General features: G+C 61.0%; 66 protein-coding genes and 1 tRNA gene (1 of these 67 only partly in view). 32 read left to right on the plus strand and 35 right to left on the minus strand.

All coding sequences use genetic code 11. The features are described from left to right. From HRU82_02715 to HRU82_02740, 6 genes are all read right to left on the minus strand, one after another. Positions 1-148, minus strand: partial view of a hypothetical protein gene (locus HRU82_02715; protein QOJ33927.1) — the 5' portion only. It extends 17 nt beyond the left edge of the window; the window shows 148 of its 165 coding nt (coding positions 1-148); it begins with the start codon at positions 146-148; the stop codon falls past the left edge of the window. Further along, positions 145-1,380 (minus strand): hypothetical protein, encoded by a 1,236-nt coding sequence (locus tag HRU82_02720; protein ID QOJ33928.1) that lies wholly within the window; start codon positions 1,378-1,380, stop codon positions 145-147. The genes HRU82_02715 and HRU82_02720 overlap by 4 nt, the downstream gene beginning before the upstream one ends. Positions 1,381-1,493: 113 nt before the next feature. After that, the gene (locus HRU82_02725) at positions 1,494-1,856 is read right to left on the minus strand and encodes an HNH endonuclease (GenBank protein QOJ37089.1); all 363 of its coding nucleotides are present in this window, start codon (positions 1,854-1,856) and stop codon (positions 1,494-1,496) included. A 19-nt stretch (positions 1,857-1,875) separates the two neighbouring features. Beyond that, on the minus strand, positions 1,876-2,226 hold the full coding sequence (locus HRU82_02730) for a hypothetical protein (GenBank protein QOJ33929.1): 351 nt from the start codon (positions 2,224-2,226) through the stop codon (positions 1,876-1,878). Between the two features lie 118 nt (positions 2,227-2,344). Beyond that, on the minus strand, positions 2,345-2,509 hold the full coding sequence (locus HRU82_02735) for a hypothetical protein (protein ID QOJ33930.1): 165 nt from the start codon (positions 2,507-2,509) through the stop codon (positions 2,345-2,347). Between the two features lie 11 nt (positions 2,510-2,520). Further along, positions 2,521-2,715, minus strand: coding sequence for a hypothetical protein (locus HRU82_02740; GenBank protein ID QOJ33931.1), 195 nt, complete (start codon positions 2,713-2,715; stop codon positions 2,521-2,523). Between the two features lie 159 nt (positions 2,716-2,874). Between HRU82_02740 and HRU82_02745 the strand changes: the two genes are divergently transcribed. Further along, complete coding sequence (locus HRU82_02745; protein QOJ33932.1) at positions 2,875-3,135, plus strand: hypothetical protein; 261 nt, start codon at positions 2,875-2,877, stop codon at positions 3,133-3,135. A gap of 58 nt (positions 3,136-3,193) precedes the next feature. Here the strand turns inward: HRU82_02745 and HRU82_02750 are convergent. From HRU82_02750 to rph, 3 genes are all read right to left on the minus strand, one after another. Further along, positions 3,194-3,270 (minus strand) — tRNA-Pro (locus HRU82_02750). Continuing rightward, positions 3,261-3,881, minus strand: coding sequence for an XTP/dITP diphosphatase (locus tag HRU82_02755; GenBank protein QOJ33933.1), 621 nt, complete (start codon positions 3,879-3,881; stop codon positions 3,261-3,263). The genes HRU82_02750 and HRU82_02755 overlap by 10 nt, the downstream gene beginning before the upstream one ends. Further along, a complete protein-coding gene (rph, locus tag HRU82_02760) occupies positions 3,878-4,621 on the minus strand; it encodes a ribonuclease PH (GenBank protein ID QOJ33934.1) in 744 nt (247 codons plus the stop codon). Before rph ends, HRU82_02755 begins: the two co-directional genes overlap by 4 nt. Before the next feature lie 368 nt (positions 4,622-4,989). Here rph and HRU82_02765 point away from each other — a divergent pair, with 368 nt between their 5' ends. Both HRU82_02765 and HRU82_02770 read left to right on the plus strand, forming a co-directional pair. Then, positions 4,990-6,186: a response regulator gene (locus HRU82_02765; GenBank protein ID QOJ33935.1), complete on the plus strand. Its 1,197-nt coding sequence runs from the start codon at positions 4,990-4,992 to the stop codon at positions 6,184-6,186. Further along, on the plus strand, positions 6,164-6,757 hold the full coding sequence (locus HRU82_02770; GenBank protein QOJ33936.1) for a hypothetical protein: 594 nt from the start codon (positions 6,164-6,166) through the stop codon (positions 6,755-6,757). Before HRU82_02765 ends, HRU82_02770 begins: the two co-directional genes overlap by 23 nt. Here HRU82_02770 and metH read toward each other — a convergent pair. Beyond that, positions 6,745-10,428, minus strand: coding sequence for a methionine synthase (gene metH, locus HRU82_02775; GenBank protein ID QOJ33937.1), 3,684 nt, complete (start codon positions 10,426-10,428; stop codon positions 6,745-6,747). The genes HRU82_02770 and metH overlap by 13 nt on opposite strands. Positions 10,429-10,614: 186 nt before the next feature. Between metH and HRU82_02780 the strand changes: the two genes are divergently transcribed. Continuing rightward, positions 10,615-11,400 carry a hypothetical protein gene (locus tag HRU82_02780; protein ID QOJ33938.1) on the plus strand — a complete coding sequence of 262 codons (786 nt, stop codon included), beginning with the start codon at positions 10,615-10,617 and terminating at the stop codon, positions 11,398-11,400. A 128-nt stretch (positions 11,401-11,528) separates the two neighbouring features. Beyond that, a complete protein-coding gene (locus HRU82_02785) occupies positions 11,529-11,981 on the plus strand; it encodes a hypothetical protein (GenBank protein QOJ33939.1) in 453 nt (150 codons plus the stop codon). A 3-nt stretch (positions 11,982-11,984) separates the two neighbouring features. Here the strand turns inward: HRU82_02785 and HRU82_02790 are convergent, their stop codons facing one another. Next, positions 11,985-12,251: a DUF2007 domain-containing protein gene (locus tag HRU82_02790; GenBank protein QOJ33940.1), complete on the minus strand. Its 267-nt coding sequence runs from the start codon at positions 12,249-12,251 to the stop codon at positions 11,985-11,987. Between the two features lie 148 nt (positions 12,252-12,399). Further along, the gene (locus HRU82_02795) at positions 12,400-12,684 is read right to left on the minus strand and encodes a hypothetical protein (protein ID QOJ33941.1); all 285 of its coding nucleotides are present in this window, start codon (positions 12,682-12,684) and stop codon (positions 12,400-12,402) included. Between the two features lie 74 nt (positions 12,685-12,758). On the opposite strand from HRU82_02795, the gene HRU82_02800 reads away from it, so the two are divergent. From HRU82_02800 to HRU82_02815, 4 genes are all read left to right on the plus strand, one after another. Further along, positions 12,759-13,484, plus strand: coding sequence for an iron-containing redox enzyme family protein (locus HRU82_02800; GenBank protein ID QOJ37090.1), 726 nt, complete (start codon positions 12,759-12,761; stop codon positions 13,482-13,484). Further along, a complete protein-coding gene (locus tag HRU82_02805; GenBank protein ID QOJ33942.1) occupies positions 13,481-14,380 on the plus strand; it encodes a formylglycine-generating enzyme family protein in 900 nt (299 codons plus the stop codon). The genes HRU82_02800 and HRU82_02805 overlap by 4 nt, the downstream gene beginning before the upstream one ends. Positions 14,381-14,463: 83 nt before the next feature. After that, positions 14,464-16,545 carry a response regulator gene (locus tag HRU82_02810; GenBank protein QOJ33943.1) on the plus strand — a complete coding sequence of 694 codons (2,082 nt, stop codon included), beginning with the start codon at positions 14,464-14,466 and terminating at the stop codon, positions 16,543-16,545. A 32-nt stretch (positions 16,546-16,577) separates the two neighbouring features. Further along, positions 16,578-17,222, plus strand: a complete 645-nt coding sequence (locus tag HRU82_02815; protein ID QOJ33944.1) for a response regulator — start codon at positions 16,578-16,580, stop codon at positions 17,220-17,222. Between the two features lie 26 nt (positions 17,223-17,248). Here the strand turns inward: HRU82_02815 and HRU82_02820 are convergent, their stop codons facing one another. The 3 genes from HRU82_02820 to HRU82_02830 are packed head-to-tail and all read right to left on the minus strand — an operon-like array spanning position 17,249 to position 18,520. Beyond that, entirely contained in the window at positions 17,249-17,938 is a 690-nt protein-coding gene (locus tag HRU82_02820; GenBank protein QOJ33945.1) for a hypothetical protein, read from the minus strand. A gap of 1 nt (position 17,939) precedes the next feature. Continuing rightward, positions 17,940-18,260 carry a hypothetical protein gene (locus HRU82_02825; protein ID QOJ33946.1) on the minus strand — a complete coding sequence of 107 codons (321 nt, stop codon included), beginning with the start codon at positions 18,258-18,260 and terminating at the stop codon, positions 17,940-17,942. Between the two features lie 29 nt (positions 18,261-18,289). Then, positions 18,290-18,520: a zinc ribbon domain-containing protein gene (locus tag HRU82_02830; GenBank protein ID QOJ33947.1), complete on the minus strand. Its 231-nt coding sequence runs from the start codon at positions 18,518-18,520 to the stop codon at positions 18,290-18,292. Positions 18,521-18,601: 81 nt separating this feature from the next. Between HRU82_02830 and HRU82_02835 the strand changes: the two genes are divergently transcribed. The 5 genes from HRU82_02835 to HRU82_02855 all read left to right on the plus strand — a co-directional run bounded on the left by HRU82_02835 (position 18,602) and on the right by HRU82_02855 (position 21,378). Then, complete coding sequence (locus tag HRU82_02835; GenBank protein QOJ33948.1) at positions 18,602-18,880, plus strand: hypothetical protein; 279 nt, start codon at positions 18,602-18,604, stop codon at positions 18,878-18,880. Then, a complete protein-coding gene (gene hemW, locus HRU82_02840; GenBank protein ID QOJ33949.1) occupies positions 18,873-20,075 on the plus strand; it encodes a radical SAM family heme chaperone HemW in 1,203 nt (400 codons plus the stop codon). Before HRU82_02835 ends, hemW begins: the two co-directional genes overlap by 8 nt. Positions 20,076-20,096: 21 nt before the next feature. Further along, the gene (locus HRU82_02845) at positions 20,097-20,294 is read left to right on the plus strand and encodes a hypothetical protein (GenBank protein ID QOJ33950.1); all 198 of its coding nucleotides are present in this window, start codon (positions 20,097-20,099) and stop codon (positions 20,292-20,294) included. Further along, complete coding sequence (locus tag HRU82_02850; protein ID QOJ33951.1) at positions 20,294-20,959, plus strand: hypothetical protein; 666 nt, start codon at positions 20,294-20,296, stop codon at positions 20,957-20,959. Before HRU82_02845 ends, HRU82_02850 begins: the two co-directional genes overlap by 1 nt. Positions 20,960-21,084: 125 nt before the next feature. Continuing rightward, a complete protein-coding gene (locus HRU82_02855) occupies positions 21,085-21,378 on the plus strand; it encodes an ATP-dependent Clp protease adaptor ClpS (GenBank protein QOJ33952.1) in 294 nt (97 codons plus the stop codon). A 27-nt stretch (positions 21,379-21,405) separates the two neighbouring features. Here HRU82_02855 and HRU82_02860 read toward each other — a convergent pair whose 3' ends face one another. Next, positions 21,406-21,753, minus strand: coding sequence for a hypothetical protein (locus HRU82_02860; protein ID QOJ33953.1), 348 nt, complete (start codon positions 21,751-21,753; stop codon positions 21,406-21,408). Positions 21,754-22,004: 251 nt separating this feature from the next. On the opposite strand from HRU82_02860, the gene HRU82_02865 reads away from it, so the two are divergent. From HRU82_02865 to HRU82_02890, 6 genes are all read left to right on the plus strand, one after another. Then, entirely contained in the window at positions 22,005-22,682 is a 678-nt protein-coding gene (locus tag HRU82_02865; GenBank protein ID QOJ33954.1) for a DUF3386 domain-containing protein, read from the plus strand. Next, positions 22,682-23,131 carry a DUF5069 domain-containing protein gene (locus HRU82_02870; GenBank protein QOJ33955.1) on the plus strand — a complete coding sequence of 150 codons (450 nt, stop codon included), beginning with the start codon at positions 22,682-22,684 and terminating at the stop codon, positions 23,129-23,131. The genes HRU82_02865 and HRU82_02870 overlap by 1 nt, the downstream gene beginning before the upstream one ends. A 15-nt stretch (positions 23,132-23,146) precedes the next feature. Beyond that, positions 23,147-23,734, plus strand: a complete 588-nt coding sequence (locus HRU82_02875; GenBank protein QOJ33956.1) for a hypothetical protein — start codon at positions 23,147-23,149, stop codon at positions 23,732-23,734. Between the two features lie 224 nt (positions 23,735-23,958). Continuing rightward, positions 23,959-24,513, plus strand: a complete 555-nt coding sequence (locus HRU82_02880; protein ID QOJ33957.1) for a universal stress protein — start codon at positions 23,959-23,961, stop codon at positions 24,511-24,513. Between the two features lie 120 nt (positions 24,514-24,633). After that, entirely contained in the window at positions 24,634-25,350 is a 717-nt protein-coding gene (locus HRU82_02885) for a hypothetical protein (GenBank protein ID QOJ33958.1), read from the plus strand. Beyond that, positions 25,347-25,583: a hypothetical protein gene (locus tag HRU82_02890; GenBank protein QOJ33959.1), complete on the plus strand. Its 237-nt coding sequence runs from the start codon at positions 25,347-25,349 to the stop codon at positions 25,581-25,583. The genes HRU82_02885 and HRU82_02890 overlap by 4 nt, the downstream gene beginning before the upstream one ends. Positions 25,584-25,650: 67 nt before the next feature. On the opposite strand, the gene HRU82_02895 is transcribed toward HRU82_02890, so the two are convergent. From HRU82_02895 to HRU82_02915, 5 genes are read right to left on the minus strand one after another with little or no spacing between them, the layout of a single operon-like run. Next, complete coding sequence (locus HRU82_02895; protein QOJ33960.1) at positions 25,651-26,382, minus strand: TPM domain-containing protein; 732 nt, start codon at positions 26,380-26,382, stop codon at positions 25,651-25,653. Then, the gene (locus HRU82_02900) at positions 26,379-27,137 is read right to left on the minus strand and encodes a nucleotidyltransferase domain-containing protein (protein QOJ33961.1); all 759 of its coding nucleotides are present in this window, start codon (positions 27,135-27,137) and stop codon (positions 26,379-26,381) included. Before HRU82_02900 ends, HRU82_02895 begins: the two co-directional genes overlap by 4 nt. A 48-nt stretch (positions 27,138-27,185) precedes the next feature. Then, positions 27,186-28,442 carry an FAD-dependent monooxygenase gene (locus HRU82_02905; protein QOJ37091.1) on the minus strand — a complete coding sequence of 419 codons (1,257 nt, stop codon included), beginning with the start codon at positions 28,440-28,442 and terminating at the stop codon, positions 27,186-27,188. A gap of 20 nt (positions 28,443-28,462) precedes the next feature. After that, positions 28,463-29,011, minus strand: a complete 549-nt coding sequence (locus HRU82_02910) for a hypothetical protein (GenBank protein QOJ33962.1) — start codon at positions 29,009-29,011, stop codon at positions 28,463-28,465. A gap of 7 nt (positions 29,012-29,018) precedes the next feature. Continuing rightward, complete coding sequence (locus HRU82_02915) at positions 29,019-29,396, minus strand: hypothetical protein (protein QOJ33963.1); 378 nt, start codon at positions 29,394-29,396, stop codon at positions 29,019-29,021. A gap of 193 nt (positions 29,397-29,589) precedes the next feature. On the opposite strand from HRU82_02915, the gene thiS reads away from it, so the two are divergent. The 9 genes from thiS to HRU82_02960 all read left to right on the plus strand — a co-directional run bounded on the left by thiS (position 29,590) and on the right by HRU82_02960 (position 35,234). Next, positions 29,590-29,790, plus strand: a complete 201-nt coding sequence (gene thiS, locus HRU82_02920; GenBank protein ID QOJ33964.1) for a sulfur carrier protein ThiS — start codon at positions 29,590-29,592, stop codon at positions 29,788-29,790. Further along, positions 29,787-30,716 (plus strand): cysteine synthase A, encoded by a 930-nt coding sequence (gene cysK, locus HRU82_02925; protein ID QOJ33965.1) that lies wholly within the window; start codon positions 29,787-29,789, stop codon positions 30,714-30,716. The genes thiS and cysK overlap by 4 nt, the downstream gene beginning before the upstream one ends. A 155-nt stretch (positions 30,717-30,871) precedes the next feature. Continuing rightward, entirely contained in the window at positions 30,872-31,696 is an 825-nt protein-coding gene (gene moeB / locus HRU82_02930; protein ID QOJ33966.1) for a molybdopterin-synthase adenylyltransferase MoeB, read from the plus strand. A 13-nt stretch (positions 31,697-31,709) separates the two neighbouring features. Further along, positions 31,710-32,960: a threonine synthase gene (locus tag HRU82_02935; GenBank protein QOJ33967.1), complete on the plus strand. Its 1,251-nt coding sequence runs from the start codon at positions 31,710-31,712 to the stop codon at positions 32,958-32,960. Then, positions 32,957-33,229, plus strand: coding sequence for a MoaD/ThiS family protein (locus HRU82_02940; protein ID QOJ33968.1), 273 nt, complete (start codon positions 32,957-32,959; stop codon positions 33,227-33,229). The genes HRU82_02935 and HRU82_02940 overlap by 4 nt, the downstream gene beginning before the upstream one ends. A 2-nt stretch (positions 33,230-33,231) precedes the next feature. Then, entirely contained in the window at positions 33,232-33,471 is a 240-nt protein-coding gene (locus tag HRU82_02945; protein QOJ33969.1) for a FeS-binding protein, read from the plus strand. Positions 33,472-33,492: 21 nt separating this feature from the next. Next, positions 33,493-34,296, plus strand: coding sequence for a molybdopterin-synthase adenylyltransferase MoeB (gene moeB, locus HRU82_02950; GenBank protein QOJ33970.1), 804 nt, complete (start codon positions 33,493-33,495; stop codon positions 34,294-34,296). 1 nt (position 34,297) lies between these two features. Continuing rightward, entirely contained in the window at positions 34,298-34,810 is a 513-nt protein-coding gene (locus tag HRU82_02955) for a M67 family metallopeptidase (protein QOJ33971.1), read from the plus strand. A 94-nt stretch (positions 34,811-34,904) separates the two neighbouring features. Then, positions 34,905-35,234, plus strand: coding sequence for a hypothetical protein (locus HRU82_02960; protein ID QOJ33972.1), 330 nt, complete (start codon positions 34,905-34,907; stop codon positions 35,232-35,234). Between the two features lie 9 nt (positions 35,235-35,243). Here the strand turns inward: HRU82_02960 and HRU82_02965 are convergent, their stop codons facing one another. From HRU82_02965 to HRU82_03025, 13 genes are all read right to left on the minus strand, one after another. After that, complete coding sequence (locus HRU82_02965) at positions 35,244-35,453, minus strand: hypothetical protein (protein ID QOJ33973.1); 210 nt, start codon at positions 35,451-35,453, stop codon at positions 35,244-35,246. 45 nt (positions 35,454-35,498) lie between these two features. Next, on the minus strand, positions 35,499-35,693 hold the full coding sequence (locus tag HRU82_02970; protein ID QOJ33974.1) for a hypothetical protein: 195 nt from the start codon (positions 35,691-35,693) through the stop codon (positions 35,499-35,501). Between the two features lie 41 nt (positions 35,694-35,734). Next, positions 35,735-37,414, minus strand: a complete 1,680-nt coding sequence (locus tag HRU82_02975) for an ABC transporter ATP-binding protein (GenBank protein ID QOJ37092.1) — start codon at positions 37,412-37,414, stop codon at positions 35,735-35,737. Positions 37,415-37,482: 68 nt separating this feature from the next. Further along, positions 37,483-38,013, minus strand: a complete 531-nt coding sequence (gene def, locus HRU82_02980; GenBank protein QOJ33975.1) for a peptide deformylase — start codon at positions 38,011-38,013, stop codon at positions 37,483-37,485. Positions 38,014-38,111: 98 nt separating this feature from the next. Beyond that, positions 38,112-38,915 (minus strand): HEAT repeat domain-containing protein, encoded by an 804-nt coding sequence (locus HRU82_02985; GenBank protein QOJ37093.1) that lies wholly within the window; start codon positions 38,913-38,915, stop codon positions 38,112-38,114. A gap of 31 nt (positions 38,916-38,946) precedes the next feature. Continuing rightward, the gene (locus tag HRU82_02990; GenBank protein QOJ33976.1) at positions 38,947-42,051 is read right to left on the minus strand and encodes an efflux RND transporter permease subunit; all 3,105 of its coding nucleotides are present in this window, start codon (positions 42,049-42,051) and stop codon (positions 38,947-38,949) included. Between the two features lie 30 nt (positions 42,052-42,081). Then, positions 42,082-43,227, minus strand: a complete 1,146-nt coding sequence (locus tag HRU82_02995) for an efflux RND transporter periplasmic adaptor subunit (GenBank protein QOJ33977.1) — start codon at positions 43,225-43,227, stop codon at positions 42,082-42,084. Next, positions 43,224-44,504: a TolC family protein gene (locus HRU82_03000; GenBank protein QOJ33978.1), complete on the minus strand. Its 1,281-nt coding sequence runs from the start codon at positions 44,502-44,504 to the stop codon at positions 43,224-43,226. Before HRU82_03000 ends, HRU82_02995 begins: the two co-directional genes overlap by 4 nt. A 166-nt stretch (positions 44,505-44,670) precedes the next feature. Then, positions 44,671-45,741, minus strand: a complete 1,071-nt coding sequence (locus HRU82_03005; GenBank protein ID QOJ33979.1) for a spermidine/putrescine ABC transporter substrate-binding protein — start codon at positions 45,739-45,741, stop codon at positions 44,671-44,673. Further along, positions 45,742-46,515, minus strand: a complete 774-nt coding sequence (locus tag HRU82_03010) for an ABC transporter permease (GenBank protein ID QOJ33980.1) — start codon at positions 46,513-46,515, stop codon at positions 45,742-45,744. Next, positions 46,512-47,315, minus strand: a complete 804-nt coding sequence (locus HRU82_03015) for an ABC transporter permease (GenBank protein ID QOJ37094.1) — start codon at positions 47,313-47,315, stop codon at positions 46,512-46,514. The genes HRU82_03010 and HRU82_03015 overlap by 4 nt, the downstream gene beginning before the upstream one ends. 89 nt (positions 47,316-47,404) lie before the next feature. Next, entirely contained in the window at positions 47,405-48,541 is a 1,137-nt protein-coding gene (locus tag HRU82_03020) for an ABC transporter ATP-binding protein (GenBank protein QOJ33981.1), read from the minus strand. A 40-nt stretch (positions 48,542-48,581) separates the two neighbouring features. Beyond that, positions 48,582-48,860: a hypothetical protein gene (locus tag HRU82_03025; protein ID QOJ33982.1), complete on the minus strand. Its 279-nt coding sequence runs from the start codon at positions 48,858-48,860 to the stop codon at positions 48,582-48,584. 135 nt (positions 48,861-48,995) lie between these two features. Here HRU82_03025 and glgC point away from each other — a divergent pair, with 135 nt between their 5' ends. Genes glgC through HRU82_03040 form a run of 3 tightly spaced genes read left to right on the plus strand, consistent with a single transcriptional unit; the run spans position 48,996 to position 53,169 of the window. After that, positions 48,996-50,234, plus strand: coding sequence for a glucose-1-phosphate adenylyltransferase (gene glgC, locus HRU82_03030; GenBank protein ID QOJ33983.1), 1,239 nt, complete (start codon positions 48,996-48,998; stop codon positions 50,232-50,234). After that, on the plus strand, positions 50,209-52,071 hold the full coding sequence (locus tag HRU82_03035; GenBank protein ID QOJ33984.1) for a hypothetical protein: 1,863 nt from the start codon (positions 50,209-50,211) through the stop codon (positions 52,069-52,071). Before glgC ends, HRU82_03035 begins: the two co-directional genes overlap by 26 nt. A 24-nt stretch (positions 52,072-52,095) precedes the next feature. Continuing rightward, a complete protein-coding gene (locus HRU82_03040; GenBank protein ID QOJ33985.1) occupies positions 52,096-53,169 on the plus strand; it encodes a DEAD/DEAH box helicase in 1,074 nt (357 codons plus the stop codon). A gap of 16 nt (positions 53,170-53,185) precedes the next feature. Here the strand turns inward: HRU82_03040 and HRU82_03045 are convergent, their stop codons facing one another. Continuing rightward, complete coding sequence (locus tag HRU82_03045; GenBank protein QOJ33986.1) at positions 53,186-54,208, minus strand: hypothetical protein; 1,023 nt, start codon at positions 54,206-54,208, stop codon at positions 53,186-53,188. Positions 54,209-54,734 lie beyond the last annotated feature (526 nt).

The following is a 54,734-nucleotide window of genomic DNA, read 5'->3' on the forward strand; positions in this document are numbered from 1 at the left end:
CGACGAACCGATTCCATTCATTGATCTGGTCACGTCCGCATCCCGCGCAGAGCCGCATCCCGCGCACGTGGTACAGTTCATTATCCTTCACGCGGCACAGACAGACCGGGCATTGCGAGAGTCGATTATCCTCCCCCATCTCGTTCATGCCTTCACTCCTTTCAACACGCTCTCGACCACGTCCTGGCGTGCCTCGAGCGCCTTGTAGACCGCCTCGTCGACCGTGTCCCGTGCAACCAGATGGAAATAGGTCACATTCCTGTTTTGGCCTGGCCTGTGCGTACGCTTCCGCGCCTGGAGATACTCGCCCAGAGAGAACCCGAGCGAGTAGAAGACGCAATATCGCGCCCGCACAAGATTAATCCCGACACCGCCGCTCTGGATCTGGACCGCAAGAACTGGCGCCGCACCCGATTGCCAAGCAGCAAGTTCGTTTTTGCGTCCAGACAATTCGAGGGAGGCCCGCCCAAGAGCAGCGGCCACCGTATGCACGGCGTCGAGGTCGTGGTGAAATCGGCAGAAGATAACGATGGGTTCTTCATCGTTCAGGTCCTCCATAAGATCGGCCAGCGCGTCCTGCTTGGCCGAATCCACTTGTACGAGTTCTCCATCGACGCCCGTTCCGACGTCATGGTCCTTCTTTGCCCAGCCGCTGGCAATTTGCTGCAATCGCAGCAGTCGCGTCAGGGCATTGCTCGCTGTGACCGTCCCATCGGCTACCCCCACCACAAACTCATCTTTCAGGGTCTTATAGAGCCGCATGGCATAGGCCGACAGCCGCACAGGCCGGACCACGTCGACGGCTTCCGGCAGGTTTTGCACATCCACCGATGTGACCCGGTAGGCGATGGAATAGAATTTCTTCTGCAGATCGTCCTGGTTTTCGTATCCCAGGACTTGATGATTGCCGTAGCCACCCATCTTGGCGTAGCGTGCCCGGAATGCCGTGAAGCTGGTCCCAAAGATCCCCTTGTCCAGGAATCGGTACTGCGCGTACACATCGAGGGGACTGTGAGGCATCGGGGTCCCTGTCAGGCACAACCGGTTCGGCGTGACATCGCCCAGGCGGGACACGAACATAGCCGCTTTCCCGCCAGGGGCTTTGATCCGGTGGGACTCGTCACAAATCACGGCATCCCAGCCGGCCCGCAGGAGGGTATTGCTCATGCCGTCCCTCCAAGCCGCGTCATAGTTCAGAATGACGATCGCCGGTGTGGACCGTGCCCGCTGCAGCGTCAGGAACGTCGCCAGGGCCTCACTGCGCTGCTTCGTGGTTCCATCATCGAGGGGGAGGCATCCCACTGGCCGCGCACCATGCCGCTCGAACTCCGCCGGCCACACTTGGACCACTGACTTAGGACACAGAATCAAGGTGCGCATCCATCCTTTATTGATAACAATATCGACCGCAATTTTTGACTTGCGTTCAGCCCGTCCCCATGTCCAGCGCGAGCATAACGGCTCCACGCGGACGGGGACGGGTAGACGCCTCCTTAACGTCCATGGAAGTGATGCCTGGCATGTTCAGCCCTCGTCATCAATTGAAGGTTTTCCGGTCGGTTGTCTCGCTTATCTTCGTTTTTATGATGCACGATTTCATCTGATCGAAGCGGCCGTCCGATGATGCGCTCCATCACCACACGATGCTCATGCCGCCCATAGCACTTTCGATAGGTCTTCCGCTCTCCCCGATCAATATGCGCCGCGCGAATCTTGTCCTTAAATCGTCTCCCGACCTCGGCGTTGCGCCGAGGGTTATTGTGCTTTTTCAGCCAGCACTGGCGGGAGCAGTAGAGCCGTGGCGTCCTCTCCGGATAGGACCAGGCCGTAAATTCACGCTGGCAGGTTGGGCACATGGTCGTAATCTTCGGCACCTTACAGACCTCCCAGCATATCGATCGCGAACCAGAATGCCCGCGCCTGATGTGGCCAGGGCGTGGTTTTGGTCTGCGGAATGTTCGGCAGGTTTTCCGCCGTCTTCAACTCGGCCGCTTTGGCGATCCGCTCTGCCTCCACGAGCAGCGCCGCGGCATGATCGCTCCACGTGCTGGTTTCCGAAGGAATCGCGTCAAAGACCGCCCGCGCAGCATGCGGCGTCGGCGGGTAGACCCAGACATGCAGCTCCTTGTTCCAGCGCGCGCCGGGAACCCCTTTCAGGGCATCCTTCAGCGCAAACGGCGCCCGGACGGCCAGCTTGTCATCGGTGAGATACACATGGCAGAGCATAGCTAGTTCTCCTCGGCGCGACGTGCCGCCTCAATGCGGTCCAGCATCCAGGCCACGCCCCCCACCCACCCAAGGGCAAATCCGAGCCCCGCGACAATGATCATTCGCATACGTCCCCCTACTTCCTGGCCTTCAGCCAAGCCGCGATATACCGAGCCTGCAGGACCCTCTGCGGAAGGCCTCGCTGTCGACTGTTCCGCGCTGTCCGGCAGCAATGCGCGGCTCCATAGAACAAAACCCCCAGCATGGCCGCGTCCATGATCCAGCCGAGATAGATCAACATGGGAACCTCCGTCAGGACTTGGTGGGCGCACTCGGTTTCAGGCCGGCCTCTTGCTCCAACAGCGGGAGCCCCAGCTCGAGACAGCGGATAATCTGCGCGCTCACCGTCCATCGCGGGCGCGCCTTCTGGACGCGCTTCATGCGCCGATGTACCGATGGATCGGGATACCCAACAACGGGCTTCGAGAATGCGGGATTGTGCGGCATAACGACCTCCTACTGTATGGTGCTGTACTTGTACAGTACAAGTATGATACTGTCAAGCACAAAAATACACGGATTGATTTTGTAGAAAAAGAGCTGGACGCGGAACTATTCCGGTACTATACTTTCACTGTAAGCGCAGTACGAGAAAGGAGGTGATGTATGATGGCAACAGCCAGCGTGAAGAAGTCGGGCCGGTCGAGTGAGCGCGTGAAGCGCGTTCACGATCTTGACCAGGTGACGGCGTGGGTCAACCCGCGTCTGGGTATCAAGGAGCGGTTGAAGCGCATTAAGGAGATTGATCAACGGCAGTCGGAAAGCCGAGTGGCCGAGGATGCGCTCTTGATGTATTTGCCGATCCTGGAGCAACGCATTTTGCCCAGCTATGGAGTGCCCGCCCGGGAGAAGAAGCCCGGGGCCTAGTTGGGGAGATACCGAGGGTAGCGCAGTAGGAGTGTGACTGGGGAGGGAGAACAGGAGTTGGTCGGGGCGAGAGGATTTGAACCTCTGACATCCTGCTCCCAAAGCAGGCGCGCTACCAGGCTGCGCTACGCCCCGACTGATTGATGCTCCGCCAACATCCCCCGTAACAGGTCCTTCGCTTGCGCAAAGGCCCGCGCACGATGGCTGATCCGGTTCTTCACATCCGGCGGCAACTGGGCCAAGGTCTGCCGGCGGTCCTCCAGCAGGAAAATGGGATCGTAACCAAACCCATGGGACCCGGTTGCCGCTTCGGCAATCCACCCCTCCAACGTCCCCTTCACCGAGGCCGTGCGGCCGCCGGGAAAGGCAATGGCCGCGACCGTGACAAACCGCGCCTGCCGGTTGCTCGCAGGCACATCACGCAGTTCCTGTAATAGTTTGCGGCAATTGTCCTCGTAGGTGGCCTGTTCCCCCGCATAGCGGGCGGCGAAGGCTCCCGGACGGCCCCCCAAGGCGTCGACCTCCAGTCCAGTGTCGTCGGCGACGGCCGGGAGGCCGGTGTACTGCGCAATCTCCACAGCCTTCTTCAGGGCATTGGCCTCGCAGGTTTCACCGTCTTCAACCACGTCCGGCGCCTGGGGAAAGTCATCCAACGTCATAATGGCGACGTCTAGATCCCGCAACAAGGCCATCAGCTCCTGCTTCTTGTGCTGATTCCGGGTCGCAAGGACGATTCGCCTGGTCACTCGAGCGCCCCGATCAACGACTTCTGCATCTCGACCAGTTCGCAAATCGCGCCCCAGCCGAGATGGAGAAACTCGTCCATATCCTTCTTGTCGAACGGCGTCCGTTCAGCCGTGCCCTGCACTTCCACGTACCGTCCCGCGCCGGTCATCACCAGGTTGAGGTCTACATCTGCCTGTGAATCCTCTTGGTAGGCCAAGTCGACCATCACCGTTCCGCCGACCTTGCCCACGCTGATCGCCGCCAGGTAATCGGCCAGCGGACTCTTTTTGATCAATTCTTTCCGTTTCAACACGGCCAGGGCGTCCGCCAGCGCGATGAAGGCCCCGGTGATGGACGCGGTGCGCGTCCCGCCGTCCGCTTGGATGACATCGCAATCGATCCAGACGGTTCGTTCGCCTAACCGGGTGGTATCGGTCACGGCCCGCAAGGCCCGTCCTACCAGCCGTTGAATTTCAAGCGTCCGTCCACCCTGTTTGCCCTTCACCGCCTCGCGCGGCGACCGATCATGGGTCGCTCGCGGCAACATCGCATATTCCGCCGTCACCCAGCCTCGGCCCTTGTCCCGCAAGAAGGGCGGGACCTTTTCCTCCACCGAAGCCGTGCAAATCACCTTCGTATCGCCCATTTCGATCAGCACCGAACCTTCAGCATGCTTGATGAAGTCCCGCGTCACCTTGACGGGACGGATTTGATCCCGCCGCCGCCCGTCGACCCGACTGCCGCTTGCCCCGCTCACCATCGACTCGCTCTCCTTCCCGCACCTCGGCCATTCAAAGGTGCGAATTATAGTGAAGGGTCCGGTAAAGAGCAAACGCTGTCATCCCCTCACCAACGGCGGAAAAATTTTCCCCCTCGACATCACGGTTCCGGACAGGCGACGGCAGTGGCGTCAGAGTTGACACTCCGACCGATTCTCGTACCGAGTGAGGTCCGTATGGTTGCCCACAGGAACTTGTCCCGCATTCACAGGAGTTACTGTTTCCGCTTCCTTCGAATTTTTCATGGCATGGAAGGTGCAAAATCCCCAAGTTCCATCTTGTTCCCACTACAGACCCAGGAACAATTGACCGATAAGCGATCGACCCCTAACAGCGCGAGTGAGTCCATATGAGTAGTTCGACCGTCAGTGAACCGACCGTGAAACCGTCACTACTGGAAAACCGCAATATCCTCATCGTCGACGACGAGGAGCCCATTCGTCGTCTATTGGGCTATCTGCTTCAGCCCCACGGCTACCAGGTCAGCTTGGCGGGAGAGTCCCGCGAGGCTCGTCAACATTTGGATAGGGGGCCCTTTGCCCTCGTGCTCTGTGATGTCAACATGCCGGGTGAGTCCGGCATGGACCTCGTCCGCCATATCCTGACGGAATATCCCTCCACGGCCGTCATCATGATCACCGGCCTCGACAGCCCCGTGCTCGCCAACGCCGCACTGGACATGGGCGCCTTCGGCTACATCATCAAGCCCTTCGAGGCGAACGAGGTGCTGATCAACGTCGCCAATGCCCTGCGGCGCCGCAAGCTCGAAATCGAAAACGCCATGCACCGGGAGAATCTGGAAGAAGTCGTGCGTACGAGGACCATCGCCCTACAGCAAGCGCTGGATTGGCTGGAGCGGAGCGAAAAGGAACTACGGTTGTCGCGCGAGGAGACGATCCAACGACTCGCCATCGCCGCGGAATTTCGTGACAGCGCCACAGCCCAACACATTCAACGAATGAGCCACTACTGCGAGTTGCTGGCCCGCCGTTCCGGCCTGTCCGCCGAGCGTTGCGACCTCATTCGCACCGCAAGCCCGATGCACGATATCGGGAAGATCGGCACCCCCGACCATGTCCTGCTGAAGCCGGGGAAATTTACGCCGGAGGAGTTCAAAGTCATCACTCAGCATACGGAGATCGGCTACCGCATTCTCGCCGGGTCCGATTCCGAACTGCTCAAGGTCGCGGCGCTGATCGCCTGGACGCATCACGAACGGTACGACGGTACGGGCTATCCGCGCGGGCTCAAGGGAAACGAGATTCCCTTGGAAGGGCGGATCGTGTCCATCGCCGACAATTTCGACGCGCTCACGACCGAGCGGGTCTACAAGCCGGCCTACGACTTCGAACATGCGAAGGAATTGATGATCAAGGAGCGGGGCAAACATTTCGACCCCGAACTGCTCGACGTCTTCATGGCGTCGATGGACGAGATTCGACGCATCCATGACCAGTATGAAGACCGCTCGCTTCGCAGCCCCCTGCGCCAGAGCGCGGCGCTCTCGAAGGATGGAAAGCCCCATGGCACGACGGACTACGCCTGAGTCGAACAAGAAGCCGGGAGCCCAGTCCGGTCGCAAGTCATCTGCGGAAGCCGGCTCGCATCCGCCTCTCCATGATGCCGACAACGCGCCGGCGCGCCGACCGGCACGAAACTGGGTCGCCTACCTCTGCGAGACTCTCGCCGCCTCCGGCCTGATGCCCACCTGGGAAGCCGCCACCTATCTGACCGACAACCTCTTCGGCGACAAACCGAACCTGCGCCTCCTCCGCACCGCCAGCCCCCACGAAGACACCATCAACCTGCTCCAACGCCTCTACCAGCCGCTCGTGGAAGCCGCGACACGAGAGGTGTCCCTCCCCTCCGCTGCCAAGATCCATGTCTTTACCGACGTGAGCCTCACGGGAAACTCCGCCGTGCTGGTCGTGTATCTGGCGGGGGAAGAATCCCTCCCGCAGCTGTTGTTGCTGGATGCCGTAAAGGCCTGGGATTTGGTCTTCGAGAATGCCGATCGGTTCAACGATTGGGCAGAAGGGCGCTACCGTATGCTGCGGACTGCGCTGGCCGACCTCGTCGACAGCGCCGACTCCACCCCACTCCCCTACGCGTCGTAATTGAGGTTCGGCGCCAGCCAGCGTTCTACCTCTGCGACAGACAGCCCTTTTCGCGCCGCATAGTCCTCCACCTGATCGCGGTTGATCTTGCCCACGGCGAAGTACTTGGCTTGCGGATGCGCAAAGTACAGACCGCTGACCGAGGCGGCCGGGAACATGGCGAACGACTCCGTGAGCGTCACGCCACATCGCGCCTCGGCCTCCAGCAGGTTGAAGAGGAGGCGTTTTTCCGTGTGGTCGGGACAGGCCGGGTACCCGGGCGCGGGACGGATACCGCGATAACGCTCCCGAATGAGATCTTCATTCGTCAGGGATTCATCTTTGCCGTATCCCCACTCTCGGCGCGCCTCCCGATGGAGCCACTCCGCGAACGCTTCTGCCAAGCGATCGGCCAAGGCCTTGACCATGATCGAGTTGTAGTCATCATGGTCCTTCTCAAACTGGGCGCAGAGTTCCGGCACGCCAATGCCGGCCGTGACTGCGAAGGCCCCGAGATGATCGACTCGCCCGGACTCTTTCGGCGCAATGAAGTCCGCCAAGGCCAGATTGAATTGGTCGTCGGGCTTGTCCGTTTGCTGGCGCAACGTATGGAAGACAGTGTGGAGCGTCCGCCGATCGTCCGCGCCATACACCTCGATATCGTCGCCCACGCTGTTGGCCGGGAAGAAACCGTACACGCCTCGCGCGGTCAGCAGGTTCTGCTGGATGATCCGCTCCAGCAGGGCTTGCGCATCCGCGAGTAGCTCCTTCGCCTTGGGTCCGACGGTGGCATCGTCTAAGATCGCGGGATACCGACCTCGAAGTTCCCACGTGTGGAAAAACGGCGACCAGTCAATATAGGGCACCAGCTCACGAAGCGGCATGCGATCGATGCTGCGCAGGCCAAGGAAGGAGGGCCTCGGAATATCGGCCGTCCCCCAGTCGGTCGGCAAGCGATGGCGTCTCGCTTCCGCCAGCGCACGGAGTGGTTTGGCGCCGCGATCTTGATGCGCCTGCCTCACCCGTTCGTAGTCTTCGCAAACGGCCTCGGTGAAACTCTTCCGTTGCTCGCTGTTGACCAGACTCCCCACCACCCCGACGGCCCGTGACGCATCCAGCACGTGCACGGTCGCGTGGCGATAGGCCGGCGCGATCTTCACCGCCGTATGGGCCTTGCTGGTCGTCGCCCCGCCGATCAGCAGGGGGAGATCGAATCCCTCGCGGGTCATCTCCTTCGCTACATGCACCATTTCATCCAACGACGGCGTGATGAGGCCGCTCAGCCCGATGACGTCGACCTTCTGGTCGCGCGCGGTCGCCAGAATCTTCTCGCAGGACACCATCACCCCGAGATCGACCACGTCATAGTTGTTGCAGCCCAACACGACGCCCACGATGTTCTTGCCGATGTCGTGCACATCGCCCTTGACGGTGGCAAGCAAGACCTTTCCGTTTGCGCGCGCCGTGCCCAGCCGCTGTTTCTCCGCTTCCATGAAAGGCATCAAGTAGGCCACGGCCTTCTTCATCACCCGCGCGCTCTTCACGACCTGCGGCAGGAACATCTTTCCGGATCCGAAGAGGTCGCCTACGATATTCATGCCGTCCATCAGCGGTCCCTCGATCACGTCGAGCGGCCGAGCGGCCTTTCGCCGAGCCTCCTCGACATCCTGATCGATGTAGTCCGTCAAGCCCTTCACCAAGGCGTGGGCCAACCGTTGCTCGACCGGCTGATTCCGCCATTCGTCGTCCTTGACGGCCGCCTTGCCCTTTTGCTTGACCGTGTCGGCAAACGCCACCAGTCGCTCCGTGGCATCCGGCCGGCGATTCAACAAGACATCCTCTACCAGCATCAGCAGATCTTTCGGAATTTCCTCATACACCGCGAGTTGCCCGGCATTCACGATCCCCATGTCGAGACCGGCCTGAATCGCGTGATAGAGAAAGGCCGCGTGCATCGCCTCCCGCACCACGTTGTTCCCGCGAAACGAGAAGGAGATGTTGCTGACGCCGCCGCTGACCTTGGCAAGCGGGAGATGCTGCTTAATCCATCGGGTCGCTTCGATGAAATCGACGGCGTAATTGTTGTGCTCCTCCAGCCCGGTGGCGACCGTGAGGATATTCGGATCGAAAATGATGTCCTGCGGCGGTACGCTCACCTGTTCGGTCAGCAGGCGGTAGGAGCGTTCGCAGATCTCGATCCGTCTGGTGTAGGAGTCGGCCTGGCCACGCTCATCGAACGCCATCACGACCATGGCTGCGCCATACCGGCGGATGAGCCTGGCCTGTTCGAGGAACTTGGCCTCACCCTCCTTCAAGCTGATCGAGTTGACGACCCCCTTGCCCTGGATGTTGCGGAGCCCCTCCTCGATGACCTCCCACTTGGAGCTGTCCACCATGATCGGAACGCGGGCGATGTCCGACTCCGCAGCCAAGAGGCGCAAGAACCGTTGCATGGCGGCCCTGGAGTCCAACAAACCCTCGTCCATGTTGATGTCGATGATCTGGGCGCCGCCCTCGACCTGCTGACGGGCCACCGTCAGGGCCTTATCGTAGTCGCCGGCCAAGATCAGTTTGGAAAAGGCGGGCGAGCCGGTGATGTTCGTCCGTTCGCCGACGTTCACGAAGTTCGATTCCGGACGCACGGTCAAGGCTTCGAGCCCGCTGAGCCGCAGGTAGGGCGGGACTGTGGGAGGCCGCCTCGGATCCACTCCCCGCACGGCTTCGGCAATCGCGCGAATATGATCTGGCGTCGTACCGCAACAACCGCCCAGGATGTTGAGCCACCCGTTCTGCGCCCACTCCCGTAATTGCGGAGCCAAGGAGTCGGGTGTTTCCGGGAATCCCGTCGGCAACAGCGGGTTGGGCAGGCCCGCGTTGGGATGGCTGCTCACGAAGATCGGCGCGATCTGAGCCAGTTCTTCGATCAACGGCCTCATCTCCTTCGGCCCCAGCGCACAATTCATCCCGACGCTGAGCAACGGCACATGGGAGATGGAATTCCAGAACCCTTCGACGGTTTGGCCCGAAAAGCCGCGATTGCTCCCGGCCTGGATGAAGGTGACGGAGGCCATGACCGGCACCTGCCTGGCGCCCTCCGCATAGAGCTGCTGAATGGCGAAAAATGCCGCTTTGGCGTTGAGGGTGTCGAAAATGGTCTCGACCAACAACAGATCGGCGCCGCCGTCCAACAGACCGCGCACCTGATCGGCATAAGCCGCCACCAACTCCTCGAACGTGCAGCCCCGCGCCGCGGCGTCGTTCGAATCCGTGGACACCGACGAGGTCTTCGTCGTGGGCCCGATGGCGCCTGCAACAAAACAGCGTCGACCCGGTTGCGTCACCGTCACCTGGGCGACGGCACGCCGCGCACATTCGGCCCCTGCTTTGGAGAGTTCATAGCCCAAGTCGGCCATATCGTAGTCGGCCAAGGAAATGGCTTGTGAATTGAACGTATTCGTTTCGATGATGTCCGCACCGGCTTCGAGATACTGTCGGTGGATGTCCTCGATCACGGCGGGCCTGGTCACGTTCAGCAAATCATTGTGGCCCTTCAGGTCCTTGGTCCAATGGCTGAAGCGCTCCCCCCGGAACGCCGCCTCGTCCAACCGGTACCGTTGGATCATGGTGCCCATGGCTCCGTCCAGGATCAGGATGCGTTGGCGTAAGAGTTCGCGAATGTCCGGTTCCGGCATCACAACCTATGTCTTTCTGTCACCGAGTGTGTGGGTCTGCTCAAGCTCGGGGTGACTTACAAGTAGAGCGGCATCATATCGGGACGGACTTCTTCCGGCAAGCCGTGGCACGGTTCGCGCCTTGACATTGCCCACCCTGGCCGATACGATGCCTCGCATTGTCTGGCCCGAGCCTGAGTTTGTCCTATGGCACATCAGACAGTGTCTCGGCTTCTGTTCCTCGGTCTCCTGTGCGTGGTGATGGTCCTGACGAGTTCGGCTTCCGCACCGGCGTGGGCCGGCGCCTATTTTGAAGACGGGTACCTCGGGCTCTCCCAGAGTGACCTGCACCAGAAGCTCGGCCTGCCGCAAGCCGTGCGGGACCGCAAGTCGGCCTTGCGCGTATTCACCTATTATCCGATCGGTGATTGGGACCAGTACTTTAAAAAGGTGGTCTCGCCGGAAAACGGCGAGGACGTTTACACCTATAAGCGAGACGGCATCGATGTCCGGTATTCGTTCAGCTATACCTTCGATCGCAACGACCAGAGCGAACAACGGCCCCTGTTCGTACGCCTGGTCGATATCGAATTCACCCCGCCGGTTCCCCTGAGCAAGATTCCCGAATTGGTGCCGGAGTTCAAACCCTCCGAAGATGCGAACGCCCCGGTCTTCCGATCAAATATCATGTTGCTCTTTTTCAGCGGCCCCTCGTCGCCCGAGGCGCGGTTTCTCGTGCGGGAAAAGGGAAAGGAATCGCTGGATTGGTCGCTGGCCTTCCAGATGTTCGCGCTCCAAGGCCTGCCCGACCCGTTGACCTCCAAGGCCCTGATCGACCGGCTGGAAATCAGCACCCAAAGCCTCGCGCTCGTGAAATTGCGCCAACGCAATACGCACGAACCGATTCTCAATCCCTATTCCAAGGCCTTTGCCCAACAACCGCCGCCGCCGCCGGCCGTAAAGAAAATTCCCGTCCCCAAGTACGCCGAGTAGCTGCCGGGCCTGCAGCCGAAATCCCTGTGAGCGCGCGCCCTCCCACTCCCTTGACGGAGCGAAAAACGATTGTTTAGCATGCATTGGCAGGCTGGCCTCTCTCAGGCTGGTACGAAGGAAGGACACTTGTGACGGAACACACGACCTCAGCACCCCAGATCTCGGCCCCCGATGCGACCCCGGAGCCGACCCCCTTTCTTCGGCAGCGGCCGGTACGGATCATCATCAACACCTTTTTGGGGCTGTTCGTGGTGAGCCTGATCGCCTTTCGTTTCGTCCCCGGTTGGCTCGACCCGGACTTCTCGAAACACATCGAGAGCCATCGCGTGATGGTCGGGATGGATCGCAAACAGGTGCTGGAAGCCTGGGGTTCGCCCAATACGATGAACGTCTCCCACACCAGCGACGGATTACGTCGCGAAGAATGGATTTATGAAGATTGGGAAAGCTCGTCGGTCGTGAAGCACCGCTACCTGTATTTCGAAGAGGGGAAACTGATCGGCGGCCACTTTGCGGGGTCCGACGTGCGGCTGCCCCTGCCCGTGAATCCCGAACCGGTCAAACCGAAGGGCCACCCCTAGCCTTCATTCAGTCTCTGCGGTCGCCTCCCTGATCTGCAGGGCCAGGCGACTGATGAGGATCGCCGCCCGAGTTTTTTCCCGTTCCGCCACCATGACGCGACCGCCCAAGAGTGAGACGCCGGGATAGAGCGCTCCGACATGTTCGTGATGCACGGCATAGGGAATGCCGTTCCCTTCGAGCAGGCTCTTGATCAACGCCAGTTCCCCAACATCCCTGGGATAACAGAGCGGAACCAGCTTCGCGGAACCGGATCGCGGATCTCCCATCATTTCGCCGTACCTCCGCCGGACAGGACACCATTCATTGCAATTATCCCCCACTGCCCATACACTGACCTTATGACCGGAGAGGCAGACATGGAGCCACATGGTTGACCGGGAAGGGACGATCGTCTCGAACCGGACACCAGGAAGGGGCCTAGGGCGTTTCGGTAATCTGGACGCGTCGCTCCTTGCCCGGTCCGCCGGACACGGTCAAGACCCGCTTCCATTCTCGTACCTGATAGATCGCCCAGGCCTGAGGCTGGTTCTTGTAAAAGGCCTCAGGATCTTCACCCGAGGCGTTCAGATAAATCGGCTCCGTAAACCCTTCGTCCAGCACATAGTCGAGCAAACATTCCGTCGTGAATCCCTTGCCGCGCAACGCCACTTCGGCAAGGAAGTTCAGGATCTCGTCCGAGTTCTGAATAGTGACAGGTTTCATACGATTAGTATCCGATTGTAGCGATTGACAAAGAGGGAAGGCAAGGCATGACACAGCGGCGACTCCCCAAGCGGATGTTTCTAGAACGGCTCTTGACGCTTATGGACGGCAAACACCACTGGGCCTGGCCCCTTCTCATGGGTCCCGGCATCAGCAAGGACCGGTTGAAAATCCACTACCAGCAGGAATACTTGGTCTACGTGCGGGACTTTCCCGTACTCCTGGCACGGGTGCATGGCCAAAATCCACCCCCGGATGTCCGGCGCATGCTGGCGGCAAACATTTACGAAGAAGACACCGGCGGCCTCTCCTTCGGCCGATCACACCCCGAGTTGTTCAACGAAATGATGGCGGGACTGGGTTTCTCCACGGCCACCTTTCGCCAGGCGCGGCTGCTTCCCGCCGGCGCCCGCTACCGGGCCTGGCTGGAAGAGGTGACCATCAGCCGCGATTGGGTGGTGGGCGCGGCAGCCTTGGCCGTATTCGTCGAAGGCAGCGTGAAGGATCGGCAGGAAATCCTGGCCCCCTCCAAGCCCAAGACAGACGAGGAGATCGAAGTCTATATCGATGCACACCCATTGATTCGCCACCATGGGATCGCTCGGAAGCACATGGACTTGATCCGAGCGCACCAAAAGGTAGAAGCCGGACACCGCCAGGATGCCTATGCGATGGTCGTCACCTACGCCGACAGTCGCAAAAGACAAGATGCGGTGCTCGACTGTGTCTCAAAGGGGCTGGCCCTCTGGATGGCCTACCGGGACGGCGTGGCCAAGGCCTGTGGGGTGAAACGCACATGACCGGATGTCGCGCCGTTTTACAGACCTGCGTCTGTCTCTGGCTCTTGTGGGCTGCGGGATATGTACTGCCCATCCAAGCAGACCCCTTGCCAGACGACATGGTGCTGATTCCGGCCGGCGAATTCACGATGGGCACCGCGGCGGGAAGCGGCGGGTTGCCCGATGAACAACCGTTGCGCCGAGTCTATCTCGGAGCCTTCTGGATCGATCGGTACGAGGCGACCAACACCGACTACCAACGATTCGTGGAGGCCACCGGCTACCAGGCTCCGGCCCACGCCACAGCCGCGGCCACCCTCTGGGAGCAGAACAAACCGATAGCCGGCATCGAACGGCATCCCGTCGTCAACGTGAACTGGCTGGATGCGGTGCAGTTCTGCCGCTGGGCCGGCAAACGCCTTCCGACCGAAGCGGAGTGGGAAAAGGCCGCACGCGGCACCGACGGCCGCACCTATCCCTGGGGCAACGAGTGGGATCTTACGAAGAGCAACAGCGCCAGTTACTGGGCGGGTGAAACCGTTCACATCGCCGACAGTCGCGAATGGGAAGCCTTCTGGCTCAAGGGGGTCGGTGCCGCCGTGTCAAAGGCGAAGGGCATCAAGGGTGAGGTGCTCACGATGCCCGTGGGCAGTTTCCCCGAAGGAGCCAGCCCCTACGGTGTCTTGGACATGGCGGGCAACGCCGCCGAGTGGGTCCAAGACTGGTACAACCCCAACTTTTACCGCATCGCGCCCCTGACCAATCCCCAGGGCCCTGACCGTGGCGCCATCAAGGCGATGCGGGGTGGCTCCTGGTTGAAGCCCGCCGTCAGCTTGCGCACCACCGACCGCGACTGGGGCACGATGGACAGCCGGCCGTCCGGCACCGGTTTCCGTTGCGCCCGCGACGCCTATTAACGCCTGGCTGAATTTCAGTAGACGCTAGGTCCCTCCCTCGCTGGCCGGTATACTGCAAGAAATCCTGCGCCCGATCGCACTTCATGAAGGTCCGCAGCAACCATTCCTCCATCACTGGCTTCTGGATCGGCCTCACGGGTCTCACCTTCTTGGTGGGGCTGCGATTCGTCGAGCACGTCGCCACGTGGCTCCCTTACTTTCTCTTGGGCCTTTCTGTCACGGCGCTCCTGCTCTGGCACTATCGAACGGGGGCGCGGGACAGACATCCACGGCCGGAGCAGATCTTCCTCGATGCCGCGCCGGACGCCGCGTTCACCATTGATCGCCGAGGCCTCGTCACCGCCTGGAACCACCATGCCGAGCGGACCTTCGGGTACGACCGCGAGGAGGCCCTGGGCCGGGAGTTCGCGGACCTGATCGCCGGAGATGAGGCACGGCCGTCACTCATCGCGGCGGTGCGGCAATGTTGGAGCAGCGAGGGGTCACCGGCCCCACGCCATCGATTGGACGTAATTGCGCGACACAAGCAGGGAGGCACGATTCCTATCGAACTTACCCTGCTGCCAATGGGCGACGCGGAGAGGTCAGCCTTGTGTCTGTTCGCCCGTGACACCACCGACCGTGAAGAGGGAGAAGCCACCCTACGCCGGGCGCGGGAAGCGGCGGAAGAAGCCAGTCGCGCCAAGAGTGATTTTCTGGCGAGCGTCAGTCATGAAATTCGGACGCCGTTGAACGCCGTGTGCGGCACCATCGACCTCCTCCTCGCCACGTCCCTCACGCCTTCGCAGCGCCAGTACGGCGAAATGTGCGCCAAGGCAGGTCACACCCTCTTGCGCTTGGTCACCGACCTGTTGGATTTTTCGCGCATCGAAGCGGGCCAGATTCAGGTGGAGCAAATCCCCTTCGACATCCATCAGGTCGTAGAACGGACCGTCCAGCTGCTGGCCCATCGCGCTGAAGAAAAACACTTGTCGCTCACCTGCGAACTGTCGCCGGAGATCCCTCGGTATCTGGAGGGCGATGGGTTCCGGCTCCATCAAGTCCTGGTGAACCTCCTGGGCAATGCGATCAAATTCACCGACCACGGTGGGATCATCCTGCGCGTGACAGTCGAGCGATCCGCCGGAGAGGGAGAGAGGCTCCGCATTGCGGTACGAGACAGCGGCATCGGCATTCCATCCGATCAACTCGAACGCATCTTCGGCCGGTTCACCCAAGTGGATGCTCAAGCCCGCCGCCAAGGTGGTGTGGGGCTCGGCCTCGCGATCTGTAAACGTCTCGTCCACCTGATGGGAGGAACAATCTGGGCCGAGAGCGACCAGGAGCACGGCAGCACCTTCACGGTCGATTTGCCGCTCAAGGCGGTCAGTGAACCGGAATCGTTGGGGAACCAAGGCCTCGACCGTCGCGCCTCGGTGCTCCCCTCACGGCCTACGGCTCACCCATCGGGTGGTCGGGGATTACGCGTGTTGGTCGCGGAGGACTCCGCCGAATCCCAGCAATTGCTGCGGTTCTATTTCCAGCACAGTCCGCACCAGGTCCGAATCGTCTCGAACGGTGAAGAGGCCATCGCGGCGTTTCAAGCCGGCCTGTTCGACCTGGTCCTGCTCGACCTGCAGATGCCCGGCATCGACGGCCTCACCGCCGTGCGTACCATCCGCGCCTGGGAATCGGTCCATCGCCACACATCGATTCCCATCCTGGCCTTGACCGCCAACGCCTACCGCGATGCCGAAGAGCAGAGTCTCGCCGCCGGCTGCACAGGTTTTTTGACCAAGCCCATCACCAAGTCTCAGTTATTCGAGGCGCTGCAACGGTATGAGGTTCCCCCTTCTGAAGCACCGGCTCAGGCGGAGGATTCCGGCCTCTCCCTCGATCTCGCCGCTCGCATCAGTCGCGAGATCCAACGTCAACGTCCTCAATTCCTCGCCTACCGCCGACAGGACGTGGAATTTATCCGACAGGCGGTCGCAGCACAGGACTATGACGCCATTCGGACCATCGGCCACCGTATGAAGGGCTTGTCGGGCTCCTATGGATTCCCGGAGATCGGCGCGGTGGGACAACGACTGGAGCAAGCAGCCAGAAGCGGCGACCTCGCGGCCATCCAGCAGGAGATCGACCACCTGGAGACGATTCTCGCCGACGCAGACCAAGCCGCCTGAGTCTCCAGGCTCCGGCAAAGGAGCACAGGGACATGAGCATTCTCATCATCGACGACTGCCAGGAAGAGCGCGACCTGCTGCACACGATTCTCCACAGCGCAGGCTTCGGTCCCCTACTGCCCATGGCGACGGCCCGAGAGGCGCTCTTGCACCTCGGCATCGGCAAGGGGGGTATGCCGGCGACGACGGTGGACTTACTGTTGATGGATCTGGAGATGCCGGACCTCGACGGCTTGGAAGCCTGTCGGCGTATCCGGGCGGAGGAACGACTGCAAGGCCTGCCGATCATCATCGTCACGGCCCACACCACGGCAGAGGACATTCAAGCCGCCTACACCGCAGGCGCAACGGATTACATTCGGAAGCCCGTGATCCCCGCCGAACTCGTGGCGCGATCGGCCAATTCCCTCAGTTTGAAGCAGGAGATCGATGCCAGGAAATTACGCGAGCAGGAACTGCTGGAGCGCACCAAAGAACTCGACCACGCCTTCGAGAAGATCACCACGTCCCACGGAACCCTGCAGGTCTGCGCGAAATGTAAACGAGTGAAAACCGACGGCTCCTATTGGCAACGCATCGAAGACTACCTCCGCCAGCACGCGCGCCGGAGAGTCTCCGAAGCGGTCTGCGACTCTTGTCTCCACCGGGCCTACCCGCAATTGAACCAGGCTCGCTGACCGCATCCGGACCTTCCTCGGCTCGATCACTGTCGCCGGGCGGAAGACTCGTTCAGCACAAACTCCACCGCCTCCACCTGCACGACCGGCATAATGAGCCCTCGCCCCTCTTCCTCATGGGAAAAATCGTAGACGATGGACTCCGCGGGGATGAGGCGGCCGACGACCACCACATCGATCGGAATCGTCCGCTCCTGGCGGAAACGGACCTTGAGGGCCGCGGTGGCCGGCCCCGCCTGCGCGATCAACGTCGCGGGAAGATCTTCGTGCTTGAATCGCACATCGCCCCAAGGAGTGGGATTGAACCGGGGCCCCAGCGCCACCCGAAACCCCTGCTCCTCCTCATCGAACCGCGAGAGCTCGCCGAACCACAGGAAGGCGATGCGTTGGTGCAGGGCCGGTTTTCCCTCCCGCTTGGCATCCCGCTCGCGATTCAAAGTAAACAATCGATCATCATGGCCGGGATCGTGGTGCCCGTATCCGTAGACGGCCGCCCAATCGGGTGGGTCGCCGTCGAGTTCTGCAAGGAACTGTGCGATCGAGGAGGGGTCGAACAGGTAGTGCGTATCGGGAGGAAGGCGCAGCAAGACCGCCTCGATCGCCCCATGCAGGGGTCTGATGCCGGAGACCTCGTCGGCGTACGCAGTGAAGAGGGGGAACCAGGTCAGCACGAGACCCAAGAACATTGCGCGCAGGGTCAGCGGATAGACCGGCATGTCACGCGATTGCAGCAACCACCATCTGTTGGAACAGGGCGCGCAGGTCCTTGGTGCCCGCATGGTCCCAGGACAACACGCCAGCTTCTACCAACACCTCCAGACGGGGTTCCGGGTCCAAGCGGACCAGCTGAGAACGAGACAACGAGTGGGACTTCAAGACCTGGGCATAGACGCCCAACCAGGATTCCGTCACCGCTCGTAATCCGGCGTCATTCGGCTTCATGCGCCCCAAGCGAACCTGCTGCAGCAGCTTGATCAAAGGATCGGACTGCGCAATCGTGTTGATGGCCCGCTGTAGGTGCTGGTCCTGTTCATCCATCGGAAACAGCTCGTCGAAAGTGAGGGCGTTCAATTCATGGAACAGGCACCGGGGCCGCGCGGATCGCCGCAGCTTCCGCAGCCTCCGCCCGGCGCGGCGGACCCGCCGGTCCAATCGCCGGTCGCTCCGACACCGAAGGCCGAAAACTGTTTGTGCAAGACCGTCGCGCGGCAGGCCGGACAGGCCGGAACCGTGTCGCCTCGCACCAAGAGTTCAAAACGGTGGTTGCATTCTTGACAGACGTACTCGAAGATGGGCATGGCGTTGGTCTCCTTGAACAATGGAGGCATTATATGTAACGCCGAATCCCGTTCGCAATCAACCGACGAGGAATACGCACGATGTGGATAGAAGAAAAGACGTTTACGTTCCGTATCAGCCTGGAGGCTCATTTCCCAGACGACTATGAAGGTGACCAGGACGAACAGGCTTGGGTAAAAGAATGGGAACGGTACATCAAGCCCGTTTTGCTCAAGAACCTGTTCGACAGCCTGAGGCAATACCCGGCATGGACGAGTCACGTCAGGAACCGCGGGAAATCGGCGGACGACGAGATCGAAGTGGCGTTGATCCGGGACTTCTCCCCCGAAGCGGACAATGCGCGTAAGCCCTATGGATGACCGGGCATCGCGCGGGCTCTACCTGCATATTCCTTTCTGCCAGCAACGCTGTCACTTCTGCGCCTTCTATCTGGAAATTCACCAGCCGGAAGCCGCCGAGGCGTTCGTGGAATCGCTCCTCGCCGAGCTGCAGTTGTATGGAGCCCAAGATCCGTTCGACGGTGCGCCGCTGGATTCGATCTATTTCGGCGGCGGCACCCCGACCACGCTGACGCCGCAGCACCTGAGCAAACTCCTGTCGACGGCCCGCCGGACTTTCGGCCTGGCGCAGGATGCAGAGATCACGGTCGAGGCCCATCCGGCCTCGGTTTCACGCGAAGGGCTTTCCCGCCTGCGACAGGCGGGCTTTACCAGGCTCAGCTTCGGAGCCGAATCGATGGACCAGCAGGAGCTGACTCTGGTCGGCCGCCCAGGTTCCCCCACCGACACGGCCACGATGGTGGCTGCCGCGAGAGATGCCGGGTTCGTCGCCCTCAATCTGGATCTCATGTACGGTCTCCCGGGACAAACCCTTGCCAGCTGGGCCCGGTCCTTACGCGAGGTCCTGGAGCTCGACCCGACCCACATCTCCTGTTATGCCTTGACGGTCGAGGCAGGCACGAGGCTGCAGGGCGCCGTCCAGCGGGGGCTGGTTCCGGCACCGGACGAAGGTCTTCAAAACGAGATGGAAGACATGGCCGAAGGTCTTCTGCGCGAAGCAGGGTACAACCGGTACGAGATCTCCAACTATTGCCGGCCCGGATTCGCCAGCCGCCACAATCGACTCTACTGGACCGGCGGCCAATACCTGGGTCTCGGCCCCAGCGCGCAGTCCTACGTCAACGGACGGCGGTTCGGCAACGTCGCCGATCTGGCACTGTACAATCGCATGTTGCGCCGAGGCGAGTGCCCGATTGAGGAGAGCCAGCAATTGCCGACCGCCGTCGCCATCGGGGAACGGGTTGTGTTCGGCCTCCGCCTCACCGAGGGCGTCTCGCTGCAGCACGTGGGAGTAGCGGCCATCCCCAGCCTCGCACGACGGATCGACGACTTGGTCGAAGTCGCCCTCTTGGAACGAGCAGGCAACTCCATCCGATTGACCACTCAGGGACGACGCTACGCAGACCATGTCGCCCTCTCGCTGTGGAGCAGCGTGGAGGCCCCCCCTTCATCCGCCGCTCCCATTGACTTCCGGCACAGACAGAGGAGAGACTGAGCGGCGGAAAGGAGAGAGCCCATGCCAGTCAATATGGATCCCAGCAAACGTCGCCGTCGCCGCCAACTTGAGGAGGCTGCCGCCGCTCAGGAACCGGCAGCGGTGCAAACCAAGCAATTCGGGGAAGAGACGGAAGAAGACCGGGAAAAGGCCATCGCGGACGCGGAACGCAAGAACCTGTGGGATGCGACCGAAGTGATCGATATGGACAACTGGTAGTGACCCGCCCCTCCCTTCGCGATGCGCTGTTCCACCCCTTCCACCTCTGCGCTCCGGCGACGTTGGATCGGCTGTTGAGCCGGTACGACAGAATCCACTTTCGGGATTACATGGCCCTTCGCCTCACGCCGTTGATGGGGACGACGGCCTATCATGACCGCATGGGGGATTCACAGCCCGCCCTCGTGACGGAAGGACGGATCGTGCAGGGATACAACGTCAGTGGCGCCCTGGACCAGGACGCCATCGCCGCCGTCGATCGCGATCTCGGCGACGCCGACTGGCGCCGCCTCTTCCACGAGGCCCTTCGGGAAAATCGGCGGTTTCAGCGTGGCCTGTTCGATCTCACCCACTCGATGCGCATCGGCGCGGCACTCCTGCCTGGCCCTGCGGCGTTGCTCCGGCTGCTCGAACCGGATTGCGTCTCCCAGAGCTACCGATTCCATCGCGTGCAACAACTGGCCGGCCCTTCCCCATCCCTCGAAGACGCCTTTGCGTTCGAGTACGGACTGGCCCTGGTCAAAACTGCCGCAGCTCAGGTCTATACCCTTCGCCTCGCCTCGGCCCACCGGCTCGTGGCCGTAACAGATTCCCCTGCGCATCATGCCCTCTTGAGCCGCTCCCTCGAACGAGAAGGAATCCAGCTGGCCACCGAATTGCTTTGAGGGTCCCAACGCCAAGCCACCTGCCCCACGAAGTCCCGTCCCGACAGCAGTTCATCAGCTTCGCCCGTTTCCGGTTGCGCTTGCCCCCCGGTTGCCTGCTACACTCGGACACGAGCCGACCGCGCATGAGCACCCTCACCCCAGCCATCACCCCGGAAGCCCTCGACACGACGGACACCGGCACGGGCGATGACCTTGAGGCCCGGGTCATCGTGTTCAACTGTGACTGCCATACCTACCAACAGGTCATCAGCCTGTTCTGCAAAGTCATTCCCGGCATGACCTCCTCGCGGGCGTTCGAATTGGCCTGGCGTATCGACCACGAGGGACAGGCGACGGTCTATTCAGGAGCAAGAAAAACGGCGGAGGAGATCGGAACCAAACTCGCCGCGGGTGGGCTTCGAGTCGGGGTTCAGTGAAGGGATGGCGACAAAGAGGGTGGTCGGTTACTTGGCTCGTTTTTTCGCCGGTTGCGGTTTGGCTGCTTTGGGTTTTGCAGCCGACGGGGCCTGAGCGACCCCGGCCTTAGGAGCCACCTTCGGACTCCCATGCACGGCTTTCTGAGGCTTGGCGGATTTGGTGGCGGCCTGCGAGGCTTTCTGTTCCTGCGCAGCGGCAGTCTTGTAGTATGACTTATTCAACTTGTTGAGCATGTCGCCGTTTAACACGCGCACCTGGTAGAGTTCGAACAGCTTGCTGACTGCCTTGGGGTCGCCCTTGCGAGCCAAGGCCAACAGCCGCCGTCGCTGATTCATCTCTTCTTCTTCTGTATGAGACGCTGCCCGACGCTCCATAGCGCTCCTTTCCAAAACTCCAAGAACCTGACCGGCCCAGGCCCATTCTCATATAGGGATGGGCTACCAGTGTATCAGATTCGGCCTAGCCAGTACTATAGAAATTCCAAGCCGACCGGCAGTGTTCTCGATTCAGGTGAGAACCGGTTTGGGAGGGGGCTGGAATCGTTCCCAATCCGGGTTGTAGAAGCGCCGCCGTCGTCTCTATAATCCGATTTGGATTCACTCAGACAGAAGGAAGGAGCCAGACCATGCAGACTTCAGCACCGACGGAAACCAGGACCGATACAGCCGATGACCCCCAAGCCCGGAAAACGTTGCAAGAGGCCTTTGAGAACACCGCTCGCTGGCAGCCTGACTTCAAAGGGTTTTCCGCGGACTTGACCGTCAATACCAATGGCCAAGTGCTCAAGGGCACCGTGGTGCTGAAAAGCCCTCGTGAGGTGACCGTTCAGTTGCCCGACGAAGCAGTTCAGAAGTGGGCGCAGGAGCAGATTGGGATGATCGCCGTGCACCGGGGCCCGCGCAAGTTCGAGGAATCGGACGGCAAGTATCGCCTCACCTTCGGCGCGGAGGATGGACACCCCTTCGGTCGCCGTTTGAATATCGCGGGAGACGGCAACCAGTCGTTCTACCGGATCAAGGACGGACGCATCACCCAGATTAACCGCAGGATGGAGCGCGTCGCCTTCACGATCAATGTCGAGGAAAGCGCCACCACGCAGGACGGCAAGCATCTCACCACGAAATACACCGTCTACTATTACTCGCCGCAGGATGCGAAACTCCGCACGGTCGAGAGCTTCACGGACACACATGCCAGGGTCGGGTCCTCCGACCTGCCAGGCACCAGACGCATCATCTCCTATGAGGACGGCGAAGTCCTGGTGAGGACCCTCACGTTCCAAAACCACAAGCTCTTGGCCTGATGGATTTGCGGCAGAGATTCCCGCGCAGCATGCGTGTCACGCTGGAAGGGCATGTGCACCTCGCACGCATGATCGACAAGTGCCGCGCCTGGCTGGCGGGAACCCAGGGCGAATACATCTACCCCTGTCCAATGGATGAACGGCTGTTGGAGTTTGCCGGCATCACGGCGGCGCAGTTCACGGCCGCCGTGCAGACACACTCCACCGATGCCGGGGTGGCCGATTGGTTCCGACGGACTGCCCAGCCTCACGATCAGAGGGCATTGGACGAGTGGAACCACATGATGCTGACGCGAGGCCCCAGTACACCTGAAAAACAGGCATCCTTCAATCGATACCGCGATGCCGTCGATCCCTCTCGCATCGACATCACCGCTTGGTCCGACCTGCAAGACCTGGAGGAAGGCCGCCCCGTCCCACGACGGCATCCCACACCATCCACTCACTGACCGGGAGGTTCAACCATGGCGCTCGTGCAACAGAACTTGGTTCCAGGAACCGGCGATCATCTCATCACACTCGATACCGAAACCAATCTCGAATGGCTCAGCCTTGACGCCACGTTAAACCTATCCTACCTGGAGGTGCTGAGCGGCGCCGGCGGCTACACCACCACTTATGGGTTCCGCTATGCAACCGGCGCGGAGATCGCGCTGCTCCTGCAACATGCCGGCATTACGAAGTATGGTCTCACGCAGGTGGTGCCGTTTCCGCAGAGCAACCACGTGGCCATGGAGACCTTTATCGAACTGATGGGAGGGGTCTCACTTTACCCGTCCGTCACCAGTGGATCAGTCCTGATTCAAACACAGGGCATGATGAAGTTTCGAGGAGCCGGCGTCCCCTCGCCGACTGTCCCCATGAGCGCAAGCCAACTCTGGCTCTTCAAGAATAATCCAAACAGTTCGTACGCAGATACGAATCCGGCAGGCCCGGCCGGAAAGCGAGCGCCGGAGATCGCGTCCTATCTGGTTCGGAACGGCGTCCAGGCAGCCAGCTCCCTGTCGCGCAGTAAGACGGTCGTGAAGACGCGGACCAGCCGGCGCCGTTGACTTGTCCTCCTCATCGGCATAGGCTGGGACCTGTTTCGGCGTCACTGCGTTTCAACCAGGAGGGGTCGCATGCGAGACCTCACTCCCCCAGACCACCAGCACCGGCCGTTGTAACGGCGGAAACCCGTTCTATATACCGCTCGGCCTCGAAACTGCCGCGCCTTCCGATGGAAGGCGCGGCAGCGCCGCTGCGTATTCCTCTTCGTTGAAGGTAAGGTGATGTCATGACCTTGACCAAGCAAGACCACCCCCTATCCGAGTCGAGACGGTCCCCTGCAAGCCGCACCGCTCCCAAACATCTGTTGATCGTCGTCGACGACTCAGAGGCATCCATCCACGCCGTACACTATGTCGGAACCCTTCTCCGGGAAACCCGAGAGGTGAGCGTCACGTTGTTCCATGTGCTGAACCCCATGCCTCGTGAGTTGATGGAGCACGGCGGTTCCGAAGACCCTGAGATCGAAGACCACCTCGGCGAGCAACTTCGCAAAGAACAGGAAGCCTGGCTGCGGACGGAAGGCGCCATCGAATATCCCATCCTGGTCAAGGCACTGGAGCACTTGGGACAGACCGGCTTCCCCATCGATCATGTCACGCTCAAGTTCGGATATGAGCGCGATATCGCGGATACCATCCTGGACGAAGCCAGGGCCGGCGAATACGGCACCATCGTGGTGCCTCGTGGCGGACCATCGGGCGCGAAGCGACTCTTCGGCGGCAGCGTGACCGATCGCCTGATGCGGGAATTGCCCGGCGTTGCGCTGTGGGTGCTGGAGTAACCGTCGACCCAGGAGGCGGCCATGAACTGCTCACATTGTGAGGCGACCCTCCCCGTGAAAGCCCGCTTCTGTCCCTCCTGTGGGACAAGAATCGCATGGCCGAGCGATCCAGACAGAGTAATGGGCGAAGACACACCGTTGCCTGAGAATGTTGCGTCGCTGAAAGCGATGTTCATCGACTGTTATGTCAACCTCTGCATCACCAAGGATCTGAGCGACTGGCTGCAAGACCTCGGGTTGTCGACCACCGGAACCAGACAGGAGCAACTCGCTCGCCTGCGGCCCCATATCGGTTCGCTCGTACTGCCGGCCGAGAGCCTGTCCCGCCAAGTCATCTGGTACCTCCACAATTATGACGCAACCCTGCTGGGAGAGCTGTGCCGCGACTTCGGGCTGGACCCCCAGGGGACCCGAGAACGGCTGATCGGCAGAATCTATCGGGCGGTGGGCACGAAGGAAGGGTGGTTCCGGCTCCAGTCGGAAGAGGCACGAAGCGTGATCCTCGAAACGTTCCTGCCCATCATGAGGCATCTGGAAGGCCTGCAAGACGAGGGAATCGATTGGCCTTGTGAACTCATGGAGACGCTCAACGAACCAACGGCCGCCCTCGAGACGCATGGGAGCGCCATCATGACGGTCTTGACGCCGGGCCTGATGCAAGAGGCGCAGGGGTCACTCCTCCAACATGAACTCCATCACCGCGTCTCGTCTAAAAAAAAGCTGCGACGAGCTGCCCGAGGGAATGTCGACGCAAGAATCGTGGATTCGTCAGCGGCCCGGAGACGTTTTCCTGGGTACACTGTCAGACAGCAGATCTGTCCGGGGAGGAAACTATGACACCGGGAGACGAAATTGGTTGGCGCATTCTCGATGACATGGAGCGACGCGGGTCCTGTACGCCGGAAGAACTCGTGCAACGCCTCTCCACCTGCACCTGGAACCAGGTGTTCGCGGCAGTGGATCAGCTCTGTCGAGACGGGCGGCTGACGCTCCGGCGCCCCTCTCGCTTCGAGTACGTCATCTCCCTGGCATCCTCATCGACCGCAGAAACAAAAAGCGCGGCGGCATGACATAACGGCTGGTGGTGATAGGGCGCGCGTTCCGCGAGCAGGAGGACCCATCAACCCATCCTCCCCCTCACTTCCACCCCTCCCCGCTCATCCCGCCACCCATGCCGCCGAAATTGCCGCCGAATCCCCCTTGGCCGCTCCCCCAATACTCACCACGGCGCAGCCTGGCGTAGGGATGACGCAAGTCCGGGCGGCTGAGCCACCAGAGAAACCAGAGGGCGCCGCTGGCGGTGGAGATCGTGATCCAAAACCCCAACCCGCGGAAATGGGCTTTTTGCAGCGACCCGACTCGAATCTCTTGTGACGTGGAGGCCAAGGCGACGACCGTGCGGTAGAGGCCCTCGCCGAAATGCCCATTCTTAATGGCGGGATCCAAATATTCACGACCGACCTTGCCCACCACTTCGCCGCCCATCACAGGGATCATGCGTCGGCCCATGGTCACGGCCGCCTGTCGCTCCTGCACCGACAACAACACCAACACGCCATGTTCGTCCTGCGCGGACCCGATCCCCCACTTTGAGTAGAGGGCGGTGGCGTAGTCGTTCGCCGATCCGTAGGGTTTCAGAGAGGGCACGGTCACCACCACCATTTCCACGCCGGTCTTCCGTTCAAGATCCTGGCAGACAGACCGGATGCGCGCGCGCCAATCGGTCTCGATCACCCCTGCGTGGTCGCTCACGTAACCGAGCGGATCATAGACTGGGGCGACTTCGCGCGCCTGCGACGGCCACGTCCACAGCAAGACGACCGCAATCAGCACAAACGGCCAACGCCGCAGCAACAGGCTGATCCTCATGGCGTTTTCAACGTCCCATCCGGTTGGACTTGGCTGATCAACCGCTGCAGATTTTCGACATAGCGGTCATAGAGCCGCGGCACCTCCACCGGACCGGGCGAGATGATGCCCCGCTTGAGATGGAGCACGTCCATGAATCCCGTCAGGTCCAGGCCCGTCATGGCCTGCACGTTCGCCAACAGCGGCTCCGAGTGGAATAACGGCGGCTCTCCTGCGAGGCGCTGCAGGCCGCGAAGGCAGGGCAACAACGCCGTCAACGAAAGGGGCAGCAACATCGTGATCGCCTCCTCCGTCCCTCCCCCTTCGATGAAGCGTTGGCGCAGCCGGAGCAGGTTGCCTTCCAGGCCCTGTCGAACCTGATAGCCCAGGTGTGTTCGGTCGATGTGGAGACCGATGAAGGGATCGCGCCCCCACAGCACTCGATGCTGCTCCTGGATTTCCAAGTACTCGAGCGGGAACACCGTCCCCGGTTTCGTCAGGTCGGCCTCAGTCAGGAGAAGCGGCACCGCGAACTGCTCCCGGCTCCAGCGGCGCTGCGCCTTGGCGTACCGTTTCAAACCCTCACGCTCATACCCGTTGACGAGCAACAGGAGATTCACATTGGACCGGCCCGGCAGAAATTCGCCGCGCACGGCGCTGCCGTACAGGATGATGCCCTCCAGCTGCTGGCCGAAGAGGGCCGTGGTCTCCTTCACATAACGCTGCAGCAATTCCTGGACTTCGGATGGAATATCGAATGCGGTGGGTTGGGTCACAAACACCTCGGTCGTAATGGTGGGACAATCATCGTGTGCATGGCTCGATCAGCACCCAACCTGGTTTGCGCGGGGATCGGGCAAAAGCCCGGCAGCCATGACACGATCCACGAGAGAAAAAGGCGGCGTGGTCCGGAGACCGGCGGTGGTCGAGAGGACGCGATAACGCAATCGGGCGTTGCGGTCCAACGTACGAAAGACTCGATCTCGGAGGAACGCCACCACCGGATTGCCCGTGTTCCAATAGGTCACTTGCTCGTCGGCCAACCGCTGCAGCATGGTGACCTGCGGTCGGCGGGCCACTTCGAACGCCCGTAGGGTCGCGGCGGACAGGTCGCTGTGTTTCAACCAGCCAGGCACCAGGTCGGCCACGACGACCGCATCGACCATGGCCTGCATACGTCCTTGCGATGCGTGAGGATTCATGGCATGGGCCGCATCGCCGATCAGGACGGCCCCATCCGCCACCCAACGGTCCGTGCGAACCCGCCCCGTCGGCATGTAGCCGGTTTGGTTCCAGTCGACCAGGCCCTTGACGATACCTTCCATGCCGGGATCGATACGGACCCAGGTCTCGCGCAAGGCCTGGAGTCCCCTCGCCTTCACCGCATCGTACGATCCAGCCTTGATCATATAGAACACGTACACCTTTCGCCCTGCCGCAGGAAACAACCCAAGGATCTGGTGCTTGCCGACCAGGTACCGCGCCTCCTCCAATTCTTCCGGCACGTCGAGAATCGCAATCAGATACCCTTCCGAGTACCGATGCAGGTCGGTTGTAATACCCAAGCTCTCCCGCACCTTCGAGAAAGCGCCGTCGGCTCCGACCACCAACCGCGCGGCAACCTCGACCGGCTCCCCCTGCCGCTCAGCCCGCAGCCCGACGACGCGACTCCCATCGAACCGCAAGCCGGTCAAGGTTGCGCCGTACCAGAGTCCGCCGGGGTTCTGCCGTTCCAACGCGTCGAGAATGGCGTGGTGGGCCACATTCGGCAACGTCACCAAGGCGCGGTTATAGGGCGCGGGCAGGTCGCCGTAGTCGACCGTACAGAGTCGCTCGCCGCCGGCGCGGCAGAAATTGAATCGCCTGACAGGGCACACCGCATGGGCGGGCAATTTGTCCAGCAGGCCCAGCCGGTCCAACACCTGCTGGCCGTTCGGCTGCAGAATTTCTCCACGCAATCCCTGTGGGGGGCCCGGCGCACGCTCCAGCACCAGCGGTCGCACGCCGCGTTGCGCGAGCATCAGCGCCAACACGGCTCCGCCGCCACCCGCGCCGACGATCGCGACATCGGTTTCGATCACCGTATCCCCCTCCACCCCGTCTACTCGCTCCAGTCTTCGAATCGCGCTTGATCGTTCCACATCGACAGGAACTTTCGGCGCGCCTTCGTCGTCACCGCTGCGTCGGTGATCACATCGAGCCGCTCATCATTGTACCGGTTGCCGCTTGTCGTATAGTTCGCCGAGCCGGAGGTGTTGATTCGATCGTCGATGACTGCCTGCTTCATGTGCATGAGACCGTCGTGGCGATTGATCCGCACAGGCACGCCGGCCAATCTCAACGTGTTCAGTGCGCGCTGTTGTTTCGGATCAGTCAGACGCTCCCGGTCGGTAATGACGCGCACATCGACGCCGCGCCGCTTGGCCTCCACGAGCGACTTCACCACCGCCGGCGCCGTCAGGCCGTACACCGATGCATAGATGTACGTGGTCGCTCGGTCGTACAGCGCGGCCACCCGATCAATGGGCTGATCCTCAGGCGCATAGTACACATCCACCGTCGCGGATGCACGGAGCGGGACCAGCGCCGCGAAGAGGACCAGGTGCAGGAGCAGGGTGGTCAAACAGGCCGTCCGACGAGGCCGCCGCAAACGAGGCTCACTCGAGATCGAACAGCGCTCGAAAATGCTCATCGGATTCTTCCCAGGCTTGGGGCGAAGCTTTCGACAACCAATCCCGCAAAAAGATTTTCTGTTCCGTGGTCAGCATCTGTTTGATCTGATGCGACCGTCCCTGCAAGGGCTGCAGGAAACCTGCCTTCGTCCGAAAATCCAGCGTCGCCGTCCGTACGTAGATATTGGTGTAGAGGGTGGGACGGTCGTCTTCCCCCTCGCCCTGCACCCAGACCGACAGGAACTTCTCCATCTGGAGCCCGGCGCTGTCCAACGCCGGTTCGGAATCGTGAAACAATTCATTCTCCGACTCCTTCAAGGGAGTCGCTTCATGCGCACGAAACAGGAAATTTTTCTTCCACATCACCTACCCTCCAGACCGGCGCATACTGTAAGTTAGGCGGGGTGAAAGTCAAGGAAAGCGCCGTCCGCCAAGGCGCGGCGCCGTCCCGCGACCGGCACCGGCGTCAAGCGGTGGATCGTTGCCTTGACAAATCCAGAATGCGTTTGCTAACGTCTTGAAATTATTTAGACTCTTACCCCTATCAGGAGCAGGTATGCAGGTCACGATCAATGGCAAGTCCGAAGAGATTGCCGGGGGCACGGTGCTGGATCTGTTGAAAGCTAAAAGCATCGAACCGCAAATGGTGGCGGTCGAGGTCAATGACACCATGCTGGAGCGGACGCACCTGGAGACGACGCAGTTGAAAGACGGCGATCATGTCGAATTTCTCTTCTACATGGGCGGTGGCCGGTGACCCTCACGGCCCATCCCGACATCACGCAATTGATCGGCCGCACGCCGTTGGTCCGTCTCAATCGCCTGACCAAACCCGGCTCCGCAACCATTTACGCCAAGGTGGAGTCCTTCAATCCCGGCGGAAGCGTCAAGGATCGGATCTGCCTGAACATGATCGACGAGGCCGAGCGGCAGGGCAAGCTCAAGCCGGGCGGCACGATCGTGGAGCCCACCAGCGGCAACACCGGCATCGGGCTCGCGTTGGTCGCAGCCGTCCGGGGATACAAGTTGATCCTGGTCATGCCGGAAAGCATGAGCATGGAGCGGGCCAGTCTCCTGTCGTCCTACGGCGCGCAGCTGGTGCTGACCGCGGCCTGGGAGGGCATGAAAGGCTCGATCAAGGAGGCGGAGAGCATCGTCGCGCAGAATCCGTCGTATTACATGCCCGACCAATTCTCCAATCCGGCGAATCCGGCCATGCACCGCAAGACCACGGGGCCGGAAATTCTGGAAGCCCTGGACGGGAGGGTCGATGCGTTCGTGGCGGCCGTCGGCACCGGCGGCACCATTACCGGATGCGGCGGAGCCATCCGGGAACGGAATCCGACAGCCAAGATCATTGCCGTCGAGCCGGCCGGTTCACCGGTCCTGTCCGGCGGCGACCCCGGGCCGCACAAGATTCAAGGCATTGGCGCCGGGTTCGTGCCCAAAGTATTGGATCGCACCTTGCTCGATCGGGTAGTGACCGTGACGGACGATGAGGCGTATCAGACCGCGAAATTGCTCGCGAAGAAGGAAGGACTCTTGGTCGGCATTTCGGCCGGCGCCAACGTCTTCGCCGCCCAAAAAATCGCCGAAGAATTGGGGCCGGGCAAAAATGTCGTCACGATCCTCTGCGACACAGGCGAGCGCTATATCAGCATCGAGAAGTACTTCAACATTTGATGGCGCGTCAGGTCACTATCTTAGGGAGAGGAGGCTCAACAGCGTCAGCCAGCAAGGCCGCAGCGAATGAAGGTCTGAGACGCACCCTCGCGGTACGTTGAGGGCATGAACGATACGAGAACGCCGCTGGTGACGGTTCTCAGCCTCCGTCGAAGATGGAATTTACCGAAACACAAATCAACCGCTACAGCCGCCACATTCTCTTGCCCGAGGTCGGAGGCAAGGGCCAGAAGAAGATCGCCAAATCGAAGATCCTCCTGGTCGGTGCCGGTGGGCTGGGCTCACCTGCCGCGCTCTATTTGGCCGCGGCCGGCGTGGGGACCATCGGCCTGATCGACAGCGACGTCGTCGACCTCAGCAACCTCCAGCGTCAGGTCATTCACCAGACGCCCGACGTGGGTCGTCCCAAGGTCCTCTCCGGCAAAGAAAAGATCCAGGCGTTGAATCCCGACGTCAACGTGGTGATGTACGAAGAACGACTCAGCGCGAGCAACGCGCTGAAGATGTTCGCCGACTTCGATGTCGTCATCGACGGCGTCGATAACTTTCCGACGAAGTTTTTGATCAACGACGCCTGTTTCTTCGCCGACAAACCGTTGGTGCACGGCGGCATCCTGCGGTTCGACGGGCGCGTCACGACCATCATTCCGAAAAAGTCCGCCTGTTACCGTTGCGTCTTCAAGAAGCCGCCTCCTGAAGGGTTGGTGGCCTCTTGCCAGGAGGCGGGTGTCATCGGCGTGTTGGCCGGCATCATCGGCACGATCCAGGCCACCGAGGCCCTGAAGTTGATCCTGGGCATCGGCCGTCCCTTGACCGACCGTCTGTTGGACTTTGATGCGCGGCGTACCCAGTTCCGAGAAATCCGCGTGAAGCGGAATCCCGATTGTCCGCTCTGCGGCGAACGGCCCACGATCACAGAGTTGATCGAAGACGGCAATGTCGGGCCGACATGTGAGCTTCCGGGTCAACGTAACTTGTAGCGAAGGTGTCCCCATGGCGAAAATGAAAGCGCTCGTGTGCCGGGAATGTGGGAAAGAGTATCCCCCCAAAGCCATTCACGTCTGTGAAATGTGCTTCGGCCCGCTTGAGGTGAAATACAACTACGACGAGATCAAGGCGTCGATCTCCCGAAAGAAGATCGAAGAGGGCCCGCATAGCATGTGGCGCTACATCGATTTACTGCCGGTCGAGAGCACCGCCATCATCGGGCCGCACGCCGGATTGACGCCCATGGTCCGGGCCAAAAACTTGGGCGCCTATCTCGGGATCGACGAGCTGTACATCAAGAACGATACCGTCAACCATCCGACTCTCTCGTTCAAGGACCGCGTCGTGTCGGTCGCATTAACCCGTGCGCGGGAACTGGGTTTCGAGACGGTGGCCTGCGCCTCGACCGGCAACCTGGCCAATTCCGTTGCGGCGCATGCCGCGGCGGCCGGCATGAAGTGTTATGTATTCATTCCGGCGGATCTGGAAGCGGCGAAGGTGCTCGGCAACCTGATCTATAAACCGAACGTCGTCGAGGTTGAGGGCAATTACGATGACGTGAACCGGCTCTGCAGCGAAATCGCGGGCGAGCATGGCTGGGCCTTCGTCAACATCAATATTCGCCCCTACTACGCCGAAGGCTCGAAGACGCTGGCGTTCGAAACAGTCGAGCAACTCGGCTGGCGTACGCCGGATCAGGTGGTCATCCCCATGGCTTCCGGCTCCCTGCTGACCAAGATCTGGAAGGGGTTGAACGAAATGCATGCCCTGGGGCTGGTCGATTCCGTTCGCACCAAAATCAACGGCGCCCAAGCCGAAGGCTGCTCCCCTATCACCACCGCTTACAAGGCCGGCCGGGACTTCTTCAAACCGGTGAAGCCGAAGACCATCGCCAAGTCGTTGGCCATCGGCAACCCCGCCGACGGCTACTACGCCCTGAAGGCCACGGCGGAGTCCAAGGGTGCCATGGACGCGGTGACCGACGAGGAAGTGGTGGAGGGCATCAAGCTCCTGGCCCAAACCGAAGGCATCTTCGCAGAAACGGCCGGCGGGGTGACCGTCGGCGTCCTGCGCAAGCTGGCCAAGCAGGGCATCATCAAGAAGAGCGACGTCACGGTCGCCTACATCACGGGCAATGGGCTCAAGACACAGGAAGCGGTGGTCGATGCCGTCGGACGCCCATTCCGTATCCAGCCCAGCCTGGTGAGTTTCCAAAAAACCTTCAAAATGGGAAAGAACGGTGGTGGTGATTCATGATTAAAGTGCGTATTCCGACTCCCCTGCGGACGCTGACGAAAGGACTGGGGGAGGTTGAGTCCTCGGCAGCCAACATTACCGATATGATCGGGTCCCTTGACGCCGCCTATCCAGGATTGAAGAACCGGCTCTGCGATGAAAAGGGCGACTTGAGGCGTTTCGTCAACATCTACGTCAACGAGGAAGATATCCGGTTCCTGAACGGCAAGGAAACCTCCTTGAAGGACGGCGATGAAGTGTCGATCGTACCCGCGATCGCGGGAGGGTAATCATGACCAGCTTGCGTTTTCACATCCGGTTCCCGGAAACCAAAATCAAGGAGCCGATCATTTATCAGATCGGCCATGAATTCAACGTCGTCACCAACGTACGCCGCGCCGACGTGCGCGAAACGACCGGCTGGATGGATCTTGAGTTGACGGGTGAGACCGAGGAGATCGAACGCGCCATCGAAGGGTTCCGCAACAAAGGCTGCGTCGTCGACCCTATCGAGTTGAACGTGGTGGAGTAACAGCGGGAAGAGACGGATCGCATGGAATTTACCGATCAACAGATTCAACGATACAGCCGCCATATCATCTTGAACGAAGTCGGCGGCAAGGGGCAGGTAAAGCTGTCGAAGGCTAAGGTCCTCCTGATCGGCGCCGGCGGCCTCGGTTCCCCTGCCGCCCTCTATCTCGCCGCAGCCGGCATCGGCACCCTCGGCTTGGTGGATGGCGACGTGGTCGACCTCTCGAACCTGCAGAGGCAAATCCTCCACACGACGGCCACCGTCGGCGTGCCCAAGGTCGAATCGGGCCGGCAGATGCTCTCGGCCATCAATCCCGACATCACGATCAAGACATACCAGATGAACGTCGACACGGAGAACATTCTCGGTCTGATCGCCGACTATGACATCGTATTGGATGGCTCCGACAACTTCACGACCCGATTCCTGGTCAACGATGCCTGTTTCTTCGCCAAGAAGACGCTGATCTCGGCCAGCATGTTCCGCTTCGAGGGACAACTCACGACCATCAAACCCCATGCCGGACATCCCTGCTACCGCTGCCTCTATCCTGAGCCCCCGCCGGCCGGGTTGGTGCCGAATTGTCAGGAAGCCGGCGTGTTGGGAGTCCTGGCCGGCACCATGGGCATCTTACAAGCCTCGGAAGCGATCAAAGAAATCCTCGGGATCGGCGAATCCCTGGCCGACAAGCTCGTGATTTACGATGCGCTGGAGATGAAATTCCGGAAAGTGTCGCGCCCGAAGGACCCGCGCTGCCCGCTCTGTAGCGCCACCCCCACGATCAAGGACCTAGGCAGCGACTACAGCGTGACCTGCACCATCTGACATGCCTGACCTCTCGATTCCCCGACACATCCTGGATGAGATCGTGGCCCACGCGCGCGAATTGGCGCCGTTCGAATGTTGCGGGCTGCTGGCCGGCACCGACAAGACGGTCACCCGCCTCTACCGCATCAAGAACATCGTCGCCATGGAGGGCGCCGAAAAGCTCTCCACCTTCGATGACAACAAGATCGCGCACCTCGAACGGCTGTCGCCGGAAGAGCGGGCGGAGATCGCGTTCGTCATGGACATGGAGGATTTTTCCGCCGCCAAAAAAGACATTCGCAAGAACGGACTGGATCTCCAGGTCGTCTACCACTCTCACCCCAAGGACCCGGCCAGGCCGTCACACACCGACATCAAAATCGCCACGGACTACGAAGAGGTCTGGAGTCGGATCAATCTCCCGGTGCCCGCCTACCTGCTCGTGTCGCTCATGCACAGCCCCGCCGCAGACATTCGCACCTATTGGATCACCGGCGGCCAGGTTCGACCGGCCGATGTGCGCATCATCTAGTCGCGCTGCCCGAGAATTTGTCGTCGCTCCCCTACCAATCGACCCACGACGATGCCATAATCCGGCTTTGACCTCTCATCGAAGGGAGCGTTCGATGCGATTCGTACTCCTCTTTTGCGTCTTCATGCTGTTCGGCCCCATCATCGCCACTCCTCCGCAAGCCACCGCCGGAGAAAAAAGTTACTACAGCCCCATCATCTACGTGGATTTCGACAACAACCGGATCCTGATCTCGACCTTGGGCTCGGTCTTTTGGGTCGAGGTGCCGGAGGAGGCGCGCCCGCACCTGGAAAAGCTGCCGATCTCAGGATTGGCCGATATCGTGGTGGTGGAGCGCGAAGGACAGCCGCCGCTCTTGAAGAGTTGGAAGATCAAATCCGGCGAGTCGACCTGCCTCAACTTCGACGGAAAGACCTGTAAATAGCAGCGATCGCTATTCCGAACTCCCCAGCATGTCGTCGACGAGAGGACGGTTGATATCGGTGCAGCCCATGCAAATGGTATCGAACAGCGATTCGTGGTCGGATACGAAGTTCCGCGCATCGACCAGGTTTTCGGCAAACACCTGCTCGTAACAGATGTCGCACAACATCATCAGTCCGCGCGAGACGGACACTGTTTTCCGACCTGCACTCCCCGCCATGATGGATTCCCTTTCCTCTATCATTCTTCGGTGCGCACAGCCGCGCTACACCGATCCCTTTTGCCGAGCCACCCAGAAGTCTTCGGTCTCCAAGTCGATGCCGCAGTCCGGACATTCATAAGGCTGGTCCGGCTGGGGAATGGTCAACTCGTTTTTCAGCAGCCGTCCGCGGCACACATGGTAAAACCGGCCGCGTGCATCTTCGGTATCCAATGGATCATGTTCGTACACCAGCACCATGACATCGTTCCTTCCTAACAGGAGCCAACCAGGCCGATCGGTTATATCTTGAACTGCGCCTCATAAAGCCCCGCATAGACCCCGCCCCGGCGCATGAGGGCATCATGCACACCCTCTTCGACGATGGTTCCATGCTCCACCACGACGATGCGGTCCACGTCGTGTAACGTCGCTAAACGATGTGCGATGATGAACGTGGTGCGCCCCTTGGTCAGATCATTCAGCGCCTCGCGGATCTTCACCTCCGTTTCCGTATCGATGTTGGAGGTGGCCTCGTCGAAGATCACGATGGGAGGGTCCCGCAAGAGCACACGCGCGATCGACACCCGCTGTTTCTGACCGACCGACAATTTGACTCCGCGTTCGCCGATCCAGGTGTCGTACCCATCGGGAAGACGCGAAATGAACTCGTGTGCGCGCGCGGCTCGAGCCGCCGCTTCGACCCGCTCGTGCCCCGCCGACAGGTCGCTGTACAGGATATTTTGCCGCACCGTGCCGTTGAAGAGAAAGGGTTCCTGCTGCACCAGACCGATCTGATTCCGAAGAAAGGCCAGCGGCAGGTCACGCACATCCTGCCCGTCCACCAACAGGGCCCCGCTTCGCACATCGTAGAAACGCATCAGCAACTTCAGCATCGACGTCTTGCCGGCGCCGCTCGGGCCGACCAAAGCGATCCGTTCGCCCGGCTGAACGGAGAGATTCACCTCGTTCAACACGAGGGCGTCGGGCCGATAGCCGAACGTCACATGGCGATATTCCACCACTCCCCGTAGCCGCTCGACCGGACGGACCGCACCGGGTCGCTCCTCGACGTCAGGTTTCGTATCGATAATTTCAAAAACCCGGTCGCTCGCCGCCAGGGCGTGCTGCAACATGTGGTTCAAGGAATGGATCTCATTGATCGGCGTGTAAAACAGCGTGAGGTAGGAGAGAAACATCACGAGTTGCCCGACGGTCAGCTGACCGGTCAGCACTTCGCCGGCTCCGTACCAGAGGATGAGCACCGTCCCAGTGCTCCCCGCGAACACCATCCCTGGCCAGTACCAGGACCAGAGATACATGGCCTTCAGACTGTTCTGGCTGTAGGCCTGGCTGAGGGTCTCGAACCGCTGCCGCTCATAGGCATGTTGATTGAATCCGATGGTTTCCTTGATGCCGGACAGCGCATCCTGCAGATAGGCGTTCAGGTCGGCCACACTCTTGCGGATTTGATGGTAGTACGCATGGACGCGTCTGGTAAACCAGACAGCACAGGCCGCCAAAATCGGGATCGGCAAGAGGGAGAGCAGCGCCAACTTCCAGTTCAGCGTAAACAGCATGATCGTAATGCCGATCAGGGTCAAGGAAGCGGTAAGCAACCCCTCCAGCCCATCCACGAAGATCCGTTCGACATGCTCCGTATCGCTGGTGACGCGCGTCATGATCTCGCCGGTGGAGCGATTTTCGAAGTAACTCAACGAGAGGCGTTGGAGCGCCCCGAACACCTGCATGCGGAGGGCGTGGACCGCCTTTTGTTCCAGATTGTTGTTGAACCGCACCCGCATGGAACTGGCGAGATTGCGCAGGACATACGCCCCGAGCAGAGCCGTCAAGACCCAAGGCAGCAGGTCCGGCTGTTTGGCCTGAATGACATCGTCGATGACGACCTTCACGAGGTAGGGCGGCACCAATTCCAGCGCCGTGGCAAGCCCGGCGCAGACGAACGTCACCACCGCCAGCAGCCGGAACGGCTTGAGGTAAGACAGGACGCGCAGAAGAGAGTTCACAACGATTCGGCGACGCGGATGGATCAGATGACGCTGGCCGGTTCCTTTTGCCAATACTTCTGAAACTCCTCCATCTGGGTCAGGGTGGAGAAATCGCTCATGCGATCCAGGAAGACCTTCCCGATGAGGTGATCGAGTTCATGCTGAATGCAGACGGCATAGAGCCCACCCGCCTCGAAATCCAGCTGGTTGCCGTGGCGGTCCAGTCCCGTCACCCGTACGGTGGAAGGCCTGGTGACCTTGCCGCGCAGACCGTCGACACTTAAACACCCCTCCCAATTCTCCACCTGAGTCGGGCCGTAAAACACGATGGTCGGATTGATCAGCACCGTCTGCGGAAAGCCTCCCTCGCCGGGACAGTCCATGACCACGAGTTGAATGGAGCGCCCCACCTGCGGAGCGGCCAAGCCGATCCCTGGCTCGTCGTACATGGTTTCAAACATGTCATCGATCAATTGTTGAAAGGCCGGTTTTTTTATCTCGCTTGGATTCACCGGCGACGACTGTTGCCGGAGAATCGGATTACCCAGCTTCGTTATTTTGAGTATCGCCATCGTACACCCTTTATGTGATCCCGCAGTGAGCCATAGCGGCTCCACGGTCTACTATTGTACCTACCACGGCCTCTAGAACCGGCGCAACGCACCAGGCCTCAGGAGGGCCGCTTGCGCACCCTGGATTCCGGCAGTTCAAAGCTGTCCTTCGAGACATTCCACCATTCCGCCCACTCTTGGGCCCAGGCCTGCCGATCCTGTTTGTTGGAGGCGTCCCAATCATGGGAATCCGTTTCGTGCCTGGTCAAGAGCCAGAGGGATTGCACGGCGGACAGGGCCACATACCGCTCCTCATCCGCCACCAAATCGATGAGCGGCTGCACCACGTCTTTGTGACGGATATACCGCGCCTCGAAGGCCGCGGCCTTTCGAATCGTCGGGTTGCCGTCCTTCACCAACACGCCGATCGTACTCGCGACCTGCAGCGGATCCAACCGCACGGCCACCCGCAGCGCATGCTCCCGAATCCGCGGAATTTCATCAGCCTGTTTTGCCCTCTCCAGCAAAGCGGGCACCGCGGCAGGTGACTTCATCATCGAGAGGGTCTCAATGGCGTTGTAGCGGATTCTGGAGCCCGGCATCGTGAGCGCCTTCGTCACGACCGGCAACACGGAATCGCCCAGATGGACAAACTCGCCCATGGCCCAAAATTCCTGCCTGCCCTCCAACAGCGGCAGGAGTGCTTCGGCGCGCTGCAATTCTTCCGGCGTCAAGGCCTTGGTATTCGGAGCGACCGACACATCCGGTACGGGTTCGGATTTTGGAGGCGCCTCGTAGGGCATCTGCACCGGCCACACGCCCGCCTCCGCCCAAGCCTGTCCCAGCAGACTGCCGACCAATCCCATGAGCGCCAACCCACACCACACCGCCCGACCGATCACCCCTTGTTGCCATCGCGCCATGATCATGACCTTCCTCTCGAACTCCTCTGCTTCATTGTTGGACCGTCGGTCCGTCCTCACCCTCCGGCGAACGCTCGACCGCCCGCCGTCGATGGACCACCTCGTACAGAACCGGCAGCACCACAAGGATCAACACCGCCGCGGTGAGCATCCCGCCTACCACCACTCTGGCCAAGGGCTTTTGGGCCTGCGAACCGATTCCCGTCGCGAGGGCGGCCGGCAAGAGCCCGATGGCCGCCGCCAGGGTCGCCATCAAGATCGGCCGCATCTGCACGTCGGCCCCCTTCAGAATCGCGTCCCGTAGGTCGGCACCGCCCCGCCGCAAGTCCTCGATACGTGAGATTAACAGGACTCCGCCAAGAATCGCTACTCCCAGCGTCGAGATCACGCCCACGGCGGCGGAAATGCTGAAGTTGGTCCCGGTCAAGACGAGCGAAAAGATGCCCCCGATGAGGGCGAACGGCACGGTCACCAGCACCAGCAGCGCGTTGGTGACGGAGTTGAACGTCGTGTAGAGGAGAAAGAGGATGATCACCAGGCTGACCGGGACGATCATGGTCAGTCGCTTCTGCTCGCTGGTCAACTGGTCGTATTGACCGGCCCATTCGAGCCGATACCGCTCCGGTAACGTGACCTGCGCCTGCATCTTCTTCTGCGCTTCTTGCACGGTGCTTTCCAAATCGCGGTCGCGGACGCTGAACTTGATCGGGATGTACCGTTCGTTGTTTTCCCGGTAGATGATGAAGGCGCCGGTGTGGGTTTTGATCGTCGCCACCTGCTTCAGCGGGATACGGGCGCCATTGGGGGTGTTCACGAGAATGTTGCCGATCGCCTCGGCGTCCCGCCGAAACTCCGGCAGAAACCGAACCACCAGGTCGAACAACCGTTCGCCCTCGAAGACCTGCGTCACCCCTTGCCCGCCCACCGCCGCCTGCACCACGGCATTCACGTCCGAAACGCGCAGCCCGTAGCGGGCACTCGCCTCGCGATCGACCTGAATCAAGAGGTTGGGCTGGCCCACCAGCCGAAAGACGCCCAGGTCCTTCACGCCCCGCACGCCCTTCATCACCGACTCGATCTCGACCGCCTTCGCCTCCATCGTCTTCAAGTCCGTGCCGAACAACTTGATGGAGTTCTCGCCCTTGACCCCCGACATAGCCTCTTCGACGTTGTCTTGAATGACCTGGGAAAAGTTGAAGATGACGCCTGGAATCCCCTTGAGCCGCGACTCGATTTCCTCCACGAGCCCGTCTTTGTCCAGTCCTGGCCGCCAGTCTTTCCGGGGCTTCAAGTTGGCCAGGAATTCGGCGTTGAAGAAGCTGGTGGGATCGGTCCCGTCATCCGGGCGACCGAGTTGCGAGACGATGGTAACCACTTCAGGCGACTTCCGGAACAGCTGGCGAATCTCTCCCGTCAGCCGTGCCGCCTCGTCGAACGAAATGTCCACCGGCATCGTGGCCCGCACCCACAAGTTGCCTTCCTCCAGGGCCGGCATGAATTCACCGCCGAGGAACTGCAGCGCGCCGAACGCCGTCACCAGCAGCACCAACGATGCGCCGATGACCATCTTGTTATGGTTCAAGGCCCAGCGCAAGACGGCCAGGTAGGTCCGGCGGATCACGCTGACGAAGGCCGTGTCTCGTTCTCGAACGACTCCCGTCAGCAGTAACGAACAAAGGACCGGTGCCAGCGATACGGCCATGAGCAACGCGCCGAACAGCGCAAAGCCGTAGGTGATCGACATGGGCGCAAAGATCTTCCCCGGCACGCCCGTCATCGTGAAGAGCGGAATGAACGCCACCACGATGATGGCCGTCGAAAAGAAAATCGGCTGCCCGACCTGGCGGGCGGCGCGCACGATCTGCTGGGGTACGGTCACGCCGATCCGCCGCTCATGCGCGAGGTGAAAGAAGATGCTCTCTACCATGACCAAGGTCGCATCCACGATGATCCCGAAGTCGATGGCGCCGAGCGAAATCAGGTTGGCGGACTGGCCGATCAGCACCATCATCGTGAAGGTGAAGAGCAGCGACATCGGAATCGTGAGCGCCACGATGATCGACGCGCGCAGGTGTCCGAGAAACACAAAGAGGATCACAAACACCAAGACCATGCCGCTGATCAAGATGTCGGTCACGGTTTCCACCGTGGTGTGGATCAACGCGGTGCGGTCGTAGAAGGTCTTGATCTTCACCCCTTCGGGCAACTTCCACTTGTTCAACTCCTCGACCTTCTCCCGCACCTGGTCCAAGACCGAAAGCGCCTTGTACCCCCGCTGCAGGAGCACCACCCCTTCGACCACGTCGTCCTCGTCGTCGATGCCGACCTTGCCCAACCGCACCCGGTGGCCGACCGACACGGTCCCCAACGTCTTGACGAAGATCGGCGTGCCCTCCTTCTCCGCCACCATGACGTTCTCGATGTCTTCGAGTCCGTTGATGAGTCCGAGCCCGCGGATGTTGTAGTTCTGCGCCCCCACCGTGAGGTAGTTGCCGCCGACGTTGGCGTTGCTGTTGGTCAAGGCCTCCATGACCTGCGCCAGGCTGACTTCGTAACTGATCAACTTCCCCGGATCGATATCGACGTGGTACTCCCTGGTCGTCCCGCCGAACGCGGTCACGTCGATGATGCCGGGCACCCGCCGGAATTCCCGTCGTACCTGCCAATCCTGAATCGTCTTGAGATCGGTCAGGCTGGTCTTGCCGTCGCCTGCCAGCTGGTACCGATAGATCTCCGCGATCGCCCACCAAGGCGAGAGGGTCGGTTGCACATTCTGCGGCAAGGTGATGGTCGCCAGTCGGTTCACGACTTCCTGCCGGTCGAAGAAATATTGCGTGTCGAAGTCGAAGTAGACCTTGATGTCGCTCAAACCGAAGATGGAGAGGGAGCGGATATCGGTGAGGCCGGGAATGCCGTTCAGTGCGACTTCGATGGGAATGGTGATTTGGCGCTCGATTTCTTCAGCCGACCACCCCGGAAACTGCGTGATCACCTCGACCATCGGGGGCGACGGATCTGGATAGGCCACGATGTCGAGCTGCTGGAAAGCGTAGAGCCCACCGAACAGGAGACTGAAGCCGAGGGCACAGATCAGAAAGCGCTGTACCAGGGAGAGTTCGACGATTCGAACGATCATCGTCCGGAAGGACCTCTCCTGCTCATCGATTCACCCCTTCACCTCCTGGCCCTTCACGAGCACGGCGCCTTTAATCACGATGCGCTGGCCTGAGGTGAGGCCTTCGAGGATGCGGACCTGATCGCTCGACACGTTGGACACCATGACCTCTCGTTTCGCGTACCGGTCTGGCGCTTCCACCACATAGACGAAATGTTTCCCGTCGATCTCCACGACCGCCTCCTTAGGAATGGTCAGGAAGGGTGTGGCATCGCCGATGTCCAGGCGTAACCGCGCGAACATCTCGGGTTTCAGCCGTTGATCCTGGTTATCGACCCAGGCGCGGACCTTGATCGTCCGCGTGTTCGGATCGACCACATCCCCGATCGACGCGACGACTGAGGCGAAATCCGTTCCGGGGTAGGCCTCGACGTTGATGCGGCCGACCTGGCTGACCTTGACTAGCGCCAAGTCCCGTTCGTATACGTCCGCCACGACCTGCAAGCGATCCAGATCCGCCACCGTGAACAACACCTGGCTGGCATCGCTGCCCACGGACTGTCCCGGCGTCACCATCCGTTCGACCACGGTCCCCGTGAGCGGACTTTTCATTTCAAATCGGGACGTGATCCGCTGTTGCGCCAGGGGTTTTTCTAATTCGGCAGCGGGAATCCGCAACGATAACAGGCGCTCCTTGGCTCGTCGGAACTCGGCTCGTGCCTTGATCAAATCATTCTCGGCCTGCTTGAGGTCCTTGAGCGCGAGGGCTTTCGTCGCATACAACTCTTTGGCCAGTTCCTGCGCCCGGGTCGAGTATTCCAGCTCCGACGCTTCCTTCACGAATTCCGAGTAGGCCGCTGTGATGTCGGGACTGTCGATGACGAGCAACGTGGCCCCGGCTTGCACCCGATCCCCCAACTTGGCCCGCACTTCGACCACCCGTCCTTGCAAGGGCGACGAAATCTTCGAATAGCGATCTTCGCCGTAGGCGATCTTGCCGACCAACACGAGTTCCGGCTGCACCGGCTTGTAGCTCACCACCGCCGTCTCGATTTGCCCTGGAGCCGGCGCCGTATCAGGTTGAGCCGGGCTCGCGGCCGTCGAAGGCGCAGGCGCGGCCGGTTCCTGCGTCTGGCTGCAGGCGCTCAGGAGCAGGCCACAGGTGAACCACAGGAGGCACCTTGTCGTGCCGATCACGAGGCAATCTCCTGCCCGACAGAACTTTCCAACTGAAACAGATTATGCTGGTACGTAAACAACGCCTCGATAAAATTCTGTTGGATCATGCGCGAGGTCCGGGCCGCATCAAGCAGATCCAGAATCGTGGCGCCGCCCCGCTCGTAGGCACGTTCCACAATCGTGAAAGTCGACCGGGCATCGTCCAAGACGCCGGCCAGATACGCCTCGACCAGCCGGCGACTTTGAAGCAGATTACGATAGGCCACCTCCACCTGATTTTCCACCTGGTTGACCGTTCGATCCAACTCCGCCTGCGCCGACTGTACCCCCACCTCGGCCTGCACGATCCCGCCTTGGTTGCGGTTGAAGAGCGGGAGCGGCACCCCGAGGTTCAAGATAGCCATCTGCTGGTTATCCGGGCCCCGCGAGCCCTGCACCGCATACCCGGCTCCAATCGTGACATCCGGCACCCGATAGGCCTTGGCCAACTTGAGGTCCGCTTCACGTTGAGAGAGGTTGGCGCGGCGCCCCCTGATGTCGGGACGAATATCCAAGGCGACCGACCGCAGCCTCGCGAAATCAGGGTCCACCCGGCGGTAGTCCATCTCGGTGGTCAATTCCAACTTGGACGCCGGCGTCAGCCTCAGCAGCTGGCGCAGGTCCGCTCTGGCCGACTCCCCTTCCTGGATGGCCTCGATCACCTGCGACTGGAAGTCGACCATCTGCAGTCGGATCCTGATGAGATCGACTTCGGCGATGTATCCCTTCTTGAAACGGATGGTATTCACATCCAGGATGCGCGCGAAGCGGTCCCGATTCTCTTCGGCCAAGGCCAGCCGGCGCTGGGCCACGAGGACACGATAGTACGAGTCTTTGAGGGTGAAGCCCAACTGCCGCACGGCATCCTCGAAATCGGCCTCCGCGGACTGGAGTCCGAACCCAGCGCTTTCGATGCGGTATCCGCGTTTACCGGCCAGCTCGAACAGCTGTTGCGCTTGAGCCGTCAGGGCGCCTGTTTTGGCCAACGTATTGCCTTGGGTGAACGAGGCGACGTTGCCGATCTGCATCACCGGGTTCGGGAACAGCCTGGCGGTAATTTGCTGCCCCTTGCTGGATTCGATGCCGTACTTCGCGATCAGGAGGTCGAGATTTTGCCTCAGAAACAACGCCACCGCCTCGGAGAGGCTCAGCCGAATGACCGGAGATGGCAAGGCAGGCGCGGTGCTCTCCACTGCAGCTGCGCTCTCGATCGCCGTCCGACCGAGGATCAAGACGGTGCACAACACGAGCACCACGCGAACGCTGGATGATCTCAACAGGCATACCCACAGACGGCCTCTGTCACGGAGCATGTCGTCACACATTGTGCAGGAAGATCGAAGAAACGAGGACAGATCGGTTAATTATACTGATTCTGCCGGATATTTGAAATAAAGTACGCACGAAACCGCCCCTACTGCCTCACTGCATTTTCAATTCGGTCCAGGCTCGGTCGTACAGCCGAATCGCCCGGCCCACATCGCGCATCCACTCCAGCCGGCCCAACTCCTCCACCGGCGGATAAATGGCCGTGTTCTCTCTGATCTCCCGGCTCACTCGCTCCCTGGCCCGGCGGGAGGCCGTGGCGAAGCGGAGCCGCTCGGACGTGCGCGCCGAGATCTCGGGATCCATGAGGAAGTTGACGAACCGCATCGCGAGTTCCTTGTGGGGCGCCGACCGGAGCACCACCAGGCAGTCGGCCCAAATCGTCGCCCCTTCCTTTGGCACGACGTAGCGCAACGACGGCCGTTCCACCATGGCCCGAGCCACCGGCCCCCCCCACCCATGCGCCAGTATCACCTCCCCGGAGGCGAGCAGCTGGTCGTAGTGGTCGCTGGTATAGGTCTTCACCAAGGGCTTCTGCCGCAACAATGATTCCTTGGCCGCCTCGATCTCCTTGGGATCGGTGCTGTTCATCGACCGGCCCATCGCGCGCAAGACCGCGCCGAACACCTCCCGCTGATCGTTCAACATGCTGATCCGGCCGCGGTAACGAGGATCCCACAGGACCGACCAACTGTCGGGCGGCGTGGTGATCACGGCCGAGTCGTACCCAATGCCCACCGTCCCCCAAAGGTAGGGCACCGAGTACTGCCCCTCGGGGTCAAAGTGAGGCGCGCGCAGGTGCGGTTCGAGATCGGCCGCGTTGGGCAACTGCGTCCTGTCCAGTTCGCTGAGAAGACCCTGTTGCATCATGATGGCCACCATGAAGTCCGACGGCACGGCGACGTCGTACCCCGTCGCGCCGCTTTGCAGCTTGGCGAGTAGTTCTTCATTACTGCTGAACGTGTCGACGACCACCTTAGCCTGCTCACGCCGCTCGAACTCGCGAATGATCTCCGGCCCCACATAGTCCGACCAGGTGAAGTAATGCAGTACCGGCCGGCCTTCGCCTGACGCCCCTTCTCCAGCCCGACCGCAGGCGGCCAACCCGCAGAAGCACGCTACCAGGAGCAGAACGAAAGGGCTGTTCCTGCGCAGAGCGGACCCCATTCAGACCTCACGACGCTGGAGGTACAGCGACAGGCCCACACAGCCCATCGAAACGATCAACAGCAACGAGGACAGGGCATTGATCTCGGGCGTGACGCCCGCTTTGATCATGGAATAGACCTTCAGGGGCAGCGTCGTGGCGCCGGGGCCGGCGGTGAAAAACGTCACCAGGAAATCGTCCAGCGAAACGGTGAAGGCCACGAGCATGGCCCCCCACAAGGCCGGCCGCAGCAGCGGCAGGGTGACATGCCAAAAGACCTGCCAGGGACCGGCGCCTAAATCAGCCGCCGCCTCGCGTAACAGCGGATCGAGCTTTCTCAGGCGTGTCCTGACCATGATCGTCACCAAAGGAATGTTGAACGCCACATGGCCGACAATCACGGTCGTGAGGCCGAGGGGCACCTGCACCATGACAAAGAACAACATCAGCGCCACGCCCAGCATGACTTCCGGAATCACGAGGGGCAGCACCAGACCACCTTCAATGAGCTGCTGCCGACGGTTGGGCATCGCCTCCATCCCCAACGCCAGCAGGCCTCCCAGCAGCACCGCTCCGACCGTGGAAATGGCCGCAATCACCAGGCTGTTCGCCGTGGCTGCCAACAGCGCCTCGTCGCGGAAGAGCGTCGCATACCACTTGAGCGTCGCCCCTCGCCAGCTCGTCGACAGTTGCGCCGCATTGAAGGAGTAGAGCACCAAGATCGCGATGGGGACGTAGAGAAACGCCAGGACCGCAGCTCCCACCAGGTTCAGCCCCACCATGCCGCGCCTCATCGTTCCTCCCGGCGGCCGGGCTCGCCGGGCCCATTGCGGTAGTAGAGCGCCACCGCCAGCAGGACCAAACCCATGAGAACGAAGGAGACGGCGGAGCCCAAGGGCCAATCTCGCACGACGAGGTATTCATGCTGGATGAGATTGCCGATCATCATGCTCTTGGCGCCGCCCAGGAGATCGGGCGTAATGAAGGCGCCGATCGACGGAATGAACACCAGTATACAGCCCGCCACGATGCCCGGCTTGACCAGCGGAAGTATCACGCGGATCAGGATCGCCCATCGCGATGCGTAGAGATCCCAGGCTGCGTCGACCAGCAGCGGGTCCAACCGCTCGATGGCCACGTACAATGGGAGCACCATAAAGGGCAGATATCCGTAAACGAGCCCGATCACGACGGCGGACGGCGTATAGAGCAACTCCAAGGGGCCGTCCGTGAAGCCGATGGCCGACAACCATCGGTTGACCAGGCCGTCCTGCCGCAGCAGGATCATCCAGGCATAGGTGCGCGCCAGGAAGTTCGTCCAGAGCGGTAACATTACCAGCAGCAACCACACCGGCTGCCACCGCGGAGCACTGCGCGCAATGGCATAGGCGAGCGGAAACCCCAGCACTAGGCACAGCAGGGTCGTGAGCCCGGCGTACCAAAGCGACTGGGCGAAGATCTTTCCATAGAGCGGATGGAGCAGATCGAGGTAATTCGCCCAGGTGAATTCCCAGAGGATACCGCCGTAGGTGCCACGCGACGCAAAGCTGATGGCCAACACGAGAACCAGCGGCAACAGGAAAAACAGGCCCATCCAGAGGAGACCGGGAATCGCGAGCCGGCACCGCACGCAGGAAGGCCGCGAGGTCGAGGGGGCCGCCGATTGCTCGCTCATGCGCATCGTTATTCGAAGAAGAGCCGTCCGTCAGCGAGGCGCCACTGTACGAAGACCGCTTCACCAAATTGGAACGCATCGCCCCCGGGGGTCGACGTGCATGTAACCTCCCACGGGCGACCGGGCCCCACACGCACCAGGTACTTAGTGCCTCCTCCGGCGAACAGAGTCTTCTCGATCGTGGCGGGCAAGCAGGGATCCGGCGTCACGGGACGTTCACGCGTCAGCCTGAGTTGTTCCGGCCGCAGCGAGAGGATCGCCGCGCAGCCGGCCTCCGTATCGACCAACGAGCGAATCGGCACCGGGGGCTGCCCCTCATTCGGATACAAGAAACTTCCTGCCCGGTCCTGAATCACCACCTTTCCCGGCAATTCATTCGAGACACCGAGAAACCGCGACACGAAGAGGTTGCACGGCTGCGCATACACCTCCCGAGGACTGCCTACCTGCCACAGCCGCCCCTGATGCATCACCGCGATTCGGTCGGACATCATCATCGCCTCCTCTTGGTGATGCGTGACGCAGACGCAGGTCAAGCCTGCGCGCTCTTGAATGGCCTTGAGCTCCAACTGCATGTGTTGCCGCAGCTGTTGATCGAGAGCCGACAAGGGTTCATCCAACAGGACGACCGCCGGCTTGTTGACCAACGCACGGGCCAATGCGACCCGTTGCTGCTCCCCGCCGGACAGTTGTGTCGGCATGCGTGCATCCTTGCCGGTCAGTTTGACCAGATCCAGCGCCTGCCGCACCTGCGCAGCGATCGCCGACGTCGGAAGCCCGCGCATTTTCAACCCGAACGCCACGTTCTCGAACACCGTCAGGTGGGGAAAAAGCGCGTAGGATTGAAAGACGAGATTCACAGGCCGACGATTGGGCGGTACGCCGCGCATGGAGCGGCCTTCGATCAGCACGTCGCCCTCGTCCGGATCTTCGAAGCCCGCCAATATCCGCAGGACAGAGGTCTTTCCCGCGCCGCTCGGACCCAGGATGGAAAAGAATTCGCCGCGCCGTACCTGAAAACTGACCTGATCGACGGCCGTCACGCCCCCATGGCGGCGGACGACTCCGCGGACATCAATAGCGGAAGGGGCATCGAGTCGGAAGGACGAAGGGAGAAGCGAGGAGGGGTCGACCTGGGTCGCCATTACGACCTGTGTTCAGCGCCCGGACGAAGAGGCAGAGGGATCAAGGGTTGACGCCGGACTTGGAGCTGACATCCCGCAAATGTTTTCGCACCCGCACCCGATGTTCGTGCTTGCGCAACAATTCCCGCCGGATCACATCGCGATCTTCCGCTACGATCCGGACCAACCGGTCGTTGTCCTCGGCATGGTTGCGCACCAGTTCGGAGAGACGCTGCACTTGCCGCTCCAACCGCTCCAACCGCCAGACCATTTCCTTCATCGGGTTTGCGGTGGGAAATCCGGGCTTGATGACCTCCGGCAGGGCATTCTGTTTTTTCATGTCCGCTCCTTTGGCTTCGGCCCGACGAGGTGCCGGGAACCGGCGTCGGATCGTAGTATCGTCCGACTCGGAGGTGAAGTCAACGATTCTGCGTCCTTTCCATTCGCCGATCGTCCTGTTACAATCGGGCTCTCTATGCCCAAGATCTTCACGATGGTTCTCGCCGGCGGCAAGGGCGAACGGTTGTATCCCCTCACGGATCAGCGCGCCAAACCCGCCGTCCCCTTCGGCGGTAAATATCGCATCATCGATTTCACGCTCAGCAATTGTTTGAACTCCGGGTTGCGGCAGATCGCGGTCCTCATCCAATACAAGTCGCACTCGCTCGATCGACATATCCGCATCGGCTGGAACATCCTCAACGCAGAGTTGGGTGAATACATCACCTCCGTGCCGCCCCAACAGCGCATCAGCGAGGATTGGTACCGCGGCACCGCCGACGCTGTCTTCCAGAATCTGTTCCTGCTCGATCCCGATCAACCCGAATACCTGCTCGTCCTGGCCGGCGATCACATCTATAAGATGAATTACGCCGACATGTACAACCTGATGCAGGAAAAACAAGCCGACGCCGTGGTGGGCGCGATCGAAACGCCCCTGGCCGAGGCGAACCGGTTCGGCGTCATCGGCGTGGACGAAGACCACCGCATCCTGCGGTTCGACGAAAAGCCCGCCGAACCCATGGCGATTCCGGGCGACCCGACTCATGCGTACGTCTCGATGGGCATCTATCTCTTCCGCACCGAGATGGTCCGCGAACAGCTCATCCGCGATGCGAAGGAGGGCACGAAACACGATTTCGGCCGGAATATCATCCCGCGCATGATCAAAGAGAATCGCGTGTACGCCTTCAAGTTCCAGGATGAGAACAAGAAGGCGGTAAAGTACTGGCGCGATATCGGGACATTGGACGCCTACTGGGAAGCCAATATGGATCTGGTGGCGGTGGATCCCCTATTCAATCTCTACGACAAGGCCTGGCCGATTCGCACGTACCAAGGGCAGTTTCCGCCCGCCAAATTTGTCTTCGCCCAAGACTTCCAAGGCGGGCGTATGGGAGTGGCGCTGGACTCCATCATCTGCGGCGGCTGCATCATTTCCGGCGGACGGGTGCAGAATTCGGTGCTGTCACCCCATGTGCGGGTCCATGACCATGCCGATGTGCGTGAATCCGTGGTCATGGAGAACGTCGTGATCGGCGAACGTGCCAAAATCCGCCGAGCGATCATCGATAAAGACGTTGTGATCCCGCCCAAAACGGTGATTGGCTTCGATCCCGCCGCAGACCGCCAACGATTCAAAGTCACCGACTCCGGACTGGTCGTCATTTCAAAGGGAATGAAACTGCATGCCGCCATCGATCCATCCGGTTGACCTGGTCGCGACCCTCCGTCAGAAGAACCTCACTCCGGCGATTATCTTTCTCACATCGAGACGGGCTTGCGATGAAGCGATGCAATCGTTCGAGCGGAGCCAGGTCATGCTGCCCAAGGTGCGGCAGAACCAGATCGCCGGCGTGCTCACCCAGGTCATCACCCAATTTCCCAGCATCGCCGAGCATCCGCTGATCGAAACGGTGCAGCGGATCGGGGTCGCCGCGCACCATGCCGGGCACTTGCCGTCTTGGAAAATCGCCGTCGAGGAACTGATGCGCAGCGGCTGCCTGGATGCCGTCTTCGCCACCACGACGCTTGCCGCCGGCGTCGACTTTCCAGCCCGCACGGTCGTCGTGACGCAATCCAGCATCCGGAAAGCCCGCGACTTCACCGACCTCACCGCCAGCGAGATTCAGCAACTGGCCGGACGGGCCGGGCGGCGCGGCAAGGACCTGGTCGGGTTCGCCGTCATCACCCCATCGCCCTACATCGACCTCACCGTCCTGACGAAAGGCCTGACCGGCCAGCCGGAAGCGATCCACAGCCAGTTCGTCATCACCTACCCGATGGTGTTGAATCTGCTGAAGGCCCACCCGCGGGAGCACATCCAATCGATCCTGGGCAAGAGTTTCGCCCAGTTTCAATTGAATCAGCGAACCGCCGTGCTCGAAACAAAACTTGATACCTTACGCGCCGAGATGGAGCCGTTCGGACCTCGCGTCTGTTCCGATTGGATTACGCAGTGGCAGGTGTTCGACCACGCGCGGAAGCGCAAAAAGCCGCGAGGGCCCATCGACAGGCAAGAAGCGCCGGACGTCGCCGCGCGTCTCCATTTTCTTACGCCGGGACGCGTCGTCGGGTTAGTCCGCGGGCGAGGCATCATCCTCCGGCAATACCGGAGCAAGGGGCAGCATGCGCCGATGGTCACCCTGCTGCGCGAAGGCGGCTCCTTGAGCGAATGTCCCGCCACGATCGTGACCCAGGTCTTCGACCGCACGTTTGAATGCGAAGAAATCTCATCCTATCCCTGGTGCACGCCGGACAGCCTGGAGCAGCTGACGCACCAATTGGCGGAACTGCCTCCGCGGCTTCCCATCCTGCCGATCCTTATTCAGGCCCATGAAGAGCCGGCACTCGACAGTTCCATCGTGCAAACCTTGGGAGATTTTCCCTGCCCGTCCTGTCCCTCGCGCCAAGCCTGCCAACGGGATTTTCTCCGCGCCTCGAAGGTACGGCAGGAGATTCAGCGGCACACCAAGTCCATCCAGGCCCTTCAGACTAGTTTGTGGCACCGGTTCCAGGAACGCATGGACGTGCTGGAGAAGTTCGGGTATCTGAACGCGACGGCGCACCTCACCGCCGACGGTGAATGGGCGCGGTTGATCCGGATCGACCATTCGCTCCTCATCACGGAACTGATTCGCGCCGAAGCGTTCAGCGCCATCGACCCTCCTTTGCTCGCCGCCGTGATGGCCAGCATCGCCCACGACGACGACCGCCCGGGCTCCTTTCCACGCGGGAGCAGCGGGCTGGTCACCCTGCTCTTTCAGGTCCGCCGGTTGGCGGAAAGCCTCAGCCCCCATGAAGACCCGCCTATGCTCCGCGCCGACGTGGCGGCCCTAACGGAACGCTGGGTCGCAGACCAAAGCCTGACCTGGATCGGACTTGCGCGGCTCACGACGATGGCGGAAGGCGACATGTTTCGGCTTTTTGCCCGCACGATTGAATTTCTCTCGCAACTGAAGACCTTGAAGGCCACGCATCCGTCCTTGGCCGACAGCGCAGAACAGGCGATCGCCGCCATGCGCCGCGGCGTCTTGGAGGAACTTCCATGAACCTACGACCGATCTTGAGGTAGCATGACGACGGAAGAACTCGAACGGCTGCTGCTCGAGCAACCTGTCTCCCTGTTGCATCGCCTGGCACGCGGGCGCATCAGCCGGCATTTTCGCTCTGGCAAACGGAAACTCGTGGAGCTCCTGCTCCGCGCCACGCCGGAGAACCGCCCGGCTCTGGAGTCTGATCTCACGGCTTTGATCGAGGAACAGGCAACAAGACGAAGGACCTCGCCGCCGGAGAAACGTCCGCCGGCTCCAGCCGCCCCTCAGCGGACCACCCCTGCTGGACAACCTCGACCCCACAAAACCGACGACCATGGACACCACCATGAGCCCCCGGTATCGCTCCACGAATGGCTGTCCGGCATCGGCGTGCCCCCCCCGCAGCCCTTCGTGCCCGACGCGTGGCAAGTCGAAGCGCTGGCACGGTTGGCTGAAACAGATGTGGTAGTGAGCGTACCGACGGGAAGCGGAAAAACGTACGTGGCCATCGAAGCCACCACCCGGGCCATGCGCGAGAACCGCACGGTCATTTACACGTCGCCCCTGAAGGCCCTGTCGAACACAAAATTTACCGAGTTTTCCCGTCTCTTCGGGCCGAGCCAGGTCGGGATTCTAACAGGCGACCGACGCGAGAACGCGCAGGCGCCGCTGCTGATCATGACCACGGAGATCTTGCGCAATCTGCTCTACGACGCGGCGGGCGGGGAAATTGATGTCCGACTCGACACGCTGGGCTTGGTGATCATGGACGAATCACAATACCTGGCGGATCCGGAACGGGGTGTGGTGTGGGAAGAGACCTTGATTTTCTGCCCGGCACAGGCACGGCTGCTGCTGCTTTCGGCCTCGATCGGTAACCCGCAGGACATTGCGGACTGGTTGACCGCCATTCGGCCGACGCCCTGCACGCTCATCCGCCATACGAAGCGTTCTGTGCCGCTCCGGGCCGGGTACCTCCACCCGAATGAGAAGCTGACCCCGCTCTTTCGCACCGCCGGAATCCCCTACGGCCAACCCTACCTCCTGCACCCCGAAGCCAAACGGCTCTTCGCGGAATACGAGGAAGAAACCGGCTCGTCCCGCTCGCGCTGAGCACGACAGCCCGGATCTAGAACGTATAGGTCAGGCCAACGGTCGGGCCATGCCGGAGGGTTTGGAACTCGGTGAGCGATGCGGTGCTCGTCGACCCGTCCGCCCCATAGATCTTCCACTGGTCGCCCAAGACGACCCGATTCCACCAAACCCGGTACCCCCCTGACAGGTAGAGTCGATCCCAAATCCTCACGCGCAGCCCCACGTCGGTGTTGGTGCCGATCCCAAACCCAGTCATCCGGAAACTCGGATCCTGCGCCAAGTCCGTCCGTAGGTGGTGAACATCCTCGTTGTTCAGATAGGAGAGGAGTAGGGCCACTTTGGCCTCGAAGGTGATGCGGGGATCGAGTTTGTATTCCACTTCGCCGCCGATCCGTCCCGAGAACAGCGACATGCTGTTGGTAATGACCGCCTGGTTACGAAAGGAAACCGTCCCCACGGGAGAACAGCGAAAGGCCGGGTTGGGCGATGCCGCCGTCGTGCATTCCGCCTGCGTGACACCCGCCGCCACATGGCGCTCACGCCAGTATTGCAATCCGACAAACATGGCCAACGAGCCTCGGTTCTCCTTGAACGTATGAGTCGTCACGCCGATGTCGCCGTTGAGGTACCAGAGCCTGTTCCCGTCGAGGTCGCTGAAGGTCCGTGAAAACCGGTGTTCCCCGCTGACAGTAGCCCCCTGTGCCGCCGCGCCCTGTGCACTCAAGAAATCATCGTCCGTCAGACGCCCTCCGCCGATCACTCCGTATCCAAAGGAACCGCGGAGGAACATTTTATTCTTGAGCAGGACTCGGCCCGTAATCTCGGCGACGTTGGTTCCGGCATCCTTGTATTTCAACCTTGAACTGGGGTTGCCGAGATTGGCGTCCAATCCGGACGCGTTATGGCTCCAGGTGGTTTGTCCCTGGCTGAACCAGCCGGAGAGGCGCACGTCGACACCGGCAATGCCCGACATCTGGGCGGGCGCAACTTCGGCGGCCGCCAGGGCCGCGTGGGAACAGAGCAGACCGATGCAGAACAGGGTTCGCCATGCGATCATATAGGTTGACTCCTCCTTGGGCCTCCGTCGCCGGCCCTTCGTCGCAACTACGTAGAGGCCGGGCCGCAGCGCGCACACTGATACCTTACCCGTCGATAGTGGTCAACAACTTTCTCCGGTGGGTAAATCTTGCCGCACAGCTGCAATGGATCTGCCCCGCAACCAGTCGAGTGTTTCAATGATAGACGTTTCATGTTGCGATAGTTAGCCCCGTCTGTTCCACTCCACTACGAGAACCAACACGTAGACAGAGCCTTCCTACCTGGGTGAGTCACGCCAATGTACCAGACCTGCGAAAAATTTTTACTTGCCTATTCTGTCCACTTCCGCTACGTTCGCCCCTGACGTTCATCCTGACGGGGCCCCTCACCGAATTCCGCTGAGCGACTCCCGACAACTCATTAAGAACAACAGCGAAGTGACTTGCTCTGGCACGGCCATTGCGAGAAACCGGTGCTTCCTGTTTTTCTTTGCAACATTACCCTTAAGGAGCTTGCTCGATGAACCGCCTACCCCATCTGCCGAC

Origin of the sequence: Nitrospira sp. (genome assembly GCA_015709715.1) — a bacterium.
In the GTDB taxonomy this organism is placed as follows: Bacteria; Nitrospirota; Nitrospiria; order Nitrospirales; family Nitrospiraceae; genus Nitrospira_A.

What these genes read in the sequence shown, in the direction of transcription:
- HRU82_02735 (QOJ33930.1), bottom strand. Translation starts at nt 2,509, where the DNA reads ATGTTGATCTATCTCGGCTGGATCATGGACGCGGCCATGCTGGGGGTT.
- HRU82_03040 (QOJ33985.1), top strand. Translation starts at nt 52,096, where the DNA reads ATGACGACGGAAGAACTCGAACGGCTGCTGCTCGAGCAACCTGTCTCC.
- HRU82_02880 (QOJ33957.1), top strand. Translation starts at nt 23,959, where the DNA reads ATGACCTTGACCAAGCAAGACCACCCCCTATCCGAGTCGAGACGGTCC.
- HRU82_02935 (QOJ33967.1), top strand. Translation starts at nt 31,710, where the DNA reads ATGGCGAAAATGAAAGCGCTCGTGTGCCGGGAATGTGGGAAAGAGTAT.
- metH (QOJ33937.1), bottom strand. Translation starts at nt 10,428, where the DNA reads ATGCCGGAACCGGACATTCGCGAACTCTTACGCCAACGCATCCTGATC.
- HRU82_02970 (QOJ33974.1), bottom strand. Translation starts at nt 35,693, where the DNA reads ATGGTGCTGGTGTACGAACATGATCCATTGGATACCGAAGATGCACGC.
- HRU82_02955 (QOJ33971.1), top strand. Translation starts at nt 34,298, where the DNA reads ATGCCTGACCTCTCGATTCCCCGACACATCCTGGATGAGATCGTGGCC.
- HRU82_02740 (QOJ33931.1), bottom strand. Translation starts at nt 2,715, where the DNA reads ATGCCGCACAATCCCGCATTCTCGAAGCCCGTTGTTGGGTATCCCGAT.
- HRU82_02990 (QOJ33976.1), bottom strand. Translation starts at nt 42,051, where the DNA reads ATGATCGTTCGAATCGTCGAACTCTCCCTGGTACAGCGCTTTCTGATC.
- HRU82_02825 (QOJ33946.1), bottom strand. Translation starts at nt 18,260, where the DNA reads ATGGATGAACAGGACCAGCACCTACAGCGGGCCATCAACACGATTGCG.
- HRU82_03035 (QOJ33984.1), top strand. Translation starts at nt 50,209, where the DNA reads ATGCCGCCATCGATCCATCCGGTTGACCTGGTCGCGACCCTCCGTCAG.
- HRU82_02845 (QOJ33950.1), top strand. Translation starts at nt 20,097, where the DNA reads ATGCCAGTCAATATGGATCCCAGCAAACGTCGCCGTCGCCGCCAACTT.
- HRU82_03025 (QOJ33982.1), bottom strand. Translation starts at nt 48,860, where the DNA reads ATGAAAAAACAGAATGCCCTGCCGGAGGTCATCAAGCCCGGATTTCCC.
- HRU82_02855 (QOJ33952.1), top strand. Translation starts at nt 21,085, where the DNA reads ATGAGCACCCTCACCCCAGCCATCACCCCGGAAGCCCTCGACACGACG.
- HRU82_02810 (QOJ33943.1), top strand. Translation starts at nt 14,464, where the DNA reads ATGAAGGTCCGCAGCAACCATTCCTCCATCACTGGCTTCTGGATCGGC.
- HRU82_02835 (QOJ33948.1), top strand. Translation starts at nt 18,602, where the DNA reads ATGTGGATAGAAGAAAAGACGTTTACGTTCCGTATCAGCCTGGAGGCT.
- HRU82_02945 (QOJ33969.1), top strand. Translation starts at nt 33,232, where the DNA reads ATGACCAGCTTGCGTTTTCACATCCGGTTCCCGGAAACCAAAATCAAG.
- HRU82_02815 (QOJ33944.1), top strand. Translation starts at nt 16,578, where the DNA reads ATGAGCATTCTCATCATCGACGACTGCCAGGAAGAGCGCGACCTGCTG.
- moeB (QOJ33966.1), top strand. Translation starts at nt 30,872, where the DNA reads ATGGAATTTACCGAAACACAAATCAACCGCTACAGCCGCCACATTCTC.
- HRU82_02720 (QOJ33928.1), bottom strand. Translation starts at nt 1,380, where the DNA reads ATGCGCACCTTGATTCTGTGTCCTAAGTCAGTGGTCCAAGTGTGGCCG.
- HRU82_02865 (QOJ33954.1), top strand. Translation starts at nt 22,005, where the DNA reads ATGCAGACTTCAGCACCGACGGAAACCAGGACCGATACAGCCGATGAC.
- HRU82_02820 (QOJ33945.1), bottom strand. Translation starts at nt 17,938, where the DNA reads ATGCCGGTCTATCCGCTGACCCTGCGCGCAATGTTCTTGGGTCTCGTG.
- HRU82_03020 (QOJ33981.1), bottom strand. Translation starts at nt 48,541, where the DNA reads ATGGCGACCCAGGTCGACCCCTCCTCGCTTCTCCCTTCGTCCTTCCGA.
- HRU82_02800 (QOJ37090.1), top strand. Translation starts at nt 12,759, where the DNA reads ATGTTTCTAGAACGGCTCTTGACGCTTATGGACGGCAAACACCACTGG.
- HRU82_02885 (QOJ33958.1), top strand. Translation starts at nt 24,634, where the DNA reads ATGGGCGAAGACACACCGTTGCCTGAGAATGTTGCGTCGCTGAAAGCG.
- HRU82_02915 (QOJ33963.1), bottom strand. Translation starts at nt 29,396, where the DNA reads ATGTGGAAGAAAAATTTCCTGTTTCGTGCGCATGAAGCGACTCCCTTG.
- HRU82_02795 (QOJ33941.1), bottom strand. Translation starts at nt 12,684, where the DNA reads ATGAAACCTGTCACTATTCAGAACTCGGACGAGATCCTGAACTTCCTT.
- HRU82_02965 (QOJ33973.1), bottom strand. Translation starts at nt 35,453, where the DNA reads ATGGCGGGGAGTGCAGGTCGGAAAACAGTGTCCGTCTCGCGCGGACTG.
- HRU82_02940 (QOJ33968.1), top strand. Translation starts at nt 32,957, where the DNA reads ATGATTAAAGTGCGTATTCCGACTCCCCTGCGGACGCTGACGAAAGGA.
- glgC (QOJ33983.1), top strand. Translation starts at nt 48,996, where the DNA reads ATGCCCAAGATCTTCACGATGGTTCTCGCCGGCGGCAAGGGCGAACGG.
- HRU82_02780 (QOJ33938.1), top strand. Translation starts at nt 10,615, where the DNA reads ATGGCACATCAGACAGTGTCTCGGCTTCTGTTCCTCGGTCTCCTGTGC.
- thiS (QOJ33964.1), top strand. Translation starts at nt 29,590, where the DNA reads ATGCAGGTCACGATCAATGGCAAGTCCGAAGAGATTGCCGGGGGCACG.
- HRU82_02960 (QOJ33972.1), top strand. Translation starts at nt 34,905, where the DNA reads ATGCGATTCGTACTCCTCTTTTGCGTCTTCATGCTGTTCGGCCCCATC.
- HRU82_02875 (QOJ33956.1), top strand. Translation starts at nt 23,147, where the DNA reads ATGGCGCTCGTGCAACAGAACTTGGTTCCAGGAACCGGCGATCATCTC.
- HRU82_02985 (QOJ37093.1), bottom strand. Translation starts at nt 38,915, where the DNA reads ATGGCGCGATGGCAACAAGGGGTGATCGGTCGGGCGGTGTGGTGTGGG.
- HRU82_02870 (QOJ33955.1), top strand. Translation starts at nt 22,682, where the DNA reads ATGGATTTGCGGCAGAGATTCCCGCGCAGCATGCGTGTCACGCTGGAA.
- moeB (QOJ33970.1), top strand. Translation starts at nt 33,493, where the DNA reads ATGGAATTTACCGATCAACAGATTCAACGATACAGCCGCCATATCATC.
- HRU82_02830 (QOJ33947.1), bottom strand. Translation starts at nt 18,520, where the DNA reads ATGCCCATCTTCGAGTACGTCTGTCAAGAATGCAACCACCGTTTTGAA.
- HRU82_02790 (QOJ33940.1), bottom strand. Translation starts at nt 12,251, where the DNA reads ATGATGGGAGATCCGCGATCCGGTTCCGCGAAGCTGGTTCCGCTCTGT.
- HRU82_02895 (QOJ33960.1), bottom strand. Translation starts at nt 26,382, where the DNA reads ATGAGGATCAGCCTGTTGCTGCGGCGTTGGCCGTTTGTGCTGATTGCG.
- HRU82_02730 (QOJ33929.1), bottom strand. Translation starts at nt 2,226, where the DNA reads ATGCTCTGCCATGTGTATCTCACCGATGACAAGCTGGCCGTCCGGGCG.
- HRU82_02725 (QOJ37089.1), bottom strand. Translation starts at nt 1,856, where the DNA reads ATGTGCCCAACCTGCCAGCGTGAATTTACGGCCTGGTCCTATCCGGAG.
- HRU82_02860 (QOJ33953.1), bottom strand. Translation starts at nt 21,753, where the DNA reads ATGGAGCGTCGGGCAGCGTCTCATACAGAAGAAGAAGAGATGAATCAG.
- HRU82_03005 (QOJ33979.1), bottom strand. Translation starts at nt 45,741, where the DNA reads ATGGGGTCCGCTCTGCGCAGGAACAGCCCTTTCGTTCTGCTCCTGGTA.
- HRU82_02890 (QOJ33959.1), top strand. Translation starts at nt 25,347, where the DNA reads ATGACACCGGGAGACGAAATTGGTTGGCGCATTCTCGATGACATGGAG.
- HRU82_03015 (QOJ37094.1), bottom strand. Translation starts at nt 47,315, where the DNA reads ATGGGCCTGTTTTTCCTGTTGCCGCTGGTTCTCGTGTTGGCCATCAGC.
- HRU82_02805 (QOJ33942.1), top strand. Translation starts at nt 13,481, where the DNA reads ATGACCGGATGTCGCGCCGTTTTACAGACCTGCGTCTGTCTCTGGCTC.
- hemW (QOJ33949.1), top strand. Translation starts at nt 18,873, where the DNA reads ATGGATGACCGGGCATCGCGCGGGCTCTACCTGCATATTCCTTTCTGC.
- HRU82_02745 (QOJ33932.1), top strand. Translation starts at nt 2,875, where the DNA reads ATGATGGCAACAGCCAGCGTGAAGAAGTCGGGCCGGTCGAGTGAGCGC.
- HRU82_02770 (QOJ33936.1), top strand. Translation starts at nt 6,164, where the DNA reads ATGGCACGACGGACTACGCCTGAGTCGAACAAGAAGCCGGGAGCCCAG.
- HRU82_03045 (QOJ33986.1), bottom strand. Translation starts at nt 54,208, where the DNA reads ATGATCGCATGGCGAACCCTGTTCTGCATCGGTCTGCTCTGTTCCCAC.
- HRU82_02765 (QOJ33935.1), top strand. Translation starts at nt 4,990, where the DNA reads ATGAGTAGTTCGACCGTCAGTGAACCGACCGTGAAACCGTCACTACTG.
- HRU82_03010 (QOJ33980.1), bottom strand. Translation starts at nt 46,515, where the DNA reads ATGAGGCGCGGCATGGTGGGGCTGAACCTGGTGGGAGCTGCGGTCCTG.
- def (QOJ33975.1), bottom strand. Translation starts at nt 38,013, where the DNA reads ATGGCGATACTCAAAATAACGAAGCTGGGTAATCCGATTCTCCGGCAA.
- rph (QOJ33934.1), bottom strand. Translation starts at nt 4,621, where the DNA reads ATGGTGAGCGGGGCAAGCGGCAGTCGGGTCGACGGGCGGCGGCGGGAT.